The organism is Streptomyces sp. NK15101 (assembly GCF_020400725.1).
Lineage (GTDB): Bacteria > Actinomycetota > Actinomycetes > Streptomycetales > Streptomycetaceae > Streptomyces.
This window is the reverse complement of sequence record NZ_JAINVG010000021.1, coordinates 1-56,389: the sequence shown is the minus strand read 5'-3', so window position 1 is coordinate 56,389 and position 56,389 is coordinate 1. Positions and strand designations below refer to the sequence as shown.

The window sequence follows — 56,389 nt, the reverse complement described above, 5'->3', positions numbered from 1 at the left end:
CGACCGGCGAAAAGCCCTGCGGGAGCGCTCCCAAAGTGGCAGGGTGAGCCGGGTGACGACCGAACCGTTCATCCGTCCGTACCGGCCCTCGGACCGCACCGCGCTCGGCGACATCTGCGTCAGGACGGCGCACGAGGGCGGGGACTCCTCGCACCTGTACCCCGACCCGGAGCTGATGCCGACGATCTTCGCCTACCCGTACGCCGAGCTGGAACCCGACTTCGCCTTCGTCCTGGACGACGGTGCCGGCAGCGCCGTCGGCTACGTCCTGGGCGTTCCCGACACGGCGGCCTTCGCCGAGCGGTTCCGCACCGAGTGGCTGCCCGGAGTGACGGACCGGTACCCGCCGCACACGGGCGCGGCCCGTACGCCCGCCGAGGAGATGACCGGACTGCTGCACACGCCGGAGCGGATGGTCCGCGAGGAACTGACCGGCTTCCCCGCCCACCTCCACATCGACCTGCTGCCCCCGTGGCAGGGCCGGGGCCACGGCCGCGCCCTCGTCCGGACCCTCCTGGAGGCCCTGCGCCGGCACGGGGTCCCCGCCGTGCACCTCTGCATGGCGCGGGCGAACACCCCGGCCCGGGCGTTCTACGACCGCCTCGGCTTCCGACTGCTCCCCGTGGACGACCCCGGCCCCGTCTGGTACCTGGGCAGGCCCACGACCGCGCTCTGACGGGCCGCGCCCACGCCCGGAAAAATAATTCGGCGGCCGATGTCGAGAACCCGCGCCCCGCTCCGTCCCCGCTGTGAGAGCGACCAGAACGGCCGCACCGGCACCGAGGAGAACACCATGGCCAAGTACCTGCTGCTGAAGCACTACCGAGGAGCCCCGGCCGCGGTCAACGACGTGCCCATGGAGCAGTGGACGCCGGAGGAGATCTCGGCGCACATGCGGTACATGCACGACTTCGCGGCCCGTCTGGAGGAGACCGGCGAGTTCGTCGACGGCCAGGCGCTCGCCCCCGAGGGAACGTGGGTCCGCTACGACGGCGAGGGCCGGCCGCCCGTCACCGACGGCCCGTTCGCCGAGACGAAGGACCTCATCGCCGGCTGGATGGTGATCGACGTCGACAGCCACGAGCGCGCCGTCGAGCTCGCCGGGGAGCTCTCGGCCGCTCCCGGGGCCGGCGGCAAGCCGATCCACGAGTGGCTCGAACTGCGCCCGTTCCTGGCCGCGCCGCCCACCATCACGGAGTGACCACCCCCATGGACGAGGCCCTGCTCCGAAGCCTCATCCCGGGCGTCCTCGCCGTCCTCGTCCGCCGCGGAGCCGACTTCGCGGCGGCCGAGGACGCCGTGCAGGACGCGCTGGCCGAGGCGGTCCGCGTCTGGCCCGCCGGCCCCTCCCCGAGCTCTCGGCCGGGCTCGGGCGGGGGAGACCCCGTTCGGGACCCCAAGGGCTGGCTGGTCACCGTGGCCTGGCGCAAGTTCCTGGACGCCACCCGGGCGGACACCGCCCGGCGACGGCGCGAGGGCCTCGTCGACGAGGAACCGGCGCCCGGGCCCGTGCCCGCGGTGGACGACACGCTCCAGCTCTACTTCCTCTGCGCCCACCCGTCCCTGACGCCCTCGTCCGCGGTCGCGCTCACGCTGCGCGCCGTGGGCGGGCTGACCACCCGCCAGATCGCCGAGGCCTACCTGGTGCCCGAGGCGACCATGGCGCAGCGCATCAGCCGGGCCAAGCGCACGGTCTCCCGGGTGCGGTTCGACCAGCCGGGCGACGTCGCCACCGTGCTGCGCGTGCTCTACCTGGTCTTCAACGAGGGCTACTCCGGCGACCTCGACCTCGCGGCCGAGGCCATCCGGCTCACCCGGCAGCTCGCGGCCGCGATCGACCACCCGGAGGTGGCGGGGCTCCTCGCCCTCATGCTGCTCCACCACGCCCGGCGCGCCGCCCGGACCGCGCCCGACGGCAGCCTGGTGCCGCTCGCCGAGCAGGACCGCGGCCGGTGGGACACCGGAGCGATCGCCGAGGGCGTCGAGATCCTGCAGGCGGCCCTCGCCCGCGACCGCCTCGGCGAGTTCCAGGCGCAGGCCGCCGTCGCGGCGCTCCACGCCGACGCCCCCACGGCCGAGGAGACCGACTGGGTGCAGATCGTCGAGTGGTACGACGAGCTCACGCGCCTGACCGGCAGCCCGGTCGTCCGGCTCAACCGCGCGGTCGCCGTCGGTGAGGCCGACGGACCGCGCGCCGGACTGGCGGCCCTCGCGGAACTGGACGACTCCCTGCCCCGGTACACGGCGGTGGCGGCGTACCTCCACGAACGCGCCGGTGACCTCACGACGGCGGCGCGCCTGTACGCCGAGGCGGCGAGGAAGGCGACCGACGTCCTGGAGCGCGACCATCTGACCCGACAGGCCGCGCGCCTCAACACCCGCCTCGGCGCCGATCCGCGTCGCTGACGGGACACCGTCTTCCCGTCGGACGCGGCGTCGCTCGATTCTCCGGCGAACGTGCCCATTTCGCGGAGGAGTTCGCGACGCGGGGTGTGCGGAGTGGAGGCGATGCGGAGAGCCTATTCAGAAACCTTGTTGAAGAACCCCGTACCCCCGGTTCGCCCTTGATTTGCTCCTGCCAATCCGCACAGGGTTCTCTCGAACGTTTGACGCCCCACACGTCAACACGAGGAGAGAACCCTTTTCATGGCAACTCACAAGCGCTCCCACGGACTTCGCAACGCGGCCATAGCCACAGGTGTGGCCGCCGCCGCCGTCACGGCGCTGCTCACCGGCAATCTCGCCGGAGCGGCCGCCCCCGCCGAAGGGACCGTGCACGGGCTCGGCGCCCCCGGTGCCGTCGACGGCAGCTTCGTCGTCATCCTCGACGCGTCCGCGAACAAGGCGGAGCTCGCGAAGAAGTACGGTGGCACCCTCCAGCGCTCCTACGGATCCGAGGTCAACGGCTTCTCGGCCTCGGGACTGACCGTCCAGGAGGCCAGGCGCCTCGCCGCCGACCCCGCCGTCGAGACCGTCGTGCAGAACAAGCGCTTCAGCATCAAGGAGACGCAGGAGAAGCCCCCGTCCTGGGGTCTGGACCGGATCGACCAGGCCGAGACGGCCGGCGACGAGAAGTACACCTATCCCGACGGCGGGGGAGAGGGCGTCACCGCGTACGTCATCGACACCGGCGTCCGGATCACCCACCAGGACTTCGGCGGCCGGGCCGTCCACGGCTTCGACGCCGTGGACAAGGACGACTCCGCCGACGACGGCAACGGCCACGGCACCCACGTGGCGGGCACCATCGCCGGCACCGCCCACGGCGTCGCCAAGAAGGCGAAGATCGTCGCCGTACGGGTCCTCGACGACAACGGGTCCGGAACCACCGAGCAGGTCGTGGCCGGCATCGACTGGGTGACGCAGAACCACTCCGGGCCCTCCGTCGCGAACATGAGCCTCGGCGGCGGCGCCGACGAGGCGCTCGACGCGGCGGTCCAGCGGGCCGTCGCCTCCGGCGTGACCTTCGCCGTCGCGGCCGGAAACGAGTCCTCCGACGCCGGCCAGGGCTCGCCGTCCCGAGTGCCCGAGGCGATCACCGTGGCGTCCAGCACCAAGGACGACGAGCAGTCGGACTTCTCCAACTTCGGTGCGGTGGTGGACCTGTACGCCCCCGGGTCGGACATCACGTCGGACTGGAACGACAGCGACACCGGGGTCAAGACCATCTCCGGCACGTCCATGGCCACGCCCCACGTGACGGGGGCCGCGGCGCTCTACCTGGCGGCCCACCCGACGGCGACGCCCGCCGACACGGCCGCCGCGCTGACCGGGGCGGCCACGCCGGACGCCATCAAGAACCCCTCCTCCGGCACGGCCAACAAGCTGCTGAAGGTGGCGCCGTGACCGTGCGGTGAGAACCCGAAGGACGGCCCCCACGGCGTGGGGGCCGTCCCCCTTTTTCCGTTCGCCCCTTTCGCCGGGAACCGGCCGTGGCCAGAATCTGTCCCTGTGGAGGAAGGCTGCCGCGGCGGCGAAGGGGGACGGGGATGAGCGCATGGGTGGTCCCGGGATACACCGAGACCCGGGAGCTGGGGGCGGGCGCCGGCGGACGCGTGGCGCTGGCCACCCACGACGCGACCGGCACGCCGGTGGCCGTCAAGTACCTCGGCGAGCGGCTCCGCTCGGACGAGGCCTTCGTCCGCGGCTTCCGCTCCGAGGCCCGGCTCCTCGGAGCCCTCGACACCCCGCACGTCGTCGGGTTCTACGAGTACGTCGAGGCGCCCGGGGGAGCGGCCATCGTCATGGAACTGGTGGACGGCGTCGCGCTGCGCGCCCTCCTCGCCCGGGAAGGGGCGACCGGACCCGAGGCCGCCCTCGCGGTCCTCAAGGGTTCGCTCCTCGGACTCGCCGCCGCGCACCGGGTGGGCGTCGTCCACCGCGACTACAAGCCCGAGAACGTCCTCGTCGCCGCCGACGGGTCCTCCAAACTGGTCGACTTCGGAATCGCGGCCGGGCGGGACAGCAGACCGGGCATCGCCGGGACGCCCGCCTACATGGCACCCGAGCAGTGGAACGGCGCCCCCGCCTCGCCCGCGGCCGACGTCTACGCGGCGACCGCGACCTTCTTCGAGTGCCTGACCGGGCGCAAGCCCTTCGCGGGGGACAACTTCGCCGAACTCGCCCTCCAGCACCTGGAGGCGCCCGTACCCGACGGACAGGCACCGGAACCGCTGCGCCCGCTCATCCGCCGCGGCCTCGCCAAGGCCCCGCACGAACGGCCGGAGAACGCGGACGCGTTCGTCAGCGAACTGGAGTCGGTCGCCACCGCCGCGTACGGCCCGGACTGGGAGGAACGCGGACGGGGCCGGCTCGCGGCACTCGCCGCGCTCCTGCCGCTGCTCTTCCCCTCTTCGGGCGGTACGGCCCAGGGCACGACGGCGCTCGCCACGACGACCCTGCCCGCACCGCCGCCGCGCCTCTGGCGACGCCTCCCCCACGGGCTGCCCGCGGCCGCGGCGGCCCTCGTCCTGGCCCTCCTCCTCGCCCTCGCCGCACGGGCCGGGGAGGAGCAGGCGGCCGGGGACGAGGCCGTCCAGGCCTTCGCGACGACGAACACGTCACCGAGCGCCCGCCCGCCGGACCCGAGCACGGCCCCGACCCCGACCCCGACTTCGACGACCCGGGAACCCTCGCCGACCCCGTCCTCGGAAACCCCCGGACCCCCTTCACCGACCGGCACGACGACCGAGCCGACCACGACACCACCGACCCCGCCCACCACGACGGAGCCGGCGCTCCCGCCCACCACGCCACCCACGACACCGCCCACGACCCCACCGACCACCCCGCCGACGACGCCCCCGGTCTCCGTCACGGCCGTCTCGGTCACGAGCCTGCGCCAGGTCGGGCCGACGGACGCGGAGGCCACCGTCGAGATCACGACGGACGGAACCGGACCGGTGACGCTCCTCGTCGAGTGGTTCACCGGCGACGAGAAGGGTGCGCCCGGCACGCCGGACGGCTCGGAGGCCGTCCGCCGCGAAGGGGCCGACCGGTACACCCTCACGCTCCCGCACGCGGTCCGGGGCCCCGGCTGCTACTGGGGAGTGCGCGCGACCACGGACCCCGCCGCCGCGAACGGCGGCTCCCTGCAGCAGATCTTCATCCGACGGTGTGTGATCACGTGAACGACGACGACTACAGCGCCACCGAACTGGGCAGCCACTGGTTCGAGGGCCCGACACCGGACCCCACACCCGACCGCGTCGAGGGCGAAGTGCTGCGCTTCGGCCCGGGAGTGACCGCGGCCGCCGTCCGGCGCGCCGAGAACACCCCGACGGCGGCCCAGATCTGGCACGGCACCCTGCCCGGCGCCCCACCGCCCGGCCGGCCCCGCGGGCGCCGGCCGCTCCGGTACGTGCCCGCGGCGGTGATCCTGCTCGTCGTCCTGGCCCTCCTCGCCTGGCGCGAGTACGGCCCCCGGGTCGCGGTCCGATCCGTCGCGGTCACCGCGCCCGAAGGGCCGCTCGGCTGCGACGGCACGGCGAACGTGCTGGGCGTCGTACGCACCGACGGCCGTCCGGGCACCCTCACGTACCACTGGGAACGCAGCGACGGCACCCGCTCGGCGCCCCTGCGCGAGACCCTGGCCCGAGGTCAGGAGGAGGCCCGGCTGCACCTCCTGTGGACCTTCCAGGGCCGGGGAACCCACCGTGCCGTGGCCCGTCTGGTGATCACGTCCCCCTCCAGCCACACGGCGGAGGGCGGCTTCACGTACCGCTGCGGGTGAACCCGGGGGGAGGGGCGCCGAGAAGACGGCAGGGCAGGGCCCGCTCCCTCACTCCGCCGTCCTCGTCCGGCTCCACCCGGTACAGCCGGGCCTGCGGGGCGCGGCTCACCGCGTCCGTCGGCAGGCCGTCCGTGAAGAGGACGCCGACGCCGTCCTCCACCGCCCAGCCGCCGGGAAGCGCGCCGGCCGCCACGGCCGCCCGATAGGAGGCGCGCCGTCCCGGCTCGCTGTCGTAGTGGGGGCAGACCGAGCCGGGCAGCAGCCCGAGGCCGTCGGCCAGATGCGTCAGCGGCCCGAAGGAGTCGGTGTGCGATCCCTCGGCCCAGCAGTTGGCACCGGCGCTGATCCCGCACAGCAGGGTGCCGCGGTCGTAGGCCTCGCGCAGCAGGCGGTCCACGCCGTGCGCCCGCCACACCGCGAGCAGGTTCGCGGTGTTGCCCCCGCCCACGTACACGACGTCCTGAGAGAGCAGGAAAAACCGCAGACCGTCGTCGTCGAGCTCGCGCCGGAACAGGGAGAGCACACCGGGTTCACAGCGGCGTGACCGGTACGCCGCGAGGAACCGCTCGACGTAGCCGGGGGCGTCCCCACTGGCCGTGGGGACGAAACAGACCTTGGGCCTGTCGCAGGCCACCTGACCCAGCACCCAGTCGTCCAGCAGACCGTCGTCGTCGGTGGAGAAACCACCACCGAGCAGAACGAGACGAGAACCGTGCCCGGAGCGCCGGCTCATCCGGCGACGATCCGTTCCATCAGCGTCACCGGCAGCGCCTGATTCTCGGCGGCGGCGCCGGCGAGCGTCTCGTCGGGACCCTGCAACAGGGACTCCAGGACCGTTACCGGGAGGGCCGGGTGGGCGGCCGCGTACCGTCGTACGTCCGGGTCCTCGGCCACCAGGCAGAGCAGCAGCGTCTCCGCGGACGCGGCCGGGTGGCGGGCGATGTCCCGCAGGACGCGGCGGCCGACGGTCGGGTGCGCCGCCACGCGGTGCAACAGGGCGGCGGGGCAGCCGGGGTGGCGGGTGACGGAGCCGAAGACCGCGGGCCCGTGACGCTCCAGCAGTTCGGCGAGCTTCCGGGGAGCTGTTTCCGGGCGGGCCGCGATCCGCCGGGCCACCCCCGAGTCCGGGTCGGCGGCGAGCTGCTCGGCGAGGTCGTCCGGAAGCCGGGTCCGGTCGGCGACGAGCGCCCTGACCTGCGCCACCCGGCTGGCGGCGAGAGAGCGGACCTCGGCATCCGTGGCAGCTTCGACGCGGGGCACCGGCTCGTCTGGCAGCCGTTCGTGCGAGGCGACGGTGACGAGCAGGTCGAGCGGGACGGCGGGGTTCTCGGCGACGGCCCGGCGGACCTCCGGATCGAGGTCGGAGGCGAGCGTGCGCAGAAGGGGTTCGCGGACGGCGGGGTTGGCGGCGACCACGGCGCGGACGTCGGCGGCCGGGTGTTCGGCGAGCCGGTCGAGGAAGCCGGCCGGGAGGTCGGTGCGCGCCGCGAACGTCGTGACCGCATAGACCTCGGGAGCGTCCAGGAATGCGGCGAGTCCCGCCGGCGGCACGGCCGGATGGCAGGCCGCCGTCAACCGTACGCGCCGCACGCCGGGCGCGTGGTCGGCGCAGGCGGCTTCGCGCCGGTGGCAGGCGCCGCAACGGGTCGGAGCCGGATGCCCGCCGTCGGCGAGGAGTTCGGCGAGGAGCGCGGCCGGCGCGTTCTCGTTGCCGGCGACGGCCTCTCGTACGGCGGTACTGGGGTGGCGGGCGAGCCGTGGGAGCAGCGCGGGCGGGAGGCACGAGTTCCCGGCGGCGCTCTTCACGACCCTCGGGTCCGCGTCGTCGGCGAGGGCGGCGAGCACCTCGGCGGGTGCGTCGGGCTCGTAGGCGACTTCCTGTCGTACTTCGGCGGCGGGGTCGGCGGCGGCTTCCCACCAGGCGGCAGGCGGAGCCGCCCCGCCGAGTACCGCGTCCAGAGCGCGTCCGGGGTGGCCTTCGGGAACGTCGGACCACGGGACCAGCCCGAGCCGCACCAGGCGGCAGGTGAGCGTGGGGTCGCCGACGGCGAGCAGGGTTCTGACCTGATCGGTGCTCAGCTGCTCGCGCCCTGCCAGTGCGTGCAGGACGTCCTCTTCGCCACCCGCCACGAGCCGGTCGAACAACTCGGTGGTCAGCGCCGGATTCTCGGCCAGCCCCAGCAGCGCGTCCCGCACCCGTTCCTCCTCGGCGGTTCGGTGTTCCGTCGCCCGATGCAACAACACGGGTGGTCGGTGAGTCCACCCCATATCGTCGGTGTGCGGGTGTGGGGAAGGCCCGTGTGCGGCGGGAGCGGTCGCGCACTACGCCGGGCCGGCGAGCCCCCGCCCTCACCGACGGACTCGTCGGCGTCCGCCCCGACGACCGGCGCCGCCTCCTCGCGGCCTCGGTGAGGGCGGACGGGCCGGCCCCGCGGGCCTGTGGGAGCGGCTCGTCCTCACACCGACGGTGAGCGACGGCCGAGGTCCCCCGAGTGGGCCGCCGCCGGCTCCGCGCGCGGCGTGGCGAGCCGGCGGATCAGGTCCGCCTCCGAGCGTTCGGCGGCCGGGTCGTGCCAGAAGGCCACGGGTACGCCCCGGATGCGGCGGCCCCGCGGATCGAGGATCTGACCGGCCAGCTTGAGGGGCCAGAGCGTCACGGCCCGGTCGGCGACGGTGAGTTCGGGGAAGCGTGCGTACAGGCGGGCCTCGAAGGACGGCAGGTCCTCCACGGAGCGCAGCCAGACGGTCAGCAGCAGGTTGTGCGGGCCGGAGAGGGAGGCGCAGAGGCGCGTCTCGCGCTGGGTGACGAGCTGCGCGGTGATCCGGGCCGTCGCGTCGGGCGGCGCCACGCCCCAGAAGGTGACCGCGACCGGCCAGCCGGAGAGGCAGCGGGCCACCTCGCAGCGGTAGACGAGGGCGTCCGCGCGGTGGAAGCGGTCGAGCCGCCGCCGCACCGTGCTCGCGCTGGCCCCGCTGCTCCGGGCGAGGGCGGCGACCGACTGCCGGCAGTCCTGTGCCAGCAGGGCGAGCAGACGGTGGTCGAGGTCGTCGGCGGAGGACAGGCCCCGGCCGATGCCGGTGCTCCCGCCGGACGCGTCCTGCGCCAGGTTCTTCCGGCTTCCCGGAGCGAGCCGGTCCAGGCGCCAGCGGCTGCCGACGGCGTGCACGGTGGAGGCGATCTGCGACCGGGTCGCGGCCACCCCGGGAAGCGCCTCCAGGCGGAGGCCCACATAGCGGGCGAGCGCCGCCTGGTCGGGGAACGCCGCGGTGAGGACCAGGTCCCGCGAGCCGGTGACGTGGTCGATGGTGATGAGGTGCGGGTCGTCCACGATGGCGGCTGCCACCTCGTGCAGCCTGCCGGAGACGCAGTCGACCTCGATGACCGCCACGGTCGGCGGAGTGGGCCCGATCCCCGCGGGGTGACAGCTCATCCAGGCGTGACCCGCCTCGGTCAGCCGCTTCCAGCGGCGCGCCGCCGTGGAGGCCTCCACGCCGACGGCCGCGCCGATCTGCTCCCACCGGGCCCTCGGCGAGGTCTGCAGCGCCGTGATCAGAAGATGGTCGAGCTCGTCGAGAACGTCGGAGGCGGTGGACGATTCCAGCAGAGGAATACTCATGGATGGTGGTTTCCTGCGGATGATCTCCGTCATTGATGCGGATGGCCACGATACCCCCCATGGATCTGCTGCACGACGCACACGCCCTCGCACCCGTCCTCACCGCACTGCGCCACTCCCTGCACCAGGAGCCGGAGCTGGGCCTCGACCTTCCCCTCACCCAGGCGAAGGTGATCGCCGCCCTCGACGGACTGGGCCTGGAGATCACCCCCGGCCGGGCCCTCACCTCGGTCACGGCCGTCCTGCGCGGCGGACGCCCCGGCCCGGCGGTCCTGCTGCGGGGCGACATGGACGCCCTCCCCGTCCGGGAGGACACCGGCCTCCCGTACGCCTCCGCCCTCGACGGCCGGATGCACGCCTGCGGACACGACCTGCACACCGCCGGACTCGTCGGAGCCGCGCACCTCCTGGCGGCCCGCCGCGAAGAGCTCGCCGGCGACGTGGTGTTCATGTTCCAGCCGGGCGAGGAGGGGCAGGGCGGCGCCAGGATCATGATCGACGAGGGGGTGCTCGACGCCGCGGGAGAGCGGGTCGTCGCCGCGTACGCGCTGCACGTCGTCTCCCGGGGCGCCCCCACCGGCTTCGCGGCCACCCGGCCGGGCCCCATGCTCGCGGCCTCCGACACGGTCCACGTCACCGTGCGCGGCGAGGGCGGCCACGGCTCGTCGCCGCACGCGGCCACCGACCCCGTGCCCGCGCTGTGCGCGATGGTCACCGCCCTGCAGACCCTGGTCACCCGCGAGATCGACATCTTCGACCCGGCCGTCGTCACGGTCGGCCGCCTGGAGGCCGGCACCGCGCCCAACGTCATCCCGGAGTCGGGCCGCTTCTCGGCCACCGTCCGGACCTTCTCCGACGCCTCGCGGGCCACCGTCCGCGCGGCGTTCGAACGGACCGTGCACGGCATCGCCGCCGCCCACGGCGTCCGCGCGGACATCGACTACGTCCACCAGTACCCGCCGACCGTCAACCACGACGGCGAGGCCGCGTTCGCCCTCGCCGCCGCCCGGGACGTCCTCGGCGAGGACCGGGTCCTCCCCGCCCCCACCCCGCTGGCCGGCTCGGAGGACTTCTCCTTCGTCCTGCGCGAGGTGCCCGGGGCGTTCCTCGGACTCGGTGCCTGCCCGCCCGGCACCGACCCCGGCACCGCCCCGATGAACCACTCGCCCCAGGCCGTCTACGACGACGGCGCGCTGCCCCACGCCGCGGCCCTCCTGGCCGGCCTCGCCGTCCGGCGGCTCGCCCTCGCCACCGCCGATGCCCCTTCCGCGGTCGCCGACCCGGCCGCCCCCACCGCGCAGGAGTGACGATGACCCACACCACCAGTCCGAGAGGACCGGTCACGAAGCGGTCCGCACCCGCCGTCACCGCCGTCGTCGGCCTGCTCGTCTTCTTCGAGATCACCAGCGGTGTCGTGCAGGCCGGGATCGCCCCGCTCCTGCCCGACCTCGCCGCGCACCTCGGCGTCGACGCCGTCGACACCAACTGGATCGTCTCGGTCCAACTCCTCGCGGCCGCCGTGTGCGTGCCGCTGTTCGGACGCCTCGGCGACCTCCACGGCCACCGGCGCATGCTCCGGATCGCGCTCGCCCTGACCGCGGCCGGCACCCTGCTCGTGGCGCTCGCGGACCACTATCCGCTGGTGCTCGCCGGAAGGCTCCTCCAAGGGCCGCTCGCCGCACTGCTGCCCCTGGAGATCGCCCTCGTACGGGACCGGCTCCCCGTGGCGGAGGCGCGGCGGGCCATCGCCCTCCTGGTCGGTTCGCTCGCCCTCGGCTCCCTGGCGGGCGGCGTGGCGATGGGCCTGCTCCACTCCGCCGTGGGCGACCTGCGGCCGGTCCTCCTCGTACCGGCGGTGCTCGCCCTGATCTGCGTACCCGTCTCCTTCGTCGCCGTGCCCGAGTCCGCCCGGCGGGCGAGCGGCCGGGTCGACTGGCCCGGGGTGACGCTGCTCGGCACGGCCGTGCTCGCCCTGCTGAGCGGCGTCGGCGCCGCGGAGGACGGAGGCTGGGGCAGGCCCGCGGTCCTCGGCCCGCTCGCCCTCGCGGCCGCACTGCTGACCGCCTGGGTCCTCGTGGAACTGCGCGCCGCGGAGCCGCTGGTGGATCTGCGGGCCCTCGCCGGCCGCGAGGCGGCCCCCTTCTACCTGGGGGCGTTCCTCTTCGGCATCTTCTACTTCGGCAGCCAGGCACCCAACGCCACCTTCTTCGCCGCCGATCCGGCGGCCACCGGGTACGGATTCGCCATGTCCGCCCTGGCGATCTCGCTCGTCTCGCTGCCGGGCTACGTCGCCGCCGTGCTCGGCTCCTTCGCCACCGCGGCCGTCGCGCGGCGCATCGGCTACCGCCCGGCCCTGGTCGGGGCGTTCGTCCTGGTCGCCACGGCGTTCCTCCAGTACGCCGTGTTCCACGACGAGGTGTGGCACATGGCGGCGGGATCCTTCTTCCTCGGCCTGGGCATCGGCCTGGCGCTCGGCGCCATGCCCACGGTGATCGTCGAAGCCTCGGAGCCGTCCCGCACCGGCATCGCGGCCGCCCTCTACAACAACGTCAAGACCCTGGGAGGCGCGGTCGCCGGCGGCGTCTTCGCCTCGCTCCTGGGCGCGTTCACCTCCACGGCCACCGGGCAGCCCGGCGAGAACGGCTACCGCGCCGTCTGGCTCGCCGCCGCCCTCTGCGCACTCCTCGCCGCCGCCCTCAGCGCACTGGCCCGCCGCCACGAGGGAACGCCCGGGGCGGAGGCCACGCCGACGGGGTGACGGGAGCCGCGCGGGACGCGCCGCTGCCGCGGGAGCCCCGTCAGCCCCGTCAGCCGGCCGGTGCGTCGGCGATGCGATAGCCCACCCCGGTCGTCGTGGTGATGACCGGCGGGCCGCCCAGCTTCCGGCGCAGCCGGCCGACGGTGACCGTCACGGTGTTGGTGAACGGATCGGCGTTCTCGTCCCAGACCTGCTCCAGGAGGTCCTCGGCGCTCAGGAACCCCGGACTGGCGAGCAGGAGCGCCTCCAGGACGGCGAACTCCTTGACGGACAGGGCGAGCGGCCGGCCGTCCCGGAGGGCGGTGCGGCGCACCGGGTCGAGTTCGAGACCGACGGCGCGCAGCGTACGGGCCCGGGCGGCCGGCCTGCGGCGGGCGAGGGACCGGACGCGCAGGACCAGCTCGGGGAAGTGGAAGGGCTTGGCGAGGTAGTCGTCCGCCCCGAGGGTGAGGCCGCTGACCCGGTCGTCGGGCGCCCCGGCCGCGGTCAGCATCAGCACCGTCGGACGGTCGTCCCGCCCGGTGATCATCTGACAGAGCGCGTCACCGTGGATGCCGGGCAGATCCCGGTCGAGGACCACCACGTCGTACGCGTTCACGTCCAGCTTGGCGGCGGCCGTCAGGCCGTCGTGCGCGAGGTCGACGGCCATCCCCTGATCCCGCAGTCCCTCCGCGACGACCTCGGCGAGCGACCGCGCGTCCTCCACGACCAGAACCCTCACGCCGTCACCTCCGCCGTCACCGTGACACCCTCCGGGGCGGCCGACGGCAGCGTCACCGCGACGCGCAGGCCGCCCTCCGGACGGGCCGCAGGACGAGACGGCCGCCGTGCGCGGCGACGATCGCGGCCACGATCGACAACCCCAGGCCCGAACTCCCCTCCGAGCCCGTGCGGGCGGTGCCCAGCCGCTCGAACGGCCGTCCCAGCCGGTCGACTTCGCCCTGGTCCAGGACGCGCCCACCGGTCTCGACGACCAGCCGGGCCCCGGAGCCGTCGCCGTCGGCGGTGACCCGGATCCAGCCGCTCTCCTCGTTGTGCACGATCGCGTTGTCGACGAGGTTCTGCACCAGCCGGGACAGGAGCGCCGCGCCGCCCCGCGTCCAAGCCGCCGACCGGACCTCGGTGCGGAGGGCCAGGGCCTTCGCGGCGATGTCGGGGGCCCGGGCACCCAGCGCCTCCCGCGCCAGCTCGCCCAGCGACAGGAGCGTCCGGTCGGCGAAGGCGCCGTGCTCGGCACGGGCGAGGAGGAGGAAGCCGTCGAGCAGGTGGTCCACGCGGTCCAGCTCGGTCCGGAGGCGGCCGGCGAGCGCGAGGGTCTGCGCGGCGGGCTCCGGCTTGGCGACGGCCACGTCCAGCGACGCCCGCATCGTCGCCAGCGGCGTGCGCAGCTCGTGCGAGGCGTTGCCGACGAAGCGGCGCTGCGCGACGAACGACGACTCCAGACGTTCGAGGAGGCCGTCGACCGTGTCGGCGAGCTCCTTCACCTCGTCGGCAGGACCGGTCACCGCGAGCCGCTCGTGCAGGTTCTCCGCGGAGATCCGCCGCGTCGCCGCGGTGATGAGCCTCAGCGGGCGCAGGACCCGGCCGGCCAGGACGCGCCCGAGCAGGAGCGAGAGGCCCGCCGTCACCACCAGGGCGACGAGCGAGGCGACGACCCACCGGTCCTGCTGCTGCCCGTGCAGGTCCGCGAGCTGCGTCTGCAGATCCCGGATCTCCTGCCGGGCGGCGGCGAGGTCGGACGGACCGCCCGGGACGCCCGTGGACGGGGGCGCGGGCGCGGACAGCCGGACGCCGGACACCAGGTGGGTCAGGGCGAGCAGCACGATCCCGGACCCGAGGAACCCCGTGGCGTACAAGATCGTGAAGCGCCTTGCGACAGTCCCGCCCCGCAGCATGTCCCTGCTCCTCTTCCCGCCCGTGTCCGGCCGGACCCAGCATCCCCCGCCGCACCTAACAGCGGGGTGACAGGCGCCGTTCGGACCACGTCACGCCGGCGTCCGTAGAACCGTGGTCATGTCTTCGACCAACGACGTCCTCCACGCCGTCCGCCGGGAGTGGACCGGCTTCCGCCGGCCGGGCCGACTGATCGCCATGGCGACCGCCGCCCTGGCCGTCATCGCCCTCGGTCTGCTCTACGCCTCCGGCAACCACGCGTCCTGCGACGGCCCGTGCCCCGCCGCTCCGACCGGGCCGGACGGCTCCCTCGTCCACGACCAGTTCTCCTTCATGCACCAGGGCCTCGGCCGGAACGGCGGCATCACGGTCCGGCTGACCTCCATGACGGGCACGATCACGTACCCGCCGCCCCACCACGACCGGATCGTCCCGGGCCTCGTGCCCTGGGCGAAGGCCGGAATCATCGTCAAGGACGGTGTCCGCCAGGGATCCTCGTACGCGGCGCTGATGGTCACCGGCGGCCACGGCGTGCGCATGCAGTACGACTACCGCCACGACATCGCGGGCAGCGCCGGCGGGGTTCCGGCCGGCTCCCCCCGCTGGCTGCGGCTGACCCGCTCGGGCGACACCGTCACCGGCCACGAGTCCGCCGACGGCGAGCGGTGGACGAAGGTCGGCACGGCACGGCTGCCGGGGCTCCCCGCGACCGTGCGGATCGGCCTGTTCGCCACTTCTCCCGGCGACCTCACCCTACGGCCCGTCGGCCTCGGCGGAACCACGGAACAGGTGCGCTGGACCCAGGCCGGCGGCGTCTTCGACCACGTCGGCCTCAAGGGCACGGACACGGCCGGGGGCTGGCGGAGCGACACCGTCGGGGAGGCGAACCGGACCGACTGGGAGAAATCCCGCCAGGCGGCCGGCGCGGTGGAGAAGGACGGCACGATCACCGTCACCGGCTCCGGCGACATCGGGCCGTCGGGCGCCGAGGACGGCGCCCGGCCGGCCGAGCGCACCCTCGGCGGCCTGGCCCTCGCGCTGCTCGTCGTGCTCGTGGTCGCGGTCCGGCTCGCCACCACCGCGTACCGCCGCGAGGCCACGGGGGGCGCACCCGTCACCCGTGTGGAACTGGCGGCGAAGGCGACGGTCGTCGCGGCCGTCACGTTCGTCACCGGCCTCCTCGCCCTGGGCGTCGTGATGCCCGCCGGCGTGGCGGTCCTGAAGGGGAACGGCATCCCCGTCATCGGGACGTCCGCCCTCACCGGAGCCCGCGTCGTCGTCGGCACGGCCGCCGCGCTCGCCCTCGCCGCCGTCCTCGCCCTCGCCGTCGGGGCCCTGCTGCGACGCGCCCGGGCCGCGATCCCCGCCGCCGTCCTGACGATCGCGCTCCCGTACGTGGTGACCTCCTTCCCGCTGCTCGCCGACGGCCCGTCACAGTGGCTGCTGCGCGTCACCCCGGCCGCCGGCTTCGCCACGCAGCAGACCCTCGTCGCGTATCCGCAGGTGGTCGCCCACTACGCGCCCTCCACCGGCTACTTCCCCCTTCCCTGGTGGGCCGGGGTCGGCGTGCTGAGCGGGTACGCGGCGATCCTCCTGGCCCTCGCCCTGCGCCGCCTGCCGGGGAGCGGGGCGCGGCGATCGACGCCGCGGGGATAATCGCTGGTGCGCGGGCCGACGCGCGCTGTACGTTGGCCCCGCGACCGCGCCTCCGATGCGCTCGGCTGCGGCTACTTCCTTCGAATCCAAGTGATGCCGCCGCCCTTCTGGATCTCGGTGGGCGCGGGCGCCTTCGCCCCCGCCGGACGTCATGGCCGGGGCCGTCCGACCCTTTGAATCCGGGAGGGTTCACTGCCCCGTCACACCCCGCGCGTCTCCAAGGTCTGGTCCGAGATGCTCGTGGCCCCGCACGTCTCGGCGGCCGCCCGCGCCATGCCCCCGTCACCACCACGGCTCCACCGCGGTTCCGCCGGGCCGGAGTTCCGCACCCACGCGGGCGGCCCGGCCTTCGTCCGGGAGCCCCGCGACGAGCTCTTCCTCCTCGCGGTCGGCAACCTCGTCTCCCAGCGCACCTTCTACGAGACCGGCGTCGAGCGGGACGACCGGTACACCCGTCTCGTCGGCGAACTCGCCGTCGAGGACCCCGAGTGGACGGCCGGTCTGCTGCGCTGGCTGCGCGGCGAGGGCAACATGCGCACGGCTTCCCTGGTGGGCGCCGCCGCGTACGTGCGGGCCCGGCTGGAGGCAGGGGCGTCCGGAGGCCCCTCCAACCGGTCCGTGATCGACTCGGTGCTCCAGCGCGCCGACGAGCCCGGCGAGCTGCTCGCCCACTGGATCTCGGCGTACGGGCGGAACGTGCCGCAACCCGTGAAGCGGGGCGTCGCCGACGGTGTGCGCCGCCTCTACACGTCCCGGTCCCTGCTCAAGTACGACACCGCGACCGAGGACTTCCGCTTCGGCGACGTGCTCAACCTGGTGCACGCCTCCCCGGATCCGGCCAAGCCGTGGCAGGGCGCGCTGTTCCGGTACGCCCTGGACCGCCGTCACCACCCGGAGCGGGCGGTCCCGCCGGCCTCCGACCCCCTGCTGACGGCGCGTCGGGCGCTGGCGGAGACGGCGGTGGACGAGCGGAGGGCCGTGGTGACCGGACCGGACGGCCCCGCGCGGCTGGCCGCGGCCGGCATGACGTGGGAGGCCCTGGCGGGCTGGCTCCACGGCCCGATGGACGCCGCCGTGTGGGAGGCCGTGATCCCCACGATGGGCCCGATGGCGCTCCTGCGGAACCTGCGGAACTTCGACGAGGCGGGGGTCTCGGACGAGGTCGCGGCCCGGGTCGCCGAACGGCTCTCGGACGCCTCGGAGGTGGTCCGGTCGCGGCAGTTCCCCTTCCGCTACCTGGCCGCCCACCGGCAGGCGCCCTCGCCGCGCTGGGCGGCCCCGCTGGAACGGGCCCTCGGCCATTCCCTGGCCCGTGTGCCCGCCCTGCCCGGCCGGACCCTGATCCTGGTGGACCGGTCCGACTCCATGTTCTGGGACACCGTCTCCGAGCGGTCCGAGCTGACCCGGGCCGACGCGGCGGCCGTCTTCGGCACCGCGCTGGCCATGCGGGCCGAGCAGGCGGATCTGGTGGAGTTCGGCTGGGGCAGCGCGGAGGTGCCGTTCGCCCCGGGCGAGCCGGTGCTCGACGTGCTGAAGCGCTTCCGGAGCATGGGAGGCACCTACACCGCGAAGGCGGTGCGCAAGCACTACCGGGACCACGACCGGGTCCTGATCGTCACCGACGAGCAGGTCGCCCCCTACGAACCCGTCGGACCGACCGAACCGGTCCCGGCCGACATCCCGGTCTACACCTGGAACCTGGCGGGATACCGGCCCGCCCACGGCCCCACGGGCCCCCACCGGCACACCTTCGGCGGCCTCACGGACGCCGCCTTCCGGATGGTCGGCCTCATCGAGGCGGGCCGTGCCGCTCGTTGGCCCTGGACGGAGGGGGCGGAGGGTGTGCCGGTGGGGGCCGAGGGGGCGGCCGGTCAGGGCTGACCCGGCCGCCCTTCCGGCCCGGCCGACCTCGCCTACCGGCCGGTGGCTTCGGGAGCGCGTCGGCGTACGCCGGCGGCGGCCACCAGGGCGCCGAGGACGCACAGGGTCCCCGCGACGAGCACCGAGGTGTGCACGCCGTTCATGAACGCCTGGTGACCGCCTTCGGTGACGGCACTCCTGAGCGTCGCGGGCATGTCGGCCGTGACGGGCGCGACGCCCATGGCGACGGCGTCCTTCGCCTCGTACAGACCGGCGACGACAGGCGCGGGGACCCCGGCGGAGGCGAGCTCGCCGGTGAGCGTGGTGCCGACGCGGCCACTGATCAGGGAGACGAGGACGGAGGTGCCCAGCGCGCCGCCGATCTGCAGGGCGGTGGCCTGGAGGCCGCCGGCCACGCCGCCGTCCTCGACGGGGGCGTTGCCCACGATGGCGTCGGAGGAGGACGCCATCACCGTGCCGACGCCGAGGCCGAGCGCCACGAACGGCGGCCACAGCACCGCGTAGGAGGAGTCCGGGCTCCAGCCGAGCATCACGAAGCAGGCGACGGCCTGCAGGCCCATGCCGAGCGGCATCGTCAGCCGGGGGCCGAAGCGCTCGGTGAGCGCGGCGCCCAGCGGGGACGCGATGACGGAGGCCAGGCTCAGCGGCAGCGTGCGCACGCCCGCCTGCACGGGGGAGAGGCCGCGGACGTTCTGCAGGTAGATCATCACGAAGAAGATCACGCCGAGCAGCACGAAGAAGTTGAGAGCGGTGATGCCCGTGCCGATGGTCAGCGCACGGTTGCGGAACAGCCGCATCGGCAGCAGCGGCGAGGCGACCCGCGTCTCGTACCGGCCGAAGAACAGCAGGACCGCCACGCCGGCGACGACCGCGCCCACCGTGCCGGCCGAAGTCCAGCCCCACGTCTCGCCCTTGACGACGCCGAACACGACGGCCAGGAGGCCCAGGGCGAGGAGGACGACACCGGTGAGGTCGAACTTCTCCCGCGCGGCGGCGGAGTTGCGGCTCTGCGGCAGGACGGCCGCGCTGAACGCCAGCGCGATCACGCCGATCGGGGCGTTGACGTAGAAGACGGACTCCCAGCCGACGTGCTCGACGAGCAGGCCGCCGACGATCGGCCCCAGGGCGGTGGAGACCGAGGAGACCATGGCCCAGATGCCGACCGCCATGCCGAACTTCCTCGGCGGGAAGACGGCGCGGAGCAGGGCGAGGGTGTTCGGCATGAGCAGGGCGCCGAAGAAGCCCTGGACGGCACGGAAGGCGATGACGCCCTCGACGGATCCGGCCAGGCCGATGGCGACGGAGGCGAGGGTGAACCCGGCGACGCCGATCAGGTAGAAGGTGCGGCGGCCGAAGCGGTCACCCAGCTTGCCGCCGAGGATCAGGGCGGCCGCGAGCGCCAGGAGGTAGGAGTTGGTGACCCACTGCAGCTCGGCCGTGGAGGCGCCCAGGTCACGGCCGATCTCCGGGTTGGCGATGGCGACGACCGAGCCGTCCAGCCCGACCATGAAGAGCCCGAACGCCACGGCGACGAGAACGAGCCACGGGTCGGCGCGGCGGCCGCCGGTCCGCTCGACGGCGGGCCCGGCGTGGGCGGGCGGGGCGGTGGAGGTGGCAGGGGTGGCGGAGGGCATGAAAGTGCCTGTCCTTACGTGTGGCAGGGAAAGGGGACCGCAACGGGACGGGCCCGCCGCGGTGAAGGGGGAAGGGGAGCACCGGCGCACGCACGTCAGGACGGCAGCGCCGGGCCCGGCGGTGTGCCCAGGGCACGCGGGACCGGCCCGGAGCGTGCTTCAGGACATTCGGAACCGGCCCTGAGTGTGCTCAGGGCGCGAGGCGCCGGCATCCGGCCCGGCGCCGCAGCTCAGCGCGTGGCGCGGTGGAGGTGCCGGCTGAGTGCGTTGAGGGCGCCCAGGGCGGAGCCGAGGGCGTCCCGCTCCGCGTCGCTCAGCGCGCGCAGGGCGCGGGCCACGTGCCCGCCCATGAGGTGCTCGACCTCGGCGATCTCCCGCCGGGCGGTCGCGGTGAGGTGCAGGTGCGCGACCCGCTTGTCGGCCGGGTCCTGCCGGCGTTCGAGCAGTCCCCGCTCGGTCAGCTGCCCGACCAGCGCGCTGACGTTGTTCGGCTTCATCAGCAGGGCCTCGGCGGCCTCGCGCACGGTGATCCCGTCGTACGCCTCGACGTGGCGCAGCAGCGCGAGCTGCGCCTCGGACGGCTTGGCGGGCTTGGAGTGCGTGTCGTCCAGGTCCACCTGCCGCTCGACGGCCCGGGCCAGCGCGGGGAGGCACGCCACCAGCGCGGAGGCCACGCGGCGGACGTCCTCGTCGGAGGCGCTGTTGTTCACGGACACGCCCGCACTTTAGATACGCGCGGATAGGTATGTCAACATACCTATCTGCCGCTTCATGAGCCGCCGGTGCGCGTGAACGTGCCGAGCCCCTCGGCGTTCAGGTACTCGACGGTGAAGGACTTCCCGTCCGGGGCGAAGGCGACCCCGGTGAGCCCCACGGCGTTCTCGCCGGCCGTCGGGAAGCTGAACCTGTCGCCGTCGTAGTGCGTGAGCCGGTACGTCTGGGGCTTCGGGCCCAGACGGAGCGTCAGGGCGCCGTCCGTGCCGGCGACGACCTCCGCGCGCCCGTAGTACGGACTGTCGTACGTGCCCGCGTACGTGCCGGCGGCCTTCGCGGGCGCCGCGCCGGACGGCGGGTGGGCGTAGTCGGTCTTCGACCGGCCCGCGTCCGCCTCCTGCTGGTACAGCGCGTCCACCAGCGGAATCCAGTCGCGGCTGATCTTGCCGGTCTGCGCGATGTCGAAGAAGTCCAGGGCGACGGCGTCGGCGACGCCGACCGGCGAGGTGTTGGTCAGGACGACGATGCCGAGCCGCTCACCGGGCAGCATCGTCACGTTGGTGTGCGCGCCCTGCGCGAACGCTCCCGTGTGCGAGAGCCTGAGCCGGCCCTCGTCGTCGTAACTCACGTTCCAGCCGAGCCCGTAGAAACCGGTCCGGCCGGCCGGGGCGTGCGGCGGGTTCGGGACCGACTCGGGCCAGTGGGTGCGCTCCAGGGCGTCGGCGTCGACGATCTGCTTGCCGTCGAGCTTGCCGTTCGCGAGCTGGAGCCTCAGCCACGTCGCCATGTCACGGGCGCTGGAACTGACCCCGCCGGCGGGTGACTGGGCGTCCGGGTTCCGTACGAACTCCGCCTTCCAGGCGCCGTCGACCTTGACGTGGCCCCAGGCCCGGTCGGACGCCTTCGCGAAGTCCTGGAAGCGCGAACTGGTGGAGTTCATGCCTGCCGGCTTGTAGAGCGTGTCGGCGGCGAGCTTCTCCCACGGCACGCCCTTCTCGTCGGCGACCGCCTGGGCGGCGGCCGTGAGCCCGAAGTTGGTGTAGGCGTAGCTGGCGCGGAAGGGAGTGAGGGGTTCGTGGCGCAGGTGGGACAGGATGTACGAGCGGTCGTAGCCGAGGTCCTCGAGCAGGTCGCCGGCGTGGTCGGGGAGGCCGCTGCGGTGCGAGAAGAGGTCGGCGACCGTCACGTGGGAGGTGACCCACGGATCCTTGAGGGCGAAGCCCGGCACGTGCGGGGCGACCGGCCGGGCCCAGCCGTCGGTACCCACCGCTCCGGAGACGACGGTCGAGGCGATCGGCTTCGAGACGGAGGCGAGCTGGAAGACGGTGTCGGCGTCGACGGCGGCGCTCTCGCCGGCCTTCCGCACGCCGTACCCCTTCAGGTGGACCACCTTGCCGTCATGGACCACGGCGACGGCCACGCCCGGCGCTCCGGTGCGCTTCATGGCGTCCCGGACGACTCCGTCGAGCCGGTCGACGGCGCGCTTCACGTCCGCGTCGTCGAGCTGGGGCGGGGGCTGGGCGGGAGGCGGCGAGGGAGGCGGTGAGGGAGACGGCGAGGGCCCGGGCGCCGCGGCGCCGACAAGCGCCGCCGCCAGTCCTGCCGCGGCAAGCCATCGAACGGTGCTCACGTCTCCATTGAAAGGCCTGCGCCGATGTCTGTCGCGCGCTGCGGGAGCCGCCACGCGCCGTCGAGGTCCGGCGGAGCCCGGGAGAACGGCTTGCCGGACCCGCGGTGCCGTGTGGCCCGGGCCGCCGTGACCAGCGGACAGGGGGCGCGGCCCGCCCGCCCGCCGTCGAGAGCGCGCCGTCGCCGACGGTAGACTCGGCGACCGTGGCGGATACCCAGTACGAAGACTTGTTGAAAATGGTGCTCACCTCGGGAACGGCCAAGGCCGACCGGACGGGCACGGGCACCCGGAGCGTGTTCGGGCACCAGCTCCGCTACGACCTCTCGCAGGGCTTCCCGCTGGTCACCACCAAGAAGGTGCACCTCAAGTCCATCGTGTACGAGCTGCTGTGGTTCCTCCGCGGCGACTCCAACGTCGGCTGGCTGCGGGAGAACGGCGTCACCATCTGGGACGAGTGGGCCGACGACAAGGGCGAACTCGGCCCCGTCTACGGTGTGCAGTGGCGCTCCTGGCCCACCCCGGACGGCCGCCACGTCGACCAGATCAGCCAGGTCCTCGACACGCTCCGCCGCGACCCGGACTCCCGCCGGATGATCGTGTCCGCCTGGAACGTCGCCGAGCTGGACCGGATGGCGCTCGCCCCGTGCCACGCCTTCTTCCAGTTCTACGTCGCCGACGGCAAGCTCTCCTGCCAGCTGTACCAGCGCAGCGCGGACCTGTTCCTCGGCGTCCCGTTCAACATCGCCAGCTACGCCCTGCTCACCCACATGGTGGCCCAGCAGACCGGCCTCGAACCGGGCGACTTCATCTGGACCGGCGGCGACTGCCACATCTACGACAACCACGTGGAGCAGGTGACCGAGCAGCTCACCCGCACCCCGTACGAGTTCCCCGAGCTGAAGCTGCACAAGGCCGACTCGCTGTTCGACTACGCCTACTCCGACGTGGAGGTCGTGGGCTACCGGCACCACCCCGCGATCAAGGCTCCGGTCGCCGTATGAGCACGGGTGCGAACATCGGGCTCATCTGGGCACAGACCACCGACGGCGTGATCGGCGCCGACAACACGATCCCGTGGCGCCTCCCCGAGGACCTGGCGCACTTCAAGGCGACCACCCTCGGCCGCCCCGTGATCATGGGCCGCAAGACCTGGGACTCGCTGCCCGCACGCTTCCGCCCCCTGGTCGGCCGCCGCAACATCGTGGTGACCCGCGACGCGCGGTGGACGGCCGAGGGCGCGGAGCGCGCCGGGTCCGTCGACACGGCGCTGGACCTGGCCGCCGGATCGCCGCAGACGGACGGCGAGGTCCTCGCCTGGGTGATGGGCGGTGGCGAGATCTACCGTGCCACCCTGCCCCGTGCCAGGACGCTCTCGGTGACGGAGGTCGACACCGCTGTCGCCGGCGACACCTACGCCCCGGCCCTCGGTCCCGACTGGCGGATCTCGGAGGACACCGGCTGGCGGGAGTCCACGACGGGCCTGCGCTACCGCATCCGCCGGTACGACCGCCCCTGACGGACGCGGCCGGGATGCCCGGCCGCGCCGGTCAGTGCGCCCCGCGCATCCCGAGGACGTACGCGGCGGTCAGCGCGACGGCACGGTCCGCGTCGCGGGACAGGTCCGTGAGGGCGCGCACCGCCGCGTCTCCGGGGACGTCCGCGAGGGCCTGCGCGAGGCGCCGGCGCGCGGACGGCCCCGTGGCGTCGTGGGCGAGGCGGTCGACGAGCAGGCCGGTGATCCGGTCCGCGAGCGCGGGACCGCTCGCCAGCGCGCTCAGCGCGTCGGCCGCGGCGACGTCGTTCGCCTCCTCGACGACCATGTCGACGAGCGTCGGTACCGCCTCGGGCACGCCCCGCGCCCCCAGCTCCAGGGCCGCGTGTCCGCGGACCGCGACGTCGGCGTCCGAGAGGGCCTCCCGCAGCAGCCCGGTCGCCCTGTCGCCCGGGATCTCCGCGACGGCCCGGACGGCACGGTCGCGCACCTCCGCCAGCGGTGAGCCGAGGCCCCGGGCGAGCAGCGGCAGCCCGTCCTCGCCCGAGCGGGCCAGCGCCCAGCGGAGGGCTCCGGCGACGCTCGGGTCCGTCTCGCCCAGCACCGCCTCGACCAGCGCCTCCACCGGCACCGGAGCCTCGTCGGCCGAGGACAGGGCGGCGCGCTGGCGCGTCTCCGGGCTCTTCGAGGCCAGCGCCTGGAGGAGGGCCACGGTCTGGAGGACGTCGTGCCAGCCGGCGGGTTCCGCCGAGCCGATCCGTCGCAGCCGCGTGAGCAGCTCCGTCTCGGCCGCGATGCGTGCGCGCGTCTGCCGGATGAGGTCCTCGACGAGCTCCGAGGGCGCGAAACCGGGATCGTCGAGCGCGCGCCCGACCTCGCGGAGCGACAGCCCCAGGGACCGCAGGCTCTCGATGTGGAAGATGCGCCGGATGTCCTCGTCGGAGTACTCCCGGTAGCCGCCGCCGGTGCGGTCCGTCGGCCGCACCAGGCCGAGCGAGTCGTAGTGCCTGAGCATCCGGGCACTGACCCCGGAGTACCGGGCCACCTCACCGATCAACACCGTCCGTCACCCCTCCTGTCGGTCCGTCTGTCACTCTTCCCGGCCCGTCGTGCCGAGGGCCACGATCCGCTTCGCCTCCTCGATCGCGAAGTCGAAGCCGGCCTGCGGGTCGCGCGACAGCCTCTCCGTGGCGATCGCGTGTCGGCGCACCTCAGGGCGGGGATCCGACGACGCGGCGCGCAGGACCGGCGCCATCGCCTCGCCGAGCGCGATCAGCGCCCGGCTGAGGCTCAGCCACGTCCCGTGCCCGCCCCGCCCGAGCTGGGTCGCCAGCACTTCGGCCAGCTCGGACTCCCCGCCCTCGGGTACGAGGACGACCGCCGCCCGCCAGGCGCTCCGTGCCACCTCGTCGTCGGCATCGGTCAGGAGCTCCCGCGTGATCGCCGGCCAGGCCCGACCGTCCCCGATCTTGGACAGCGTGTGCAGGGCCTGGCTGCGGGCCTGGGCCCGCTCCGAGCGGAGCTCGTCGAGGAGCCGGGGGAGCGTCAGCGCCGAGGAGTGGCGGGTGAGCGCCCACGTGAGCATCTCCCGGACCTGGAAGTCCGGCTCGACCGCGCACCGCCCGACGAGCTCGTCGACGCACCGCGGGTCCGGTGCCGTGCCCACCGCCAGCGCGGCCCGCAGCCGGACCGACGCGCTGTCGCTCCCGAGCCCCCGCAGGGCCCGCATCGTCTTCGTACCCTCGTTCGCCATGGTCATGGGGACCACCTCCTCGGCCGCAGTGAAGACCTTGTCACCGTGTCAAGGTCAACCGCGGCCGGGCGGGCGGCTCTGCGGGGGAGGGCTCAGTACGTGTGTCCGACGTGCGCGAGGGCCTGCTTCAGGAGCGTCCCCTGACCGCCGGGCATCTCGCTCTGCACGGCCGGGGAGGCCGCTTCCAGGGGGCTGAACCAGACCAGGTCGAGAGCGTCCTGCCGGGGGCGGCAGTCGCCGGTCACCGGGACGATGTAGGCGAGGGAGACGGCGTGCTGGCGCGGGTCGTGGTAGGCCGTGACGCCGGCCGTGGGGAAGTACTCGGCGACCGTGAAGGGCTGCAGCGAGGCCGGGACGCGGGGCAGGGCCACGGGCCCGAGGTCCTTCTCCAGGTGGCGCAGCAGCGCGTCGCGGATCCGCTCGTGGTGCATGACGCGGCCGGAGACCAGGGTGCGGCTGATCGTTCCCTCCGCGCCGATCCGCAGGAGCAGTCCGATGCTGGTGACTTCGCCGCTGTCGTCCACGCGCACGGGGACGGCCTCGACGTAGAGGATCGGCATCCGGGCCCTGGCCGTGTCCAGTTCGTCGGCGGTCAGCCAGCCGGGCGTGGTCTCAGTCATGTCAGACATCGCTTGATCATACTTTCCGGGCTGTGTTTCGGCCCAGGCCGCGTGTCCGCCGGCCGGGTGGGAGTTCGGAGCGGCCGCCGCGAGGGGGGACCGGTCAGAGGGGCTGGATCCGGGTCCTCAGGAGGCAGAACTCGTTGCCTTCCGGGTCGGCCAGGACGTGCCAGCTCACGCTGTCGTCCTGTCCGACGTCGGCGGGCCGGGCACCGAGGGCGAGCAGCCGCTCCAGCTCCGCGTCCTGGTCGCGGTCGGTGGGGTTGACGTCGATGTGCAGGGGGAGCTTCCCGGTCCGGGGGTCGCTGCTGGGGCTGAGGAGGAGCGTCGGCTGCGGCCCGCCGAAGACGGCGCCGGGCGGCCCGATCTGGATGCTTCCGTCGTCCTCCCGGCCGATCTCGACGTACCCGAGGACCTCGCTCCAGAACGCGGCGAGCCGCTCGGGGTCGGCGCAGTCGAGGATCAGTTCGGTGATACGGCATGCCATGCCCGCCAGTGTACGTGCGGAGCCGTGGTGAGGTGGCGTCAGATCTCCGTCCGGGGGCCCTGGTTGACGCATCGCCTCGACAGGGGGCCGGTACCCGGACCATTCGGCGTGACGGGTCCGGCCGAGCGGCCGGTGCCGGACGAGCCGTCGGAGCCGTTCGTGAGTGCCCGACCGACCGTCTGCCGCCGATTCGCGGCAGTCTGGGGCGGCTCCCGCTCCTCGTGCCGGGTTTGCCGGTCGCTGTGGACGGCAGGAGACTGGTGTTGTCGGTGTGACCGCGTCACCGCAAGTCGAACGTCGGAAAACCGTCCTCGTGTTGATGGCCGAAATTCGGCGTGGACATCCTCGAGCCTTTCCTTCCACGGCCCGCGAACGGCGGTGATCCGGGAACAGCCGAGAGTGCAGTCGAAATGATCAATGCTCGACGTCGGTCCTCTCTCTCAGGAGGTGTCCCATGAGCAGGACCCGCCCGATCAACTGCATCGTCCCTCCGTACATTCTCGAAAAGCTGCTGGAGAGCGAAGACAGTGGGGTGCGCCAGGCGGCCTTGGACACCCTGCTGATCACTGCTCGCCTGCGGGGTGAGCGAGGGCTCCGGGCGTCCTTCACCGGCGCGGCCGCCCCCGGCAACGGCCGGCGTACCGTCTTCGACTGCGAGCAGAGAGAGTTCCTCTCCGACGCCGTCCTGGCCAGGCCGGAAGACGGCCCGGAGTCCGCGGACCCGTCCGTCAACCGGGCGTTCGACGCCTTCGGCGTCATGCGCGATTTCTACAGGGAGGTGTTCCGGCGCAATTCGATCGACGGCCGGGGGATGCGCCTGGACGGGTTCGTCCACTACGGCTTCGAGATCAACAACGCGTACTGGGACGGGCGGGAGATGCTCTTCGGCGACGGGGACGGAAAGGAGTTCACCGACCTCACCGGATCCCCCGAGGTGATCTACCACGAGTTGGCCCACGGAGTCACCGATTACACCTCGGGATTCGAATACCACAATCAGTCGGGGGCCCTGAACGAGTCCATGTCGGACGTCTTCGGGTCGCTGGTGAAGCAGTGGTCTCTGAAGCAGACGGCCGACGAGGCGGACTGGCTGATCGGGGCCGACGTGTGGACCCCGGGAATCAACGGCGACGCCATGAGGTCGATGAAGGACCCGGGGCGTGCGTACGACAACCCGCAGTTTGGCAAGGACCCCCAGCCCGACCGCATGAGCAGGTTCATCCACCTGCCCGACACCAGGAAAGGGGATTACGGCGGGGTGCACTACAACTCCGGGATTCCGAACAAGGCGTTCTACCTGACGGCCGTACGCATCGGCGGATTCGCCTGGGAAGCCGCCGGAACGATCTGGTACGAGTCGCTCAGGGCGTCCGGCGCCGAGGACCGGTTCCAGGACTTCGCCGGCACCACCTTCCAGAAGGCCGGGGAGCTGTTCGGCACGGGCAGCGCCGAGCAGTCCGCGGTGCTGTCGGCGTGGCAGGAGGTGGAAGTCGAGATCAGGGGTGTCCCGACCGGAATCGCCCGGATGCGGAGCTTCGCAATCGACGGGAACGGTGGCACGGCCCGGGAGGACGGCGCCCTCAGCAGGCAGGTCGGAGCGCTGAACGACAAGGTCACGGAGCTGGCCAAGGACGTGGCCGAGCTGAAGGCCCACAGGTGAAGGTGACTCTGGAGGCGTACGGCGGGCTGGCGGCGGTGATCGACTCCCGCCGCCGGCCGAACGTGCTGGACACGGACACCCTGCCCGAGAGCGCCGCGCGTGAGCTGGCCCGGCTGGTGGCGGCGGCCGTCTCGACACCCGTGGAGGACGACGACGGCCGCGCCAGGGACGCGATGAGCTACACGATCACGATGGAGGAGAGCGGCCGTGTGACGGCCCTGGAGCAGTCGGACGGCACCATGACCCCTGCGTTCGCGTCCTTGCTCACCTGGCTCAAGAAGTACTTCGCCCGGCAGGCGCAGCGGTGAGGTCCCCTCCGCGCGACTGCGACTGCTGTCCGTGTCCGGCCCCGGACGGCCTGGCGGCCGTCGAGCCGGCGGGAGCGCGTGGCGATCGGTGACGGTTCACTGATCGTTCCAGCCGGTCCCGGCACAGGGCCGAGCGCCGGCGGCAGCCGATCCGGGGTGCTGCGACGACCGTAGACCGCTCGGGGTGGGGCGGTGCGCGGCGCGCGGTCGGGATATTCGCTGGCCGCCGCTCGTCGGTGGTGGTCATACTGCCGCGATGGATCCGGTGACTCTCGAGACCGATCGTCTGGTGCTTCGGGCCTTCACGTCTGCCGACGTGGACGCGGTGTACGAAGCCTGCCAGGACGAGGACATCCAGTTCTACACCCCGGTGCCGGTGCCGTACCGGCGCGCGGACGCGGAGGAGCTCGTCGGTGAGAAGCTGCCCGCCCAGTGGGCCGAGGACAGGGACTACACCCTCGGCGCGTTCCGCAAGGACACCGGCGCCCTGGTCGGCTCCTACTGCCTGACCCTCATCAGCCGCGGCGTCTGGGAGCTCGGTTACTGGGCGGTCAAGGAACAGCGCGGACGCGGCTACTCGGTGGAGGCCGCCCGGGCCCTGTGCGACTGGGGCTGGGCCACCCTCGACGTCCACCGCATCGAGTGGTGGGCCATGACCGGGAACACCGGCTCGCGTGCCGTCGCCGAGAAGCTCGGCTTCACCGTCGAAGGGACCCTGCGCGGTCGCGGCATCGCCAACGACGGCAAGCCGCACGACTGGTGGGTGGGCGGACTGCTGAGGCCCTGATGCCCGGGCCGGTGCTCGGCCGGCCGCGTCTGCTCTGCCGAACCGCGTCGCACGAACGGCCGGAGCACGCGGTACGGCGTGCGCCCCCGGAACCGTCGTGTGCCGCCCCACTCAGGTCTCCGCGAATAGGATTTTTTGAGCCATCGGGGCGAAGTGGATTTTCGGCCAGTCACCTTGCTCGTGAGCCCTCCGTTACGTGGGGCAATCACGGCGGGAGCCCTCCCGCCGCCATCGAGAAGGGACGTTGCATGCGATATCTCCGCGGACTGCTGGTGTCGGTCTCGGCGGGTGCGCTGACACTCGGTCTGGTCGGCGTGTCCCAGGCCCTCGGCAGCAGTGTTGAAACGGTGGCCTCCGTACGCGGCGGGGGCGACCACGACAAGGGCGGCGATCACGTCGTCGACAAGTCGAAGCACAACCTCCACCACAGCTGCCAGGGCGGGACCTTCGGGTACTGCACGCAGAACGCGAACTTCTCCCCGAAGATCGTGGGCGACGTCTCGCTCATCGGCACGACCGGTCTCATCGGTCTCACCGGCACGACCGGGCAGACGGGCACCACCGGTACGACGGGCACCGACGGCACGACCGGCACGACCGGCACCACGGGCACCGACGGCACGACCGGTACCGACGGAACGACCACCCCGCCCGGGGACGCCGAGTGGTGCTCGCCCGGCTTCTGGAAGAACCACCCCGCCGCGTGGGGGCCGACCGGCATCAGCCCGAACACGCTGTACAGCGCCGTCTTCGGTGCTCCGCCGCCGCGCTCCAACAACGGCGTCAGGAACGGCGCCCCCACCAACCCGACCCTCTTCGTAGTGGTGTCGAACCCGCAGTGGTACGGCGGCGGGGCCGCCAACAACGTGGCCGACTACCTGAGCGACAACCACCCGGACATCAACTACCAGGGCTTCCGCGTGGACAACTGCCCGCTGTAACACCCGAGTAGCCGGAGGCCCGCGCCCGCGCCCGGCGGGCGCGGCCCCACCCACCCCTGATCCACGGCGGCGTCGCCGCGACCGGTCCCGGCGGCCGGTCGCGGCCACGCTGCCCCAGCCGCCCGTACAAGGAGCACGATGGGAGCCACGCCCCCGCCCGTCCCGTGGTCACGAGGGGCCCGGGTCACGCTCGCGGCCGCCGCGCTGGCCCTGGCCGGTGCCCTGCTGGTCCATCTGGCGTTCGTCTTCCTGAGCATCGCCCCGGCCAACGCCCTCAGCGTCCGACACCGCGACGCCATCGACGCCTACGTCCAGCCGGAGTTCGGGCAGGACTGGAAACTGTTCGCACCGAACCCGATGCAGCGCAACGACGCCGTCGGAGTCCGGGTGAACACCCTCGGCCCGGACGGCCGCTACCACCAGAGCGAGTGGATCAACCTCACGGCCCAGGACATCGAGGCGATCCACGGCAACCCCGCGCCCAGCCACGTCGACCAGAACATGCTGCGCCGGGCCTGGGACGCGTACGTCGCCACGCACAGCCTGAAGGGCGACCGTCCCAAGGGCGCGCGCGGGGCGCTGACCCGCGACTACCTCGAGCGCGTGGTGCTCCAGCGCATCGGCAGCACCTGGAACGGCGGCCGGATCGTCGCCGTCCAGGTCGGGGGCCGGTTCACGCTGGTGGACCCGCCGGAGTGGAGCTCGGAGACGCCGTCCGACACCACCGACTACCGGCTGCTGCCCTGGTGGACGGTGACCGAACAGGACCACAGGAGTCTGTGACATGACCACCCTTCAGGCCGCGCGGCCCGCCGGACGCCTCGATCGCCTCCTGGCCGCGCTCACCACGGTCCGCGCACCCCACCAGGCCGCCGTCTTCAGGATCGGCCTGTCCGCCGTCGTCCTCGCCTTCCTCCTCCGGGAATGGCCGAACCGGCACGTGCTGTACGGCGACCGCAGTCCGCTCTCCTTCGAACTGGCCCAGGTGCTGGTCCGCGAGGAGCGCACCTTCACCGTGCTGGTCTGGGGGGACGGGGCCCTCTGGTTCGAGGCCGTCTACGTCGTCACCATGGCCGCGGCCCTCGCCGTCCTGCTCGGCTGGCGCACCAGGGGCACCACCGTCGTGCTCATGGCCGGGGTCCTGTCGATCGTCAACCGCAACACCCTCGTCGGGGACGGCGGCGACAACGTCGTCCGGATCATGGTCATCTACCTGGTCTTCACCCGCTGCGCCCAGGTGTGGTCCCTCGACGCCCGGCGCGCCCGGCTCCGCGCGGACCGCGGGACCCGGGACACCGCATGGCCGGCGCACGACCCGGTCGGGCTGCTGCTCTGGGCCGCGTCGGTGGCGGTGCTCGTCCCGCTCTCCTCGTACGACGCCCGCGGCTGGCACCTGGTCTTCTGGACCCTGTGGGCCGTCCAGGGCCTCTGGTGCGCGGCCGAACTGTGGTTCCCGCGGCGCGAGTTCCGGGCCGTGCTCGACGCGGCCGGCGCCATGCTCCACAACGCGGCGATGGCCGTGATCATGGCTCAGGTCTGCCTCGTCTACGCGACCGCCGGCTGGTACAAGATCCAGGGCAGCCGGTGGCAGGAGGGGAGCGCCCTCTACTACGCCCTGCACCTGGACTACTTCACCCCCTGGCCCGGTCTCTCGGGAGCCCTGGCCGGCAGCACCGTACTGGTGCTGGCCCTCAGCTACGCCACGGTGACGGTGCAGGTCGCCTTCCCCTTCACGCTGGCCAACCGCCGGGTCAAGAACGTCCTGCTCGCCGTGATGATCGCCGAGCACCTGGGCATCGCCGTCGTCCTCGGCATTCCCTTCCTGTCCATGGCCATGGTCGTCTGCGACGCGGTGTTCCTGCCCACCGCCTTCCTCGTCGCACTCGGCGCACGCTGCACCCGGCTCGCCGTACGACTGCGGGGCGTTCCGTCGGCGAAGGCGCGCCCCTTCCCCTCGACCGGCTGACACACCGTCCTCGCGATGCGCGTCGACGACGGCCTCGTCACCGGCCTCTGCGCCGTGAGCAACGCCGAGAAGCTCTCGTACCCGCACGGGGAGGCCGGCCCGAGCCGCTGAGCCCCCCGAGAAGGTCCCGACTGTCCCTCTTCACCCGTCCTTCCTATGCTGGGGGAAGGAGAGGTGAGGAGGGCCGCGATGGCCGTTGTCGCCGTGCACAGAGCCGTCCTGGGAGAGGGGCGCCCCACGCTTCCGTACGCGGAAGCCGGCCGTCCGGGGGGCACACCGCTCGTCCTGCTCCACGGCTACCTGGACTCCTGGTGGACGTTCGAGCCGATGCTGCGCCGTCTGCCTCCCGGCCTGCACGCCTACGCCCCGACCCAACGCGGCCACGGCGACGCCGACAAGCCGCCCGACGGCTACCTGCCGGAGGACTTCGCCGAGGACCTGGTCGCGTTCATGGACGGCGTGGGCATCGAGCGGGCGGTACTGGTCGGCGGATCGAGCGGCGGGGTGCAGGCCCGCATCGTCGCGGGCAGCCGACCGGACCGAGTGGCGGGCCTCGTCCTGCTCGGCGTCCCGGCCACCCTCGCGGACAAGCCGAAGGCCGCGGAATTCTGGGAAACGGTCCGGGAGTTGGAGGACCCCGTGGATCCGGCGCTCGCGGCAGCCATGGCCGACGGCCTGACGGCGACCCCCATGGGGCGCGGCTTTCTGCAGACCGTCGCCGACGAGTGCCTCAAGGCCCCGGCGCACGTCTGGCGCGAGACCCTGCGCGGGCTGCTCGAGACCGACCTGCGGGCCACCCTCACGGGCATCCTCGTCCCCACCCTGGTCGTCTGGGGTGACCAGGACCCGATCCTGACCCGCGAGGACCAGCAGACGATCCTCGACACGATCCCCGACTCCCGGCTCCTCGTCTACGAGGGCGTGGGTCACGTCCCGTACTGGGAGGACCCGGACCGCGTACTCCGCGACCTGACGGCCTTCATGGCCGACCGTGCGTGAGGTCCGAAGGTCAGCACCGGTCCGCGTCGGCCGGGCCGGCCATGGTGGGGACGGCCTTGAGCCGGGAGTCGACCAGCATCATCGCCGCACTCACGTCACCGGCGGGAGCGTACCGGGGGTCGCAGGGCGATGGCACAGGACCCTCCTCATGCGGCCGCGGTCGGGCGGCCCGGCAAGTCCGTACGCCAGACCGCCGGCCGGGCGGGGGGTCCGGCGAATCCCGGGGGAAGCCCCGCAGGGGTGAACCGGACGGGACGGTGGGTCCGGCACCGGAGGGATGGGGCGGATCCGTCCCCGGGGCGCCTGCCGCCGACGTAGCGTGGGGCGGCATGACGGTACTGATTGTCGGCGGCAGCGGGTATCTCGGCGCCGAGCTCGCCCGCCAGGGGAGTACGGCGGGCCGGGACACGGCCGCCACCTTCCACTCGCGCCCGGGCGAAGCACCGGGGGTGGCGTGGCACCGGCTGGACCTGCGCGATCCCGCCCGCCTGCGGGAGGTCCTGGACGCGGTGGACCCCCGTGTGGTGATCAACGCGAGCAGCGGCGGGGCGGACTGGGCGGTCACCGCCGAGGGAGGCGTGCTCCTGGCCCGGACCGCGGCGCGACGGGGCATCCGGCTGGTGCACGTCTCCACCGACGCCGTCTTCCCGGGCCGCCCCGACCCGTACGACGAGACGTGCGTGCCGGAACCGGTCACCCCGTACGGGGCGGCGAAGGCGACGGCCGAGACCGCCGTGCGGTTGCTGTGCGCCGACGCGGTCGTCGCGCGGACCTCGCTGATCGTCGGCGACGGCCGGTCCGGGCACGAACGCCACGTGCACCAACTGGTGGCGGGCACCCGACGCGGGGTCCTGTTCACCGACGACGTCCGCTGCCCCGTCCACGTGGGCGACCTGGCCGCAGCGCTCTGGGAACTCGCCCGGTCCGACGAGACCGGCGTCTTCCACCTCGCGGGCCCGCAGGCCGTCACCCGCCATGAACTCGGCACGCTCATCGCGCGGCGGGACGGCCTCGACCCGTCCCGTCTGCCGACCGGCCGCCGCGCCGACACCGATCTGCCCGGCGGCCTCCGCATCGTCCTCGACGGCCGCGCGACCCGGAGCCGGCTGGCCACCCGCCTGCGGGGAGCCGGGGAGTTCCTCCGCCCCGGGGCCGTCGCCGGATGACGTCACGGCGGTACCTGGCTCAGACCTCGGGAAGGGAGGGATCGGGCGTCCACGGATGCGGTGCGGTGACGGCCCAGCGCTCGTGGTCCCGCCAGCCCCCGTCGATGTAGAGGTAGGCGGGCGAAACCCCTTCGTAGCGGAAGCCCAGCCGCTGGACCAGGGCCAGGGACGCCTTGTTCGCCGGCTGGATGCAGGCCTCGAGCCGGTGGAGCCGCAGTTCGGTGAAGGCGTACCGAAGGGTGAGGGCGACCCCTTCGGTCATGTACCCGGAGCCCGCGGACGGGGCGAAGGCCGCATAGCCGAGGGAAGCGCCCTGGTAGCGGCCCCGGATGATCGAGTTGATGTTGACCGTGCCCGCGGCCTCGCCGGTCTCCCGGACACGGACCAGGAACCCCTGGTTGGTGCCGTCGTCGAAGCGGCGCATCCAGTCCCGGAACGCCTCCGCCGTCGCGGGCAGTTGCATCCACGGCTGGTGCAGTGCGGAGCTGGCCCGCACGAGCGTGCAGAACTCGTCCTGATCGGAGAGGGTGAGCGGGCTTAGTTCGACCCGTGGCGTCGTCGTGAGCATGGACCCACGTTAGGGCCTGTGCGCGGCGGGCTCCGAGAGCGGGTACAGCTCGGGCACCGGGACCTCGACCGGATGGATCCCCGCCTCGGAATCGTCGTGACGGCGGTCGCCCGTGGCACTGAGCGGCGGCTTCTCCACCAGCCTCGCCCAGAGCCTCCGCCGGTTCGTCATCGTGCGGTCCTCCCGGTTCCCGACGACCGTCGGCGGAGCCACGGGCCGCGCCAACAACGCCCCATCCGGCGAACGGAGTCGCCGGTACGGCGAGCCCCGTGGTTCCCGCCCCGGCAGGAACGCCCCCGGCCGGCGCGACTGCCGCACGACTGCCGCTGCCGAGTGCCGACCCCGGACCTGTGGCGCACCTACGCTCCTGACTCCCAACCACCGTGAGACAGGAGTACGTCATGGAGAGTCCGACGCGTAGGGCGGCCGCGGCCGGTGCCGCCGCGTTGCTGGCCGCGGGCCTGGTGGCCGTGGTCGGTGCGGAGAGCGAATCGGCCCCGGTCGGGTCCGACCGGATCACGACGGTGGCCCAGCTCAAGGAGAGCATCGGAGTCGCCGCCGAACTGGACCGGCAGGACGGGGCCGCCGAGATCGGCGGCAGCACCGGTGGTCAGGCGACGCTCACTTCCCGCACCGCCTGCTGAGACGGAGAGGTGACCACCGTGGGCGGGAACGAGCCGACGCAGACATGGTGCCCCAGCGGCGAGGCGCACTCCCCGGAGTCCGTCGTCCTGGGCGTCCGGTCCGGGCAGGACGGGAGCGTGGTCTACCTGGCCGATCCGGTGCCGGCGTCCGAGGTGCTCGGCGATGTCCCCGCGGACATCGAACCGCGCCGCATCCTGCGCTTCGCCTCGCACTGCGTGAGCGACTGCGTGAACCGCCGGGGCGCCGACTGCACCCTGGTCGAACGCGTCATGGCGCGGCCGGTCGCGCGTGAGGACGGCTCCGTCCCGCGGTGTCACCTGCGGCCCCGGTGCCAGTGGTGGACCCAGACCGGCATCGCCGCGTGCCTGCGGTGCCCCGCGATCGCGACCCGCCACCGCGTCGACGACACCCTGGCCGAGCTGGTGGCCGACCCGGCCACGACGCAGGAACAGCTCGACGCCTGGATCGCGGCGGCCGGCTGAGCACCCGGCCGGCCGCACCGGAGGGCCCCGACCGCGTGGTCGGGCCCTCCGGTGCGGTCCGTCTCCACCGGCCGACGGGGGCTCCGGTGCTTCAGCCGAGCTCCGCCGGATCCCCGGTGGGGATGTCGAGCCGCTCGGCGAGGCTGGTCAGGGCCGCCCCGAGGGGAAGGGCGACACGGGAGAGGGCGTGCCGGTCGCCTCGGGTCGGGTCCCGGTTGATGATCAGCACGGGCTTCCCCGCCTGGGCCGCCTGGCGGACGAACCGGAGGCCCGACATCACCGTGAGCGAGGAGCCGAGCACCAGCAGCGAGGCCGCCTCGTCGACCAGCCCGCGGCAGTGCTCGACCCGCCGGGGCGGGACGGCCTCGCCGAAGAACACCACGTCGGGCTTGAGGACGCCGCCGCAGTTCGCGCAGGGCACCACCTGGAAGTCGCCGACCTGCTCGTCGGTCAGATCGGCGTCACCGTCCGGGTTGATCCCGGCCGCCACCGGCCGGAAACCCGCATTGGCCTCTTCCAGCCGCCGCGCGAGCTCGTGGCGCGGGCTGTACGTCCCGCAGGAGAGGCAGACGACCCGGGCCAGACTGCCGTGGAGCTCCACCACCCCTCCGCTGCCCGCGGCCTGGTGCAGACCGTCGACGTTCTGGGTGATCACGCCCGAGAGCAGACCGTGGCGGGCGAAGGCGGCGACCGCCCGGTGCCCGGCGTTGGGCAGCGCGCGACCGAAGGTGCGCCAGCCGAGATGGCTGCGTGCCCAGTACCGGCGCCGGGCCTGGGCGCTGCCGGTGAAGTCCTGGAAGGTCATCGGGGTGTGCCGGCTGAGACTTCCGCCCTGGCCCCGGTAGTCGGGGATGCCGGACTCGGTGGAGATCCCCGCCCCGCTGAGCACCAGCACACCGCCGGTGTCCAGCGCGTCGACGACCGGCCCCAGGTCCGTCGTACCCGGCGGCAGGTCCTCGTCGGGGGTCCAGCTCAGAGTGGGACGCATGCGCATGCCGCCAGGGTACGAAACGGCCCCCTGGTGTGCGCTCCCGTGACCGGCGGCGCCGCGGCGCGGCCGTGGTCCGTGGCGCGGCCGGGATTCCGCGGTGCGGCCGTGGCTCCGTGGCGCGGCCGGGACGCCGTGCCGTCAGCCTCCGGCCGGTGCCGTCTCGGCGAGCAGGGTGAGCGCCTCCCGGCGGACCCCGGCGTCGTCGTCCTCTGAGAGCTCTCGCAGCTGCCCGAGCAGCCGGTTCAGGCCCTCGCCGGTCATCCACGCCGGAGTGCCCTGGAAGGCCGCGGCCAGCTCGTCCGCCGTGCACTCCGAGGTCGCCCGGGCCAGAGCCAGCAGGACGTGGCGAAGCCCCAGGATGTCCCCGCGTTCGAGGAGGGCGTCTGCCGTGGCCTGGGTGACCGCGGTGTCGTGAGCGTCCAGGAGGAGGCGGAGAAGGACCTCCCCTCCTCGGCCGGCCTGCTCCGACGCCGCGAGCTGCCGGCCGGCGGCGGCCCGGACGGCCCAGTCCGGGGAGTGCGAGCGCTCGATCAGCTCGCCGAGCAGCTGGTCGTCCGTCGATGTCGTGGGCACAGCTTCGCAGGCCGCCCGATGGGCGGAGCGTGGTGGCGGATTGCGACAGGGGTGTCACAGGCCTCGGCGATCGCTTGACCGTGGCCCGGGGCGCGAGACGAGAGTGTCCCTGCCGACGCGTGAACCGGCGGCATGAGGCCCGCCCGGTGATCCGGGTGGAACGAGGAGGGGGAGTGCGCGTGTCCGTGACCTGCGTGATCTTCGACATCGGGGGCGTGCTGGAGATCACGCCGGAGACGGGATGGGTGCGCCGGTGGGAGGAGCGGCTGGGACTGCCGGACGGCGGCGTGAACGAGCGCATGCGGGACGTGTGGGCGGCCGGCGGCATCGGGGCCGTCGGTGAGCGGGACGTGCACAGGGAGGTGGCGTCACGTCTGGGCCTCGACGGCCCGCACGTCGAGGCTTTCATGGCCGACCTCTGGACGGAGTATCTGGGGACCCCGAACGACGAGCTCATCGACCATGTGCGAGGACTGCGGGGGAAGTGCGGGCTGGGCATCCTGAGCAACAGTTTCGTCGGGGCCCGCGAGCGGGAGACGGAGCTGTACCGCTTCGACGAACTGGTCGACCGGATCGTCTACTCACACGAGATCGGCATCGAGAAGCCCGACCCGCGCGCCTTCGAAGCCGCATGCGCCGCCCTGGACGCGCGCCCGGAGAGCTGCCTGTTCATCGACGACGTCGCGGTCAACGTCGAGGCCGCCCGGGCGGCCGGCATGCAGGCGCACCTGTTCGAGGACAACCCCCGAACCTTCGCGCGCATCGCCGCCCACCTCGACGCCGGCCCCCTCGCCCGAGGAAGCGTCCCGCTCGGATGACGAGGCCGGTGCCCGGCCGGTCCCAGGGGCCGGCCGGGCCGCGACTCGTCAGTTCATGAGGAGGAGCCGCGTGTGGGAGACGAGCTTCCGGTTGACGCTGGTGCTCTGCACGAAGATGGTGAAGTCGTCGTTGTGGTCGGGCTTGACCCGCGTCTCCACGTCCGGCAGGCCGAGCAGGGCCCGGGCCTGCGGCCCCGTGTACACCCGGTCCGTCTTCTTCTCCAGTACCGCGATCTGCTTCCGCGCCTGGATCTTCTCCACCTTGCTCAACTGGTAGAACGCGCAGCCCGTGCGGTACGCGTGCCCGGACTCGACGACCCACTCCCGGATCCCCGCCTCACGGGACACCGGAATCAGCCGGTACTCCGACGGGTCCACCGGGGTGAGCCCGGCCGCCTTGATGGTCTCCTCGTTGACCGCCTCCGCGCCCGTGGAGAACACCGCCCGAGAACCGCGAATGCCCTTGGTGCGCCCCACCATGAACTTCTCGGTGGCCTCGCGGATGACCTGCCCGGCCTCCTCCAGGCCCTGGGTGCTGGTGGCGTCCCAGACGGCGATGTTCTCCTTCGGGAAGCCGCAGTTCATGGCCTCGCGCTTGCCCATCTGGTCCGGCACGAGGACGGCGAGGGTCCAGTTGTCCTCCTGGGCCGCGATCATCTCGGCCATGGCCTTGACCAGTTCACGCGCGGTGCCGGCCGGGGCGTCGGGGCAGCGGTGACTGGCGTTCTCCTGGCCGTCCGTCAGGACGAACGTCAGGAAGCTGTGGTCGCCGTACAGCTGGGCGGTCTGCGCCAGCTCCCGCTGCGACTTCAGCGCGGCGGCCAGCAGGGCGGTCATGCCGCCGACCCGGTACAGCTGCTTCAACGAAGGCATCCGCAGCACGTCCTTGTCGTAGATGACGCACTCCACCTTGTCCGCGAAGACGTACACCGTGACGCGGGTCTCCTGGTCCAGCTCCCTCGACCGGCGGGCGAGGTAGGCGATCTGCTGGTCCGCCACCTCCACGACCTTGCCGCTCAGGTGTGACATCGACGAACTGGCGTCCAGCACAAGGGCGACGTGATTGATGTAGTTCTGGGTTCCGGACAAGACAGCTTCCCCCTCTTTCCGACTGGATGCTCCTACCGTCTCACCCCCCACTGACAATCGGTCCCGGCTCCCGCGCGGGACGCGGAACCCGTCTTTCCGCTCACTCGGGGCGGTTGAAGCGGTGCGTCGCCCACAGCAGGGCGACGACGCCGGCGGCCAGGAGCAGGGCGGCTTCGAGGGGCAGGGGCGGTTGCCGGCCGGCCCATTCGATTCCCGCGACGGCCGCCTGGTCCGGTACCCGCAGGGCGATGGTGCGGCGGAGGAGGTCGATCGCGTACGCCAGGGGGTTGAGGTCGGACAGCGTCCGGGCCCAGGCCGGCAGGGCCGAGAGCGGGAAGAAGCCGCCGGAGAGGAACAGCAGCGGCATCATCACCAGGCCGAGCAGGGTGTGGAACGTCTCGGCCCTGCGCAGCCCCACGGCGAGGGCGAGGGCCAGGGCGGTGATGGTGAAGGAGGCCAGGACCATGCCGGCGAGAAGCAGCACCAGGAGGAGCGGATCGTAGGGCAGGCCCGCCACGCCGGCCAGGCCGAGCAGGACGGCGCCCTGGACGGCGGCGGTCAGCGTGCCGCCCGCGCAGCTTCCCAGGAGCAGGGTGGAGCGGTGCACCGGGGCCATCAGGAGCTCGCGCAGGTAGCCGCTCTCCCGGTCGGTGATCAGACGGATGCCGACCATGATGGCGGGCGTCTGCACCGTCATCATCAGCATGCCGGGGAAGAGGTAGGCCTGGTAGCCGACGCCCAGGGACGACCGGGGGATGAGGGCGGCCAGACCGCCGCCCAGGATCAGCAGGTAGAGCACGGGGTGGAGCAGCATCATCGCCGTGTGCGTGCGCTGTCCGGCGAGGCGCAGCAGATCGCGGTGGACCAGGGCGTGGACGGCCCGCAGTTCGCGCCGCAGACGAGTGACCCGTGCCCCGTCGGGTGTATCCGAGGACGTCCAGGTGAGGGCGGTCATCGGCCACCGCCGCTCTTCGCGGCCGCGGCCGTCGGTCGCGCGGAGGGGGGAGCGGGTGCCCGGCCGGGCTGTGCGGCGTCGAGGCTGCGGCCGGTGTGGTGGAAGAAGACGTCGTCCAGCGTCGGCGGGGTCGCGGAAGCGGCGTTCACCGCGATGCCGCGTGCCTCCAGCGCCCCGCACAGACGCGGGATCCAGGTGCTGCCGCCCGGGACTCGCAGGGAGACGCCGCCCGCGTCGACGGTGACGTCCCGGTCGGGCGGCGCCATGCCTTGTACGACCCGCTGCGCCGCCTCGTCGTCGCTGGTGCGCAGCACGACCCGGTCGTCTCCGATCCCGGCCTTGAGCGCGAGGGGCGTGCCCTGGGCCACCAGACGGCCGCGGTCGATGATGGCGAGGCGGTCGCAGTTCTCCGCCTCCTCCAGGTAGTGGGTGGTGACGAAGAGCGTGCTGCCGTGCGCCTCGCGCAGCGCACGGAGGTGCTCCCACACCTGGGCCCTGGCGTGGGGGTCGAGTCCGGTGGTCGGCTCGTCGAGGAACAGCAAGCCGGGGGCGTGCAGCAGTTGGCGGGCGATCTCCAGGCGGCGCCGCATGCCGCCGGACAGAGTGCGGACGGGGGAGCGGCGCCGGTCGGTCAGTCCGGCGGTGTCGAGCACTTCGGCGGCGCGCCGGCGGGCCTCACGGCGGGCCAGCCCGTAGAGGCGTGCGTGGATGTGGAGGTTCTGTTCGGCCGTCAGGTCCGGGTCCACGGCACTGTGCTGGAAGAGCATCCCGACCCTTCGCCGTACCGTCTGGGGCTGGGTGAGGACGTCGGCGCCGGCCACCGTGGCATGACCGGAGGTGGGGCGGGCCAGCGCGCACAGCATGGAGATGGTGGTGGATTTGCCCGCCCCGTTGGGACCGAGGAAAGCGAAGGTCTCGCCTCGCGCCACGTCCAGGTCCAGGCCGCTCACGGCATGGGTGGTGGTGCCCTCCGGTCCGGGGTAGCTCTTGACCAGACCGCGCGTGCTGATGGCGTACGCGGAGTCGGGAAGGTCTTGTGGGGAGGGCGGGCCCGCCGGGGCGGCCGTCCTGAGGGCCGTGGGGGCGAGGTCGTCATCGCCGGCGTGTCGCTGCATGGGGCTGGTCCTCGTCTACGGGTTCGCCGGGTCGAAGGCCCCCGGCGCGGTCGGCCGCGCTCCGGGGGCGTGCTGCTGTTCCGGTCGTGACTCCGGCCGGCGGCTGCCCGGGACAGCCGCCGGCCGGATGGTGGTGCCTGTCCTAGGCGCAGCTGATGCCGATGCAGACGGTGTTGAGGAGGGTCAGCAGGCCGATGCACTCACACGTGTCGTTCATCGCCACTCCGTCGACGCCGACGGGGTCGGTCTCGGGAAGGGCGTGGAGGCGGGCCAGCAGTTCGAGGTCCTGGTTCTCCATGGGATTCTCCTTCTCTGAGGTGGCGGCAGCACTTCTCTGCCGCTCGACCCGGCGTCCGGACCGTCCGGCACCGGGAGTCTGTGGGAAATGTCCGCAGGAGGAAGGCCGGGACGACGGCGGACGCGTCGTCCCGTTCGTGGAGCGGTTCGCGGTACGCGGGGGAGGTGCGGGCCGCGGCGTCGGGCCCCCGGCCCCTGCCGCTCAGCCCCGCCGCTCGACCGTCCAGTGCCGAGGGCCGGTGTGACGGGTCCGCAGGAGGAAGGCGAGGATTCCGGCGGAACCGTCGCTCCAACTGGTCGAGACCTCCCCGTACTCGTTGGGGAAGACCACGTGCCCCTGGCGCCGGGCCCCTTCGGCCAGGATGAGGTCGGCCAGTTCCTCGGCCGCGTCCCGGTGGACGGGGTCTCCCGTGGCGTCGGCCATGTCGAGGAGGAAGTCGCCGTTGCCCGCCAGGCCGTGGCACTGGGTGAGCGGGGCGCGGGAGGCGCGTTCCACGACGGCGTGCGCGCCGCCGCGGGCGAGCTCGCCGAACCTGTCGTCGCCGGTGGCCTCCCACAGCCGTACGAGGAAGCCGCCGATGCCCGCGGAGCCGTGGCACCAGTACGGGGCCGTGGGCACGTCACCGGACTGGGCCGGCCACTGGACCGCCTCGCCGATGCGTACGGCGTGGGCCAGGAGGTCCTCGCCGACCTCCAGGGCCAGCTCCCGGTGTTCCGAACGCTGCGAGAGGTCCGCGGCGGCGAGGAGGAAGCAGCCGATGCCGGACGTTCCGTGGGCGAAGCCGAGGTAGCGTTTGCCGCCTTCCGGGGAGTCGGCTTCCGCGGGGACAGGCCATCCCACTCCGGGCGCCTCGCGCTGGACGGCGGCGGTCAGCCGGTCGGCCGCGTCGACGACCAGGTCGGCGAAGCGCGTGTCCCCGGTGCGCCGCCACAGATGAAGGGCGGCGAGTCCGCTGCCCGCGGTGCCGTGGGTGACGTCGTGGTGGGGCGTCGCCAGTTGCGGGGCCAGCGCAAGGTCCAGCGCGTGCTCGACGAGCCGTCGGTCGTCGACGGCGCGTCCGGCGTCGTACAGCGCCCACGCGGTGCCACGGCCGCCGAAGTGCAGACCGGGGCGTGGGGAGCGGAGGTCGGTGCGGTCCGCGATCCAGCGGCCCGCGGTGGAGAGCAGTCCGGGCAGGCGCGGGTCGCCGGTGAGCTCGAAGTACCGCGTCAGCACGGCCAGGACCCCGGCCGCGCCCTGCTGGACGGTGCACGGGTCGCTCTCCCCGGCCAGTGTCGACACGGGCCACAGCCGCCGGTCGTCCGCCGGGGTCATCGAGTCGACGAGGTGATCCACGAGCCCGGCCACCACGTCATCCGCCGTCCGGCCTCCCGGCACCGGACCGACGGCGGCGGAAGACCCCGTCCTCCGCACGGCGGCCCCGCCCGCGCTCCCCGGCGGCGCCGCCGGGTCCGCCCTCCGCAGTGCCTCCCGGGCCCTGGAGGGGTCCCACCGCTCGGCCGGATCGTCCCTCATCAGCCCGAGGATCATGTCCACCACGCCGTCCGGCAGCCGCAGCGGACGGGTGCAGGCCGTGAGCCACGCGGCGAACCGCTCCTCGGCCGCCTTGCCGGCGGGCTCCTCGGGCAGCAGGTTCGGGACCTTTCCGGCCAGGACGAAGCACGCGGTGGCGCCGAGGCTGTAGTAGTCGGCCGTCGGGTGGACGGGCGCGTCGGCCAGGCGCTCGGGGGCGCTGAAACCGGGCGTTCCCACGCGGGTCGGCAGGGCGGTCTCGTCCGCCGGGACCGCGAGTTCCAGGTCGATGAGGCGCAGCTCGCCGTCCGGGCGGACCATGACGTTGCCCGGGGTGAAGTCCCGCAGGACCAGTCCGCGGGCGTGCGCCGCCGCCACCAGGTCCACCAGGCGCGCGACCTGTGCCAGCGCGTCGGCGCGGTACCGCTCGCCCCCCGCGTCGCGGAAGTGCTCGGCCACCCAGGTGCGCAGCGTCACGCCCGGCACCTCGTCCTGGGCCAGGAACAGATGCCCGGCGTGCTCGAACAGCGCCACCGCTTCCGGAGCCAGCCCCGTGCCCTTGAGCTTCTCCAGCGTCCGCGCCTCGGTGCGCAGCCAGTCCCGGACGTCGCCGCCGGAGGCGTCGCCCTCCACGTGCGGCCGGGCCTCCTTGATCACCACGCCCGCGCCCGTACGGGTGTCGCTGCCCCGGTAGACGCCGCCCTTGTTCGTCTGCCGGATCGCCTCCCGCACCGCGAAGCGGCCGCCGAGCACCACCGGACGACTCGTCGTGTCCCCGCCGCGCGGCGCCACCGGCACCGAGGCGGGGAACGGACAGACGGCCCAGGGCGGCGGCGCGTACTGGCCGGTGCGCTTGTCCTCCACGGGGTTGCCGTCGGGGTCCTCGATGAACCACACCAGCAGACCGTTGTCCGACAGCCGCCGCCGGCCGGCGAAGGCCCCGTAGCGGTAGTGCACCAGACTGCGCGCGGCGTAGGGCTGGTCGGACAGGATCCGCGGACCGGCCAGCCCCGCCGTCGCCTCGTGCAGGTCCCGGGCGATCCCGGCCGCCTCGGCGTCGGAACGCGGATAGACGGTGATGAACTTGCCCGAGCTTCCGCGCGGCGTCGCCCTGGAGTTCAGCGCACTGACCTGCTCCAGCGACCGGGCGAACTTGAACCCGGACCTCTCCCGCAGCAGCACGCCCAGGGCCTTGGTGAGGACCTCGGGCGCGGAGGCGGCCGTGGCCGACACGTGCAGCTTCCACCCCTGCTCGCGCCGCGTCCCGGCCGCGGGCGCGACCCGGCACCACATCTCGTCCGCCTCGACCGCCCAGAGCGCACCCGTGCCCGTGGCGTGCAGCGCCTGGCGGAGCAGGTCTTCCAGTTCGACTTCGGTAGCGTGGCTCGTCATTTACACGTCCCTCTCAACGGTGAGAACCGCTGACGGGAAGGTGCCCGATGACATAAACGGACCAACACACACCCACCTGGATTCACTTCATTCAGCGAGCGCACGGCGCGGTACCGCCAGGAGGGGGGCGCGCGCTCCGGCGCAGAAGACAGCGCCGGAGCGCGCAAAGCCGCACCGGGTGGTGGAGTCGGTCCGAGTGCGGCCTGACCTCGTCGCGATCGGACCCGTGAACAGGCGGACCCGCGAACGGACGGGGGTGGGAACAGACGGTCACGGGGACAAACGGGGGCGGGAACAAACGGGCGTGGGAACAAATGAGCGCGGAAAAAGGGGCGTGGGAAAAGGAGCGGGTCCGAGGGCGTAGCCTGCCCCCGGACCCTGTCGATGCCGCTCACATCACACGCCGGCACGCTTGAGGACCCGGGTCATTCGTCATTGCGTCGCGTCCTGCCTTTGGACCACCGCCGATCGAGCTCGGCGGACCAGATTCGAACTGGCATTTCGACGCACCAGGGCCCGGGCCCGGTCGATCCGGCGATGAGCGGCGCATGCTGAGTCTGGAGCAATAGTCTGAGATTGACCGCGGACTGCCTCTGCCTGTTGGGCCACCCCGGCGGGAAGTGCCGGGAGGAGGACTCGAACATCCACAGGAACCGCGGATGTCACGACAAGGCTCAGCTTCAGCTTTGCGCTCCTCGCGCACCCCGGCCGTGTGCTGTGGCCGGGGAGACCATGGTGTCCCCGCTACCCGAAGAGGTAGCCGAAGACGGCGTCGCCGACCCGCTGGTCGGTGACCTCGGTGCTGTTCGCCTCCTCGCGGGCGAACTTCACCGCCTGCTGGAGCTTCTCCACCCGCTCCAGGAGTTCGTTGACCCGGCGCGCCGGCAGCGCACCCGAGAACTTCACCGTGGTCCAGTAGCCGACCGGCACGTCCTCGTAGTAGACCTCGACCTGGGCCGGGTGCTTGTCCGTCGCCTCCGCCTTCACGTGGTTGCGCGGCACCTTCTTCGTCCGGACCGTGCGCACGACGTCGGTCTTCCAGGCGTCCGTCGACGGGTCCTGCGTCCACGACTCCGCCGCGTCGAGGACCGGAAGCTTGCGGACGAAGGTGTTGATGTCCGTCAGCTGCTTCTCCAGGAAGAGCAGGTACGCCACGGGCACCTGCCCCACGAGCACGCGCCCGTCGACCGTGACGTCCGCACGCGCCTCGCAGTTCGCCCAGTCCTTGGTGGCCGTCACGTCGAAGAGGCGGGTCAGTGCCCGCGCGGTGTCGCGCAGCACGTCCTCGGCCTTCACCTGCACCAGGGTCGACTCGGGCGGCAGCTGCTCGCCCTCCTCGTCCTTCGGCTGGTAGGTGCGGGAGATGCCGGCGAGCAACGCGGGCTTCTGCAGCCCGTGGTGAGCTGCCGTCAGGTCCTGGTGCGCCCGGGACTTGACGCCCTTCTCCACTGCGATGATCTGGTTGAGTTTCGTTGCCACGTCGCCGACCTTAGGGCGGCGACCCCGGGCCGGTCGAACGGTTTTTCGCGCCCGGACGGACGTCCGGCACCCGGACGAATCCGGCTCGAACCCGCCGGTCGTGTTCAGGAGTTGACCGCAAGAGGGGTTGACGGGGGTTCACCGCCTCCATAACTTCACACCTTGATATAAGCCTTGCCGTCCTGCTGTGCGCGCACCGCGCTCCGGCCGTCCCGGTGGTCCGGACCGTCCGGACACCCGTGTCGCCGTGTCGCCGTGGCGCTCCCCATCGAAAGGCATGTCAGGTGCATTACAGGTCTTGGTTGTCCGTGCGACGGAGCCGGTCGCGCCCCCGTCGCCTCGCCGCCCTCGTGGCCGGAGCCCTCCTCGCGAGCGGCCTGGTCATGACCGGTCCCGGCGTCGCACAGGCCGCCGGCGAGCGGGTCGACGTCTGGCTGACCACCACCTCCGACGCCGGAGGCCGTACCGTCACCCGGGGACTCGCCCCACAGGCACCGACGGCCTTCGGCCCCGCCGGCGGCAGCGCGAGCCACACCATCGCCGTCGACGAGGCCACCACCTACCAGCAGTTCGAGGGCGGCGGCGCCTCCCTCACGGACACCACCGCCCACCTCCTGCGCGGCGGTGCGGTCAGCGCCGCCACCCGCGACGAGGTCATGCGCAGGCTGTTCTCGCCCTCCGACGGGATCGGCCTCTCCTTCGTCCGCAACCCGATCGGCGCCTCCGACCTCTCCCGGCCCGGCAACGTCTCCCTCGACGACACCTGCTGCGACCTCTCCGACTTCGGCACGAACGGCTACGACACGAACGTGCGGCTGCTGACCGTCCAGGCCAAGCAGCTGAACCCGGCCCTCCGCGTGAAGGGGGTGCCCTGGAGCGCCCCCGGATGGATGAAGGACAACGGCCGGATGGACCAGATGGGCTGGCTGAAGTGGGAGTACTACCCGCTCTACGCCCAGTACCTGGTGAAGTACGTCCAGAGCTACCAGGCCGCCGGGGTCAAGGTCGACTACCTCTCCGTCCAGAACGAGCCGAACTGCTGCCAGGCGAGCAACCCCACCGCCATGAACTACCCGGGCATGAGCTGGAACCCCTCCGGCCTGGTCGAGTTCACGAAGAACCACGTCTACCCCGCCTTCCGCGCGGCCGGCATCACCACCAAGGTCCTCGTGCACGACTGGAACTACGGTGACTACGCGAACTTCGGCGCGGCCGTCCTCGGGGACGCGGGCGTACGGAACGACCCCCTCTTCGGGGGCATCGCCTGGCACGGCTACTTCGGCGACCCCGCCGTCGGCAGCCAGGTCCACACCCAGTACCCGTCCGTACGGCAGTTCAGCACCGAGCACTCCGGCGGCACCTGGATCACGAACCAGCACGACGAGGACCTGAAGGACATCGTCGGCTACGCCCGCAACTGGAGCAGCAGCCTGGTCAAGTGGAGCCTGGCCGTCAACCAGGACATGGGCCCGCACAACGGCGGCTGCGGCACCTGCACCGGGCTGATCACCGTGCAGGAGGGCGGAGCGCGCGCCGGGCAGGTCGACTACACGATCGAGTACTACACGACCGGACACCTCACGAAGTTCGTCCGGCCCGGCGCGTACCGGATCGCCTCGACCGACGACGCCGGCCTCCCGAACGTGGCCTGGCGCAACCCGGACGGCTCCAAGGCGCTCATCGCCCACAACGGCGGCGCCTCCGCCCGGTCCCTCCGCGTCGACTGGGGCGGCCAGTCCTTCACGTACACCCTGCCGGCCCGCACCACCGCCACCTTCACCTGGTCCGGTACGGCGGCGGGCGCACCCACCGGACCGATGACCGGTCTCGCCGGCAAGTGCCTCGACGTGGCCGGCGCGGCCACCGCCGACGGCACCCCGGTCCAGCTCTACACCTGCAACGGGACCGCGGCCCAGCGGTGGACGCTCGCCGCCGACGGCACCGTACGGGCCCTCGGCAAGTGCCTCGACGTCACCGGAGCCGGAACCGCCGACGGCACGAAGGTGCAGCTCTACACCTGCAACGGCACCGGCGCGCAACGCTGGACGTACGACCCCGGGACGCACGACGTCGTCAACACGGCCGCCGACAAGTGCCTGGACGTCACCGGCAACTCCTCGGCCGACGGCACCCGCGCCCAGATCTGGACCTGCACGGGCGGCGCCAACCAGAAGTGGACCCACCAGCCGTCCTGAACCTCCTTCCCCCCCGTACCCCTCATCCGAGGAGCCCGCATGCCGCACCCGCGCCACCGAAGAAGGGCGAGCGCCGCCGCGCTCGCCGCCACCGCGGTCCTCGCCGGACTGCTCGCCGGAGCCGTGCCCAGCGCCGCCGCCCCCGGCGCCGACGGAGACCCGGCCCCCCGGGCCGTCGACCGCTTCGAAGGGGAGGTCCCCTTCACCGGACCTCCCGCCGAAGGCCTCTTCACCTGGGGCAGCGACACCGACGACCACCCCGCCCTCACCCTCGCCGAACGCGCCGACGCCCCCGAAGGCGCGAAGGTCCTCGAAGGCCGCTACGACATCAGCGGCTGGGGCGGATTCACCCACGACTTCGCCTTCGACCGGCCCGCCCAGGACTGGACCGCCCACAAGGGCATCCGCTTCTGGTGGTACGGCCAGAACACCGCGCCCCTGCCGCCCGGCTCCGGAAAGCGGATCAACTTCGAGATCAAGGACGGCGGGGCGAACGGCGAGGCGTCCGAACTGTGGACGACCTCCTTCACCGACGACTGGGAGGGCTGGCACCTCGTCGAGATCCCCTTCTCCGAGTTCCACTACCGCGCCGACTACCAGCCGGTCGGCGGCATCGACCAGGTCCTCGGCCTCGACCGCATGTGGGGATACGCGCTCACGCTGCCGACCGGCGCGCCCGGCCGCTTCGCCCTCGACGGCGTCGAGCTGTACGGGAAGGCGGATCCCGTCCGGAACACCCGCGTCACCACCGGTGCCGTCGTCCACCCCGTCGACGAGGGAGGCACCGCCCGGATCGACGTCTCGGTGACCACCACCGGCGCCGCGCCGACCGGCGAGCCCGTCACCGTCACGTACGCCACGGACGACACCGGCCCCGCCGAGCCGGGCAAGGACTACACCCCGGTGTCCGGCAGCGTGGAGTTCCCCGCCGGTACGCCCTCCGGGACGACCCGCTCGATCACCGTGCCGACCCTGAAGGACGGCGCCGGTGAGGAGGCCGAGACGATTCCGGTGAAGCTGACCGTCGACGGAGCCAAGGCGCCCGCCGAGACGCCGGTGGTCGTCGTCGACGCGCACGGACTGCCCTACCTCGACAAGCGCCTGCCGGTGAAGAAGCGGGTCGCGGACCTCCTCTCCCGGATGACGCTCCGGGAGAAGGCCGGGCAGATGACCCAGGCCGAGCGCAACGCCCTGCGCTCGCCCGGCGACATCGCGGGCCACGGTCTCGGCTCCCTGCTCTCCGGCGGCGGCTCCGTCCCCACCCCCAACACCCCGGAGGCGTGGGCCCGCATGGTCGACGCCTACCAGCTGCGCGCCCAGGCCACCCGGTTGCAGATCCCGCTGATCTACGGCGTGGACGCCGTGCACGGGCACAACAACGTCGTCGGTTCGACGATCATGCCGCACAACATCGGGATCGGCGCCGGACGCGACCCCCGTCTCGCCGCCAGGACCGGTGCCGTCACCGCCGAGGAGGTACGGGCCACGGGCGTGCCCTGGGACTTCGCCCCCTGCCTGTGCGTGACCCGGGACGAACGCTGGGGCCGCTCCTACGAGTCCTTCGGTGAGGACCCGGCACTCGTCACCGCCATGGAGACCGTGATCGACGGGATGCAGGGCGCGGCGGACGGCCGGGACCTCGACCGGAGCGACAAGGTGCTGACCACCGCCAAGCACTTCGTCGGCGACGGCGGCACCGCCTTCGGCTCGTCGACGACCGGCTCGTACACGATCGACCAGGGCGTCACCCGCGTCACCCGCGAGGAGCTGGAGGCCGTCCACCTCGCGCCGTTCACCGAAGCCGTGAAGCACGGCGTGGGCACGGTCATGCCCTCGTACTCCTCGCTCGACGTCCTCGGCGACGACCGGGGGCCCGTGAAGATGCACGCGAACGCCGAGATGATCAACGGCGTGCTCAAGGACCGGATGGGCTTCGAGGGCTTCGTCATCAGCGACTGGCAGGCCATCGACCAGATCCCCGGCGACTACCCGAGCGACGTGCGGACCTCGGTCAACGCCGGCCTGGACATGATCATGGTGCCGACGAACTACCAGGAGTTCACCCGGACACTGATCGCCGAGACGGAGGCGGGCCGCATCCCCACCGCACGGATCGACGACGCCGTCGCCCGGATCCTCACCCAGAAGTTCCGCCTGGGCCTCTTCGAGGAGCCGTACGCCGACACCACCCACCTCGCGACCGTCGGCTCGGCGGAGCACCGCGCGGTGGCACGGGAGGCGGCGGCCGCCTCGCAGGTGCTCCTGAAGAACGAGGGCGGCGTGCTGCCGCTCAAGCCGACCCAGAACGTGTACGTGGCGGGATCCAACGCGGACGACCTCGGCAACCAGGCCGGCGGATGGACCGTCACCTGGCAGGGCGCCTCGGGCCGGACGACCACCGGCACCACGATCCTGGAGGCGATGCGGAAGTCCGTCGACCCCGGCACCACGCTCACCTGGTCCGAGGACGCCACCGCGCCCACCGCGGGACACGACGCCGGTGTCGTGGTGGTCGGCGAGAAGCCGTACGCCGAGGGCATGGGCGACGTCGGCAACGGACACGACCTGGAACTGAGCGCGGCCGACCAGGCGGCCGTCGACCGGGTCTGCGCAGCCATGCCGTGCGCGGTGCTCGTCGTCTCCGGCCGCCCCCAACTCATCGGCGACCGGCTGCCCGCGATCGACGCGCTGGTGGCGTCGTGGCTGCCCGGGACGGAGGGCGACGGCGTGGCGGACGTCCTGTACGGCCGGCGGCCCTTCACCGGACAGCTCCCGGTGAGCTGGCCGAGGTCGGAGGACCAGCTGCCGCTGAACGTGGGCGACACGCGCTACGACCCGCAGTTCCCGTACGGCTGGGGCCTGACCACGCTGCACGGCACGCCGCGGGGAGGAGAGCCGGCGCTGAGGGCGATCGGGCTCGCCGCCCGTGCTCTCCAGCAGGCCGGACACGGAGACTCCGCCGCGGCGCGGAGGCTCGTCGGCCGGGCCCGGCTGATCGTCCAGGACCGCATCGGGCAGCACGTCACGGAGGAGGCGGCGAAGCCGTTCGCCGAGGCGGACCACCTGCTGCTCAGTGGTGATCCGGTGGGCGCCGTCGGCAAGCTGACCGCGGCGTTCCGCGCGGCGGGCTGACCGCACGCCGCCTGGGAGCGGTCTTCATGCGCCCCGGGGTTCCCACGGGACTCCCGGGGCGCGCCGTGGTGATTTCGGTAAGGCGCCGTCACAGAACCGTGAAGCGGGCGCGCGAACCTGGTGTCCACCACAACGCAGTCGTGCGTTGCCATCGGGGGGAGTACCGCCATGAGTTCCGTTCGCAGAGCAGCCGTCGTCCTCGTCGCCGCGTCCGCACTGGCGCTGACCGCCTGCGGGCCTTCCGAGGACGGAGCCGCGGGCGGCTCCGGGGCGCCGGCCGCGACGCCCTCCGCCGCCACTCCGTCCACGCCGGCGAAGCCCACGAAGCCCGCCGAGTCGTCGAAGCCGTCGACGCCCGTCACGACGCCGAAGCCGGTCAAGCCGTCGACGCCTTCCAAGCCGGTCTCGCCGTCGACCGATCCGGACTACGACGTCTTCCCGTGCAGCACGTACGACGTGACGTTCAAGGCGAGCCTGGCCGAGTCCACGACCAGCAGCTACCTGCTGAAGGTCACGAACAAGAGCGGCAAGCCGTGCCGGGTGCTCGGCCACCCCGTCGTGACCTTCGGCGACCTTGACGGGCAGGCGACGGAGCGCGGTGCCGCCCCCGGCATCGAGGACGCCATCCGGCTCGCCCCGGGCGAGTCCGCCTACGCGGGGCTCATGGGCGGTCTGAAGGGGCCCAAGAGCAAGACGGTCTCCTCGATCGCGATGACCATGAACACCGAGTCCGACCTGGAGCAGGTGCCGCTCAAGGCCTCGACGCCCGGCTTCAACGTCTCCGAGGAGAACTCCGTCACCGCGTGGACGGACAACGCCGAGGACGCGCTCAGCCTGTAGCCGGGCGTTCCCCCACGGTCGGCCGCAGCCGGACGCAGCACCGTCCGGGGGAGGGCGCCAGGCACGCCTCGAACACGGTTCCGGCGATGCCCGCGAGGACACCGCGGAGCAGATGGAGGTTCATGCCGCACACCGTCCGGGCGTGTTCCTGGGCGAGCGCGTGGAAGGGGCAGTTGGCCAGGACGAGGTCATCGCCCTCGCGGAGCGGCTCGAAGCCGTACCGCTCCAGGAACCCGAAGACGTCCGTGCGGTCCTGCGCGCCCAGCTGTGTGCCGAGCTCTTCGGCCTTGCGGTGCAGCACCCCCCGCACGGGCTCACCGGTCGCGTCGGACTCCTCCACCGCGTGGGCGAGGAGCCGCCCGGCCAGCTCGTAGCGGCGGTCCGGAAGGTTGACCGTGACCTGCTTGGCCGAGCGCCGGTAGAGCTTCGCCGGCCGTCCCGCACCCGGCCCCGAGCGTCCGCTGCGGCGTTCGTAGACGACGTCGAGCAGGGACTCGTCGGCCAGCCGGTCCAGGTGGAACGCGGCGGTCTTGCGGGCGAGCCCGAGCGCGGCGGCGGCCTCGTCCCTGCTCACGGGGCCGGACTCGCGCACCACGTGGTCGTACAGCCTTCGGCGGGTCGGCTCGTCGAGAGCGGCGACGGCGGAGACCGCGGGGTCGCGTGCTTCGGGGTCGCGTACTTCCTTCGGGGTGTCCACGAACACCAGTGTAAAACCCACTGTCATTGACTAAAGAACGAGAGAGGTCTTCTATAGGAAATGAACCTTGCCTATAGAAGGAGGGGGCCATGTCCTCCGTCACCACCTCCACCACCGACGTGACCGCCCGGCGGCGGGCGGCGCTCGCCGATCCCGGCTACCAGGCGTTCGTGATCCTCCGTACCGGATTCACGGTGGCGCCGGTCCTCTTCGGGCTGGACAAGTTCGCCGACCTGCTCGTGGACTGGCCCGCCTACCTCGCGCCGTGGATCGACGACATCGTCCCCGGCAGCGCCCAGGCCGCCATGTACGCGGTCGGCGTGATCGAGATCGTGGCCGGGATCGTCGTCGCGCTGGCTCCCCGCTTCGGCGGCTGGCTCGTCGCCGGCTGGCTGGCCGGGATCATCGTCAACCTGCTGACCATCCCGGGCCACTACGACGTCGCGCTGCGCGACTTCGGACTGCTCCTCGGCGCCGTCGCGCTCGCCAGGCTCGCCCGGAAGTACCACGCCGAACGGAACTGACGCGTTCGGGCGGGCGACGCCGCATGGCGCCACCCGCCCGTCGCCCGGGACCGGAGGGGCGTGCTCCTCACGCCCCTCCGTGGGCGGAGAGGCGCGAGCCCCGCCACAGCCGGCACGTGACCGCGCCGGTCAGCGCGCCCCCGATGGCCGCCCACGTGGCCGGGTGGACCCACACGGCGGTGTCGACCTGCTGCGCGAGCACGGAGACGCCCATGGCGACGACGAACCAGCCGAACGCCGTGCGCAGCGCGTCCTGCGGGATGCGACCCGCCAGCCTGGTGCCCAGGAGGCCGCCGGCCACCGCCGCCGCGGTCACCGCCAGGGCCGGGCCCCAGTCGAGCTGGACGCCAGAGAGGTGCCCGGCGAGCCCGGCGAAGGAGTTCATGCCGATGACGAGGAGCGAGGTGCCGACCGCGACGCCCATCGGCAGCCCGCCGAGAACGGCGAGTGCCGGGACGACGAGGAAACCGCCGCCCGAGCCCACCAGCCCCGTCACCGCGCCGACGGCGAGACCCTTGACCGCGAGGTGCTTCAGCGGCGGCTCGGCGTGGACCCGCGGCTCCCGGCCGCGCCGTGGCTTGCGGAGCATCGCGGCCGCCGTGGCCAGCATCATCAGGGCGAAGGCCACGAGCAGGACCGTTCCCGGGACGTACTCGGCGAGCCGGCCGCCGCCGTACGCCCCGGCCATGCTGAACCCGCCGAAGAGCAGGCCGGTCCGCCAGTGGACCCGGCGGGCCCGGGCGTGGGGGATCAACGCGGCGAGACTGGTCGCGCCGACCACGAACAGGGAGGTGGCGATGGCCTCCTTGGTGTCCTGCCCGGCCAGGTGGACCAGGATCGGCACCGTCAGGACCGAGCCGCCGCCCCCGAGGGCGCCCAGGCTCACTCCGGCGAGCAGGGACGCGGCGACGGCCAGGCCGATCACGAGGCGCTCCGCAGCTCCGCGATCACCGTACGGATGTCGGTGCGCGGCCCGCGGTTGTACGGCAGCCTGGACAGCAGCACGCCCATGGCGCAGGAGTTGCTGAGGGCCGCGTAGGTCAGGCCTGCGCCGATCGCGGTGCCGATCAGGTGCGCCCAGGGAACGAACACCCCGACGAGGCCGGTGGCCAGGACGACGGAGCCGGCCACGAGCCGGACCTGGCGCTCCATGTCCCACCGCTCGGGACCCCGCTCGACGGGCGCGCCGGCCGCCTCCCAGGCCGCGATGCCGCCCTCCAGGACGCGGAGGTTCGGCAGCCCGCCGTCGGCCAGGGCCTTCTCGGCCTGGGCGGCGCGCTGTCCGGAGCGGCAGACGAGCACGACGTCCTCGTCGAGGTGGGCCAGGAGCTCGGCGCGGTGCTCGCGCAGGGTGTTCAGGGGCACGTTGTACGAGCCGGGGATGTGCGCCGTACGGAACTCGCCGGGCGTCCGTACGTCGAGCAGGCGCGGGGCGCGCCCTTCCTGGACGAGCCGGTGGAGCGCGGCGGGCGTGAGGGCGGGGGCGGGGGTGGTGCTCATGGGATTCCACTTCAAGTCGGTCCGCATACACCCCCGGGGGTATATGCGAAGGTGTGGGGAGCCCCGGCGGGCGACGGGGCCCGAGGGGGGTGGTCAGGCGTCGGCGGTCTCGGCCGCCGACTCCGTCAGAGCCCAGGCGGTGTAGCCGCCGAGGATGTCGGAGACGTCCCGGAAGCCGCGCCGGCGCAGCAGGCTCGCGGCGATCGAGGAGCGGTGGCCGCCCGCGCAGTGCAGGACCAGCGGCCGGTCGGCGGGCAACTCGTCCGCTCGGTGCGGGAGTTCGCTGAGCGGGATGTGCAGGGCCGACGCGATGAAGCCGTTCGCCCCGCGCTCGCCGCAGGTGCGGACGTCCACGACGACCGGCGGCCGCTCGCCCGCGAGTGCGGCCCGCAGCTGCGCGGCGGTGACCCGGCTCGCGGGGGAGACCTCGGCCGCCAGCGCCTCCAGGGCGTCCTCGGGGTCGCGCAGGTAGCCGACGACCCGGTCGAAACCGATCCGGGCCAGACGGGTGACGACCTCCTCCTCCCGGTCCTGCGGAGCCATGACGACCAGCTCGGCGGCCGGGTCGAGGACGGTGCCGGCCTGCTCGGCGAAGCGCCCGTCGGCCGGCACGTTCACCGCGCCGCGCAGATGTCCGGCCGCGAACTCCTGGGGGTCGCGGGCGTCCACCACGACCGCCCCGGCGGCCCGCAGCCCGGTGAACTCGCCGAGCGCCAGCGGACGGGGAGCCGCCGCGCCGTAGCGGGCGCGGTCCTTGCGGTTGAGCTCGGCGTCGTACGCGAAGTAGCCGGGCGCGGCCGCCTGTCCGGCGGTGACGAGCGCGACGAACTCCTCGCGGCCCATCGGCGCGCAGGCGTAGTTGGCCGCCCGTTGCTCGCCGATCGTCGACTGCTTCTCCGCCGACAGGTTCTTGCCGCAGGCCGATCCGGCGCCGTGCGCGGGAAAGACCCGCACCTCGTCCGGCAGTCCCATCAGCTTGTTCTGCACGCTGTCGTGGAGCATCGCGCCGAGCTCCTCGGCGGTCACGCCCACCGAGGCGAGCAGATCGGGGCGGCCGACGTCGCCGATGAACAGCGCGTCGCCGGTCAGGACGCCGTACGGCACCTCGTCCTCGGCCCGCTCGTACACGAGGACGCTGATCGACTCCGGGGTGTGCCCGGGCGTCTCCAGGATCTGCAGGGTGACGTCGCCGAGCGGGATCCGCTCGCCCTCGGCGAGGTGGCGGATCGGGTACTCCGTCTCGGCGCGCCGCCCGTAGCCGATCCAGGCGCCGGTCTCGTCGGCCATCTCCAGGGCCAGGCGAACTGCTCCAGGCCGGGCGAGCCGTACACCTGGAAGAGGATGCCGGTGAAGACGACCTGGACGATCGCGAACATGACGAGCAGCGGCA

53 protein-coding genes and 1 pseudogene are annotated in these 56,389 nt (G+C 73.0%); 27 read left to right on the top strand and 27 right to left on the bottom strand.

The genetic code is table 11. The annotated features are described in order from the left end of the window. The first annotated feature begins 52 nt into the window (after positions 1-52). The 6 genes from K7G60_RS14360 to K7G60_RS14335 all read left to right on the top strand — a co-directional run bounded on the left by K7G60_RS14360 (position 53) and on the right by K7G60_RS14335 (position 6,232). Positions 53-676: a GNAT family N-acetyltransferase gene (locus K7G60_RS14360; RefSeq protein WP_225801274.1), complete on the top strand. Its 624-nt coding sequence runs from the start codon at positions 53-55 to the stop codon at positions 674-676. A gap of 117 nt (positions 677-793) precedes the next feature. Beyond that, the gene (locus K7G60_RS14355) at positions 794-1,201 is read left to right on the top strand and encodes a YciI family protein (protein ID WP_225801306.1); all 408 of its coding nucleotides are present in this window, start codon (positions 794-796) and stop codon (positions 1,199-1,201) included. Between the two features lie 8 nt (positions 1,202-1,209). Further along, positions 1,210-2,406, top strand: a complete 1,197-nt coding sequence (locus K7G60_RS14350; protein WP_225801305.1) for an RNA polymerase sigma factor — start codon at positions 1,210-1,212, stop codon at positions 2,404-2,406. A 240-nt stretch (positions 2,407-2,646) separates the two neighbouring features. Further along, positions 2,647-3,846 (top strand): S8 family peptidase, encoded by a 1,200-nt coding sequence (locus K7G60_RS14345; protein ID WP_225801273.1) that lies wholly within the window; start codon positions 2,647-2,649, stop codon positions 3,844-3,846. A 143-nt stretch (positions 3,847-3,989) separates the two neighbouring features. Further along, positions 3,990-5,630 carry a serine/threonine-protein kinase gene (locus K7G60_RS14340; RefSeq protein ID WP_225801272.1) on the top strand — a complete coding sequence of 547 codons (1,641 nt, stop codon included), beginning with the start codon at positions 3,990-3,992 and terminating at the stop codon, positions 5,628-5,630. Then, the gene (locus tag K7G60_RS14335; RefSeq protein ID WP_225801271.1) at positions 5,627-6,232 is read left to right on the top strand and encodes a hypothetical protein; all 606 of its coding nucleotides are present in this window, start codon (positions 5,627-5,629) and stop codon (positions 6,230-6,232) included. The genes K7G60_RS14340 and K7G60_RS14335 overlap by 4 nt, the downstream gene beginning before the upstream one ends. On the opposite strand, the gene K7G60_RS14330 is transcribed toward K7G60_RS14335, so the two are convergent. The 3 genes from K7G60_RS14330 to K7G60_RS14320 all read right to left on the bottom strand — a co-directional run bounded on the left by K7G60_RS14330 (position 6,213) and on the right by K7G60_RS14320 (position 9,849). Then, positions 6,213-6,965 carry a peptidase E gene (locus K7G60_RS14330; RefSeq protein WP_225801270.1) on the bottom strand — a complete coding sequence of 251 codons (753 nt, stop codon included), beginning with the start codon at positions 6,963-6,965 and terminating at the stop codon, positions 6,213-6,215. The genes K7G60_RS14335 and K7G60_RS14330 overlap by 20 nt on opposite strands. Further along, positions 6,962-8,428: a hypothetical protein gene (locus tag K7G60_RS14325; RefSeq protein ID WP_225801269.1), complete on the bottom strand. Its 1,467-nt coding sequence runs from the start codon at positions 8,426-8,428 to the stop codon at positions 6,962-6,964. The genes K7G60_RS14330 and K7G60_RS14325 overlap by 4 nt, the downstream gene beginning before the upstream one ends. A 260-nt stretch (positions 8,429-8,688) precedes the next feature. Then, the gene (locus tag K7G60_RS14320; RefSeq protein ID WP_225801268.1) at positions 8,689-9,849 is read right to left on the bottom strand and encodes an Lrp/AsnC family transcriptional regulator; all 1,161 of its coding nucleotides are present in this window, start codon (positions 9,847-9,849) and stop codon (positions 8,689-8,691) included. Positions 9,850-9,908: 59 nt separating this feature from the next. Between K7G60_RS14320 and K7G60_RS14315 the strand changes: the two genes are divergently transcribed. Beyond that, a complete protein-coding gene (locus K7G60_RS14315) occupies positions 9,909-11,156 on the top strand; it encodes a M20 family metallopeptidase (protein WP_225801267.1) in 1,248 nt (415 codons plus the stop codon). Positions 11,157-11,158: 2 nt separating this feature from the next. Beyond that, positions 11,159-12,607 (top strand): MFS transporter, encoded by a 1,449-nt coding sequence (locus K7G60_RS14310; RefSeq protein ID WP_225801266.1) that lies wholly within the window; start codon positions 11,159-11,161, stop codon positions 12,605-12,607. A gap of 49 nt (positions 12,608-12,656) precedes the next feature. Here K7G60_RS14310 and K7G60_RS14305 read toward each other — a convergent pair whose 3' ends face one another. Both K7G60_RS14305 and K7G60_RS14300 read right to left on the bottom strand, forming a co-directional pair. Further along, on the bottom strand, positions 12,657-13,328 hold the full coding sequence (locus tag K7G60_RS14305; RefSeq protein WP_225801265.1) for a response regulator transcription factor: 672 nt from the start codon (positions 13,326-13,328) through the stop codon (positions 12,657-12,659). A gap of 52 nt (positions 13,329-13,380) precedes the next feature. After that, on the bottom strand, positions 13,381-14,463 hold the full coding sequence (locus tag K7G60_RS14300) for a HAMP domain-containing sensor histidine kinase (RefSeq protein WP_225801264.1): 1,083 nt from the start codon (positions 14,461-14,463) through the stop codon (positions 13,381-13,383). 157 nt (positions 14,464-14,620) lie between these two features. On the opposite strand from K7G60_RS14300, the gene K7G60_RS14295 reads away from it, so the two are divergent. Beyond that, entirely contained in the window at positions 14,621-16,156 is a 1,536-nt protein-coding gene (locus tag K7G60_RS14295; protein ID WP_225801263.1) for a DUF1349 domain-containing protein, read from the top strand. Positions 16,157-16,390: 234 nt separating this feature from the next. Next, positions 16,391-18,037: a TROVE domain-containing protein gene (locus K7G60_RS14290; protein WP_225801262.1), complete on the top strand. Its 1,647-nt coding sequence runs from the start codon at positions 16,391-16,393 to the stop codon at positions 18,035-18,037. A gap of 32 nt (positions 18,038-18,069) precedes the next feature. Here K7G60_RS14290 and K7G60_RS14285 read toward each other — a convergent pair whose 3' ends face one another. From K7G60_RS14285 to K7G60_RS14275, 3 genes are all read right to left on the bottom strand, one after another. After that, a complete protein-coding gene (locus K7G60_RS14285) occupies positions 18,070-19,671 on the bottom strand; it encodes an MFS transporter (protein WP_225801261.1) in 1,602 nt (533 codons plus the stop codon). Positions 19,672-19,901: 230 nt separating this feature from the next. Further along, entirely contained in the window at positions 19,902-20,387 is a 486-nt protein-coding gene (locus K7G60_RS14280) for a MarR family winged helix-turn-helix transcriptional regulator (RefSeq protein ID WP_225801260.1), read from the bottom strand. A gap of 53 nt (positions 20,388-20,440) precedes the next feature. Then, positions 20,441-22,015, bottom strand: coding sequence for a serine hydrolase (locus tag K7G60_RS14275; protein ID WP_225801259.1), 1,575 nt, complete (start codon positions 22,013-22,015; stop codon positions 20,441-20,443). Positions 22,016-22,218: 203 nt separating this feature from the next. On the opposite strand from K7G60_RS14275, the gene K7G60_RS14270 reads away from it, so the two are divergent. Both K7G60_RS14270 and K7G60_RS14265 read left to right on the top strand, forming a co-directional pair. Continuing rightward, entirely contained in the window at positions 22,219-23,016 is a 798-nt protein-coding gene (locus K7G60_RS14270) for a thymidylate synthase (RefSeq protein WP_225801258.1), read from the top strand. Next, entirely contained in the window at positions 23,013-23,531 is a 519-nt protein-coding gene (locus K7G60_RS14265; protein WP_225801257.1) for a dihydrofolate reductase, read from the top strand. The genes K7G60_RS14270 and K7G60_RS14265 overlap by 4 nt, the downstream gene beginning before the upstream one ends. A 31-nt stretch (positions 23,532-23,562) precedes the next feature. On the opposite strand, the gene K7G60_RS14260 is transcribed toward K7G60_RS14265, so the two are convergent. The 4 genes from K7G60_RS14260 to K7G60_RS14245 form a co-directional block, all read right to left on the bottom strand. After that, on the bottom strand, positions 23,563-24,567 hold the full coding sequence (locus K7G60_RS14260; protein ID WP_225801256.1) for a HEAT repeat domain-containing protein: 1,005 nt from the start codon (positions 24,565-24,567) through the stop codon (positions 23,563-23,565). A 30-nt stretch (positions 24,568-24,597) separates the two neighbouring features. After that, positions 24,598-25,266, bottom strand: coding sequence for a HEAT repeat domain-containing protein (locus K7G60_RS14255; protein WP_225801255.1), 669 nt, complete (start codon positions 25,264-25,266; stop codon positions 24,598-24,600). Between the two features lie 86 nt (positions 25,267-25,352). Beyond that, positions 25,353-25,889 carry an NUDIX hydrolase family protein gene (locus K7G60_RS14250; RefSeq protein WP_225801254.1) on the bottom strand — a complete coding sequence of 179 codons (537 nt, stop codon included), beginning with the start codon at positions 25,887-25,889 and terminating at the stop codon, positions 25,353-25,355. A gap of 94 nt (positions 25,890-25,983) precedes the next feature. Further along, positions 25,984-26,367, bottom strand: coding sequence for a VOC family protein (locus tag K7G60_RS14245; protein ID WP_225801253.1), 384 nt, complete (start codon positions 26,365-26,367; stop codon positions 25,984-25,986). A gap of 454 nt (positions 26,368-26,821) precedes the next feature. Between K7G60_RS14245 and K7G60_RS14240 the strand changes: the two genes are divergently transcribed. The 7 genes from K7G60_RS14240 to K7G60_RS14210 all read left to right on the top strand — a co-directional run bounded on the left by K7G60_RS14240 (position 26,822) and on the right by K7G60_RS14210 (position 33,028). Continuing rightward, positions 26,822-28,027, top strand: a complete 1,206-nt coding sequence (locus tag K7G60_RS14240) for a M4 family metallopeptidase (RefSeq protein WP_225801252.1) — start codon at positions 26,822-26,824, stop codon at positions 28,025-28,027. Then, positions 28,024-28,335, top strand: coding sequence for a protealysin inhibitor emfourin (locus tag K7G60_RS14235; RefSeq protein WP_225801251.1), 312 nt, complete (start codon positions 28,024-28,026; stop codon positions 28,333-28,335). Before K7G60_RS14240 ends, K7G60_RS14235 begins: the two co-directional genes overlap by 4 nt. Positions 28,336-28,591: 256 nt before the next feature. Further along, positions 28,592-29,122 carry a GNAT family N-acetyltransferase gene (locus K7G60_RS14230; RefSeq protein ID WP_225801250.1) on the top strand — a complete coding sequence of 177 codons (531 nt, stop codon included), beginning with the start codon at positions 28,592-28,594 and terminating at the stop codon, positions 29,120-29,122. Positions 29,123-29,370: 248 nt separating this feature from the next. Further along, on the top strand, positions 29,371-30,063 hold the full coding sequence (locus K7G60_RS14225) for a hypothetical protein (RefSeq protein WP_225801307.1): 693 nt from the start codon (positions 29,371-29,373) through the stop codon (positions 30,061-30,063). A 138-nt stretch (positions 30,064-30,201) separates the two neighbouring features. After that, on the top strand, positions 30,202-30,846 hold the full coding sequence (locus K7G60_RS14220) for a DUF5819 family protein (RefSeq protein WP_225801249.1): 645 nt from the start codon (positions 30,202-30,204) through the stop codon (positions 30,844-30,846). A 1-nt stretch (position 30,847) separates the two neighbouring features. Next, the gene (locus tag K7G60_RS14215) at positions 30,848-32,029 is read left to right on the top strand and encodes an HTTM domain-containing protein (RefSeq protein WP_225801248.1); all 1,182 of its coding nucleotides are present in this window, start codon (positions 30,848-30,850) and stop codon (positions 32,027-32,029) included. Positions 32,030-32,218: 189 nt separating this feature from the next. Continuing rightward, positions 32,219-33,028: an alpha/beta fold hydrolase gene (locus tag K7G60_RS14210; RefSeq protein ID WP_225801247.1), complete on the top strand. Its 810-nt coding sequence runs from the start codon at positions 32,219-32,221 to the stop codon at positions 33,026-33,028. A 10-nt stretch (positions 33,029-33,038) separates the two neighbouring features. Here the strand turns inward: K7G60_RS14210 and K7G60_RS38845 are convergent, their stop codons facing one another. Beyond that, complete coding sequence (locus K7G60_RS38845; RefSeq protein WP_263985886.1) at positions 33,039-33,164, bottom strand: hypothetical protein; 126 nt, start codon at positions 33,162-33,164, stop codon at positions 33,039-33,041. Between the two features lie 193 nt (positions 33,165-33,357). Here K7G60_RS38845 and K7G60_RS14205 point away from each other — a divergent pair, with 193 nt between their 5' ends. After that, entirely contained in the window at positions 33,358-34,194 is an 837-nt protein-coding gene (locus K7G60_RS14205; RefSeq protein WP_225801246.1) for a sugar nucleotide-binding protein, read from the top strand. Between the two features lie 19 nt (positions 34,195-34,213). Here K7G60_RS14205 and K7G60_RS14200 read toward each other — a convergent pair whose 3' ends face one another. Both K7G60_RS14200 and K7G60_RS14195 read right to left on the bottom strand, forming a co-directional pair. Further along, on the bottom strand, positions 34,214-34,762 hold the full coding sequence (locus tag K7G60_RS14200) for a GNAT family N-acetyltransferase (protein ID WP_225801245.1): 549 nt from the start codon (positions 34,760-34,762) through the stop codon (positions 34,214-34,216). Between the two features lie 9 nt (positions 34,763-34,771). Next, positions 34,772-34,933, bottom strand: coding sequence for a hypothetical protein (locus tag K7G60_RS14195; RefSeq protein ID WP_225801244.1), 162 nt, complete (start codon positions 34,931-34,933; stop codon positions 34,772-34,774). Positions 34,934-35,163: 230 nt separating this feature from the next. Here K7G60_RS14195 and K7G60_RS14190 point away from each other — a divergent pair, with 230 nt between their 5' ends. Together K7G60_RS14190 and K7G60_RS14185 are read left to right on the top strand one after the other, a co-directional pair. Then, the gene (locus K7G60_RS14190; protein ID WP_225801243.1) at positions 35,164-35,406 is read left to right on the top strand and encodes a hypothetical protein; all 243 of its coding nucleotides are present in this window, start codon (positions 35,164-35,166) and stop codon (positions 35,404-35,406) included. An 18-nt stretch (positions 35,407-35,424) separates the two neighbouring features. Next, positions 35,425-35,889 (top strand): hypothetical protein, encoded by a 465-nt coding sequence (locus K7G60_RS14185; RefSeq protein ID WP_225801242.1) that lies wholly within the window; start codon positions 35,425-35,427, stop codon positions 35,887-35,889. A 91-nt stretch (positions 35,890-35,980) separates the two neighbouring features. Here the strand turns inward: K7G60_RS14185 and K7G60_RS14180 are convergent, their stop codons facing one another. Both K7G60_RS14180 and K7G60_RS14175 read right to left on the bottom strand, forming a co-directional pair. Beyond that, positions 35,981-36,883 (bottom strand): NAD-dependent protein deacetylase, encoded by a 903-nt coding sequence (locus K7G60_RS14180; RefSeq protein ID WP_225801241.1) that lies wholly within the window; start codon positions 36,881-36,883, stop codon positions 35,981-35,983. 135 nt (positions 36,884-37,018) lie between these two features. After that, positions 37,019-37,453 (bottom strand): hypothetical protein, encoded by a 435-nt coding sequence (locus K7G60_RS14175; RefSeq protein WP_225801240.1) that lies wholly within the window; start codon positions 37,451-37,453, stop codon positions 37,019-37,021. Between the two features lie 179 nt (positions 37,454-37,632). Here K7G60_RS14175 and K7G60_RS14170 point away from each other — a divergent pair, with 179 nt between their 5' ends. After that, the gene (locus K7G60_RS14170; RefSeq protein ID WP_225801239.1) at positions 37,633-38,271 is read left to right on the top strand and encodes an HAD family phosphatase; all 639 of its coding nucleotides are present in this window, start codon (positions 37,633-37,635) and stop codon (positions 38,269-38,271) included. 48 nt (positions 38,272-38,319) lie between these two features. Here K7G60_RS14170 and K7G60_RS14165 read toward each other — a convergent pair whose 3' ends face one another. From K7G60_RS14165 to K7G60_RS14140, 6 genes are all read right to left on the bottom strand, one after another. Beyond that, positions 38,320-39,360, bottom strand: coding sequence for a vWA domain-containing protein (locus K7G60_RS14165; protein WP_225801238.1), 1,041 nt, complete (start codon positions 39,358-39,360; stop codon positions 38,320-38,322). 100 nt (positions 39,361-39,460) lie between these two features. Next, the gene (locus K7G60_RS14160) at positions 39,461-40,315 is read right to left on the bottom strand and encodes an ABC transporter permease (RefSeq protein ID WP_225801237.1); all 855 of its coding nucleotides are present in this window, start codon (positions 40,313-40,315) and stop codon (positions 39,461-39,463) included. Further along, positions 40,312-41,430 (bottom strand): ATP-binding cassette domain-containing protein, encoded by a 1,119-nt coding sequence (locus tag K7G60_RS14155; RefSeq protein ID WP_225801236.1) that lies wholly within the window; start codon positions 41,428-41,430, stop codon positions 40,312-40,314. Before K7G60_RS14155 ends, K7G60_RS14160 begins: the two co-directional genes overlap by 4 nt. Positions 41,431-41,572: 142 nt before the next feature. Next, positions 41,573-41,728 carry a VenA family class IV lanthipeptide gene (locus K7G60_RS14150; protein ID WP_225801235.1) on the bottom strand — a complete coding sequence of 52 codons (156 nt, stop codon included), beginning with the start codon at positions 41,726-41,728 and terminating at the stop codon, positions 41,573-41,575. A gap of 201 nt (positions 41,729-41,929) precedes the next feature. Beyond that, positions 41,930-44,632, bottom strand: a complete 2,703-nt coding sequence (gene lanL / locus K7G60_RS14145) for a class IV lanthionine synthetase LanL (RefSeq protein WP_225801234.1) — start codon at positions 44,630-44,632, stop codon at positions 41,930-41,932. 744 nt (positions 44,633-45,376) lie between these two features. After that, a complete protein-coding gene (locus K7G60_RS14140) occupies positions 45,377-46,111 on the bottom strand; it encodes a hypothetical protein (protein ID WP_225801233.1) in 735 nt (244 codons plus the stop codon). 302 nt (positions 46,112-46,413) lie between these two features. Here K7G60_RS14140 and K7G60_RS14135 point away from each other — a divergent pair, with 302 nt between their 5' ends. From K7G60_RS14135 to K7G60_RS14125, 3 genes are all read left to right on the top strand, one after another. Further along, positions 46,414-48,306, top strand: a complete 1,893-nt coding sequence (locus K7G60_RS14135; RefSeq protein ID WP_225801232.1) for an RICIN domain-containing protein — start codon at positions 46,414-46,416, stop codon at positions 48,304-48,306. Positions 48,307-48,345: 39 nt separating this feature from the next. Next, positions 48,346-51,438 carry a glycoside hydrolase family 3 N-terminal domain-containing protein gene (locus K7G60_RS14130; RefSeq protein WP_225801231.1) on the top strand — a complete coding sequence of 1,031 codons (3,093 nt, stop codon included), beginning with the start codon at positions 48,346-48,348 and terminating at the stop codon, positions 51,436-51,438. 168 nt (positions 51,439-51,606) lie between these two features. Further along, positions 51,607-52,278, top strand: coding sequence for a DUF4232 domain-containing protein (locus K7G60_RS14125; RefSeq protein ID WP_225801230.1), 672 nt, complete (start codon positions 51,607-51,609; stop codon positions 52,276-52,278). On the opposite strand, the gene K7G60_RS14120 is transcribed toward K7G60_RS14125, so the two are convergent. Next, on the bottom strand, positions 52,268-52,981 hold the full coding sequence (locus K7G60_RS14120) for a metalloregulator ArsR/SmtB family transcription factor (protein ID WP_225801304.1): 714 nt from the start codon (positions 52,979-52,981) through the stop codon (positions 52,268-52,270). The genes K7G60_RS14125 and K7G60_RS14120 overlap by 11 nt on opposite strands. Before the next feature lie 83 nt (positions 52,982-53,064). Between K7G60_RS14120 and K7G60_RS14115 the strand changes: the two genes are divergently transcribed. After that, positions 53,065-53,499, top strand: a complete 435-nt coding sequence (locus K7G60_RS14115; RefSeq protein WP_225801229.1) for a hypothetical protein — start codon at positions 53,065-53,067, stop codon at positions 53,497-53,499. Between the two features lie 67 nt (positions 53,500-53,566). On the opposite strand, the gene K7G60_RS14110 is transcribed toward K7G60_RS14115, so the two are convergent. The 3 genes and pseudogenes from K7G60_RS14110 to K7G60_RS14100 form a co-directional block, all read right to left on the bottom strand. After that, positions 53,567-54,424, bottom strand: a complete 858-nt coding sequence (locus tag K7G60_RS14110; RefSeq protein ID WP_225801228.1) for a sulfite exporter TauE/SafE family protein — start codon at positions 54,422-54,424, stop codon at positions 53,567-53,569. After that, the gene (locus tag K7G60_RS14105) at positions 54,421-54,999 is read right to left on the bottom strand and encodes a rhodanese-like domain-containing protein (protein WP_225801227.1); all 579 of its coding nucleotides are present in this window, start codon (positions 54,997-54,999) and stop codon (positions 54,421-54,423) included. Before K7G60_RS14105 ends, K7G60_RS14110 begins: the two co-directional genes overlap by 4 nt. Positions 55,000-55,092: 93 nt before the next feature. Beyond that, positions 55,093-56,292 (bottom strand): annotated as a pseudogene (locus K7G60_RS14100) (rhodanese-like domain-containing protein); the annotation flags it as partial. Positions 56,293-56,389 lie beyond the last annotated feature (97 nt).

Coding starts and splice junctions, on each gene's coding strand:
- K7G60_RS14340 (WP_225801272.1), top strand. CDS start 3,990: ATGAGCGCATGGGTGGTCCCGGGATACACCGAGACCCGGGAGCTGGGG.
- K7G60_RS14105 (WP_225801227.1), bottom strand. CDS start 54,999: ATGAGCACCACCCCCGCCCCCGCCCTCACGCCCGCCGCGCTCCACCGG.
- K7G60_RS14155 (WP_225801236.1), bottom strand. CDS start 41,430: ATGCAGCGACACGCCGGCGATGACGACCTCGCCCCCACGGCCCTCAGG.
- K7G60_RS14230 (WP_225801250.1), top strand. CDS start 28,592: ATGGATCCGGTGACTCTCGAGACCGATCGTCTGGTGCTTCGGGCCTTC.
- K7G60_RS14330 (WP_225801270.1), bottom strand. CDS start 6,965: ATGAGCCGGCGCTCCGGGCACGGTTCTCGTCTCGTTCTGCTCGGTGGT.
- K7G60_RS14285 (WP_225801261.1), bottom strand. CDS start 19,671: ATGCCCTCCGCCACCCCTGCCACCTCCACCGCCCCGCCCGCCCACGCC.
- K7G60_RS14315 (WP_225801267.1), top strand. CDS start 9,909: ATGGATCTGCTGCACGACGCACACGCCCTCGCACCCGTCCTCACCGCA.
- K7G60_RS14215 (WP_225801248.1), top strand. CDS start 30,848: ATGACCACCCTTCAGGCCGCGCGGCCCGCCGGACGCCTCGATCGCCTC.
- K7G60_RS14200 (WP_225801245.1), bottom strand. CDS start 34,762: ATGCTCACGACGACGCCACGGGTCGAACTAAGCCCGCTCACCCTCTCC.
- K7G60_RS14310 (WP_225801266.1), top strand. CDS start 11,159: ATGACCCACACCACCAGTCCGAGAGGACCGGTCACGAAGCGGTCCGCA.
- K7G60_RS14180 (WP_225801241.1), bottom strand. CDS start 36,883: ATGCGCATGCGTCCCACTCTGAGCTGGACCCCCGACGAGGACCTGCCG.
- K7G60_RS14295 (WP_225801263.1), top strand. CDS start 14,621: ATGTCTTCGACCAACGACGTCCTCCACGCCGTCCGCCGGGAGTGGACC.
- K7G60_RS14210 (WP_225801247.1), top strand. CDS start 32,219: ATGGCCGTTGTCGCCGTGCACAGAGCCGTCCTGGGAGAGGGGCGCCCC.
- K7G60_RS14125 (WP_225801230.1), top strand. CDS start 51,607: ATGAGTTCCGTTCGCAGAGCAGCCGTCGTCCTCGTCGCCGCGTCCGCA.
- K7G60_RS14290 (WP_225801262.1), top strand. CDS start 16,391: ATGCTCGTGGCCCCGCACGTCTCGGCGGCCGCCCGCGCCATGCCCCCG.
- K7G60_RS14150 (WP_225801235.1), bottom strand. CDS start 41,728: ATGGAGAACCAGGACCTCGAACTGCTGGCCCGCCTCCACGCCCTTCCC.
- K7G60_RS14205 (WP_225801246.1), top strand. CDS start 33,358: ATGACGGTACTGATTGTCGGCGGCAGCGGGTATCTCGGCGCCGAGCTC.
- K7G60_RS14190 (WP_225801243.1), top strand. CDS start 35,164: ATGGAGAGTCCGACGCGTAGGGCGGCCGCGGCCGGTGCCGCCGCGTTG.
- K7G60_RS14255 (WP_225801255.1), bottom strand. CDS start 25,266: ATGACCATGGCGAACGAGGGTACGAAGACGATGCGGGCCCTGCGGGGG.
- K7G60_RS14220 (WP_225801249.1), top strand. CDS start 30,202: ATGGGAGCCACGCCCCCGCCCGTCCCGTGGTCACGAGGGGCCCGGGTC.
- K7G60_RS14195 (WP_225801244.1), bottom strand. CDS start 34,933: ATGACGAACCGGCGGAGGCTCTGGGCGAGGCTGGTGGAGAAGCCGCCG.
- K7G60_RS14130 (WP_225801231.1), top strand. CDS start 48,346: ATGCCGCACCCGCGCCACCGAAGAAGGGCGAGCGCCGCCGCGCTCGCC.
- K7G60_RS14240 (WP_225801252.1), top strand. CDS start 26,822: ATGAGCAGGACCCGCCCGATCAACTGCATCGTCCCTCCGTACATTCTC.
- K7G60_RS14160 (WP_225801237.1), bottom strand. CDS start 40,315: ATGACCGCCCTCACCTGGACGTCCTCGGATACACCCGACGGGGCACGG.
- K7G60_RS14115 (WP_225801229.1), top strand. CDS start 53,065: ATGTCCTCCGTCACCACCTCCACCACCGACGTGACCGCCCGGCGGCGG.
- K7G60_RS14350 (WP_225801305.1), top strand. CDS start 1,210: ATGGACGAGGCCCTGCTCCGAAGCCTCATCCCGGGCGTCCTCGCCGTC.
- K7G60_RS14355 (WP_225801306.1), top strand. CDS start 794: ATGGCCAAGTACCTGCTGCTGAAGCACTACCGAGGAGCCCCGGCCGCG.
- K7G60_RS14320 (WP_225801268.1), bottom strand. CDS start 9,849: ATGAGTATTCCTCTGCTGGAATCGTCCACCGCCTCCGACGTTCTCGAC.
- K7G60_RS14250 (WP_225801254.1), bottom strand. CDS start 25,889: ATGTCTGACATGACTGAGACCACGCCCGGCTGGCTGACCGCCGACGAA.
- K7G60_RS14245 (WP_225801253.1), bottom strand. CDS start 26,367: ATGGCATGCCGTATCACCGAACTGATCCTCGACTGCGCCGACCCCGAG.
- K7G60_RS14225 (WP_225801307.1), top strand. CDS start 29,371: ATGCGATATCTCCGCGGACTGCTGGTGTCGGTCTCGGCGGGTGCGCTG.
- K7G60_RS14345 (WP_225801273.1), top strand. CDS start 2,647: ATGGCAACTCACAAGCGCTCCCACGGACTTCGCAACGCGGCCATAGCC.
- K7G60_RS14265 (WP_225801257.1), top strand. CDS start 23,013: ATGAGCACGGGTGCGAACATCGGGCTCATCTGGGCACAGACCACCGAC.
- lanL (WP_225801234.1), bottom strand. CDS start 44,632: ATGACGAGCCACGCTACCGAAGTCGAACTGGAAGACCTGCTCCGCCAG.